This is a genomic window from Tessaracoccus luoxuelianae (assembly GCF_055326245.1).
Window position 1 is genome coordinate 409,188 of sequence record NZ_JBUZNO010000001.1, and the last position, 57,671, is coordinate 466,858.

Sequence of the window (57,671 nt, forward strand, 5' to 3'; positions counted from 1 at the left end):
CCGGTAAGGAGGTACTCCTCCTTGATCGGCTGTGGCGCGTTCGCGGGGTAGATGCATGAGGAGCCGAGGAACAGAACCCGCTCCACTCCCGCCTTGAGGGCTGCGTCAAGAACGTTGACCTGGATCTGCAAGTTCTCCGAGAGGAAGTCCACCGGGTATGTGTTGTTGGCGTAGATTCCGCCCACCTTCGCTGCGGCGAGCACGAGGTAGCGCGGCTTCGCCTCGTCCATGAACGAGAAGACGGCAGGCCGATCTTTCAAATCCAGCTCGCTCGAGGTTCGGCCGATGAGGTTGGTGAACCCGTTAGCCTCCAGGTGACGCCACACGGCGGAGCCGACGAGCCCGCGGTGCCCTGCAACGTAAAAGGGCGCGCTTCGGTCCAGCGGACCAGGTGTGAAGTCAGTCACCGGGAGACTCCGTTCAGAGAGGTGAAGCGGGGGGTGTCGATCCAGTTGCGGCCCTCGCACTGCAAGGCCTCGATGTCGGCATCTACCATTAGACGAGCAAGCGCGTCACCCAGGATTGCTGGCTTCCAGCCAAGGCGCCGCTCCGCCTTGGTGGGATCACCAATCAGCGCGTCCACCTCGGTGGGTCGAAGGTATCGCGGATCGAACTTGACGAAGTCTTGCCAGTCCAAGCCTGCGTGGGAAAAGGCAGTCTCGAGGAACTCCCGGACTGTGTAGCCCACGCCTGTGGCGAGTACATAGTCCTCAGGTTCGTCCACCTGGAGCATGCGCCACATACCCTCGACGTACTCCGGCGCATAGCCCCAGTCGCGGACCGAGTCCAGGTTGCCCATGTATAGATCCTTCTGCACTCCAGCCTTGATCCTGGCCACAGCACGGGTGATCTTTCTCGTCACGAATGTCTCTCCACGCCTCGGGGACTCGTGATTGAACAGGATCCCGTTGACGGCGAACATCCCGTAAGCCTCACGGTAATTGCGGGTCACCCAGTAGGAGTAGACCTTGGCCGCGCCGTACGGGGAACGCGGGTAGAACGGGGTGTCCTCTCCCTGCGGAGGAGGCGTGGCACCGAACATCTCGGACGTGGACGCCTGGTAGTAGCGGCAGTGGATACCGCTGCTCCGCACCGCTTCAAGGAGCCGGACCGCACCCATCGCATCGGTGTCCGCAGTGTGAACCGGCTCGTCGAAGCTCACGCGGACGTGGGACTGCGCGGCGAGGTTGTAGACCTCATCCGGGCGGATCTCGTGAAGGAGCGAGACGAGGCGCGCTCCGTCATCGAGGTCACCGTAGTGGAGGAGAAGCTTGGCATCGGCTTCATGTGGGTCCACGTACAGATGATCGATGCGACTCGTGTTGAACGTAGAGGCCCGGCGGATCAAACCGTGTACCTCGTATCCCTTGTCGAGGAGGAGTTCAGCAAGGTAGGAACCGTCTTGCCCCGTGATTCCGGTAATGAACGCCTTGCGTGCCATCGTGTTGCTTCCCTTCGTCATGCTTGTGTGGTGTTGAGTGCAGCGGACCTCCGCTGCGCCAAGAGTTCTTCGAGGAGTGAACCGAAGCCGGCGAAGGCAGCATCGGGGGTAAGGTTCTGGGCCACGAAAGTAGGACCGGCTTGCGCCTGCTCCGCGCCCCAGCCCCCAGCCAAAGCTAGGACCGCGCTCACGAGGGCCCACGGTTCTGTGGGCGAGACGACAACCCCGGCACCGCTCGCCGCGATCTCCTCGCTCGTGCTGCTCAACGAGTCCGTGGCCGCTACGATCGGTTTACCTGTCGCGAAATAGGTGGTGAGTTTACTGGGCACGGCAGACTCGCTCAGGCTGGATCGCTCGTTGACCAGGAGAACGTCTGCAGCGCTGAGCGCCCGTTGGAACTCCTCACCGTGCAGGCTATCCAGGAACTGTATGCTCCCACAGCCTTGTGCTTGCCTCTCGAGACGGGACCGCTGGTTGCCGTCCCCAAGCAAGACGAACCTGATTGGCAACTCCCGGGCTTCGGCTAGACGGGCTGCTTCGACGACGTTCTCCAAACCTTGCTTGGCGCCCATGTTGCCCGCGTGTAGCACGATAATCTGATCTGCGTTCCAACCGTGCTCGGCGCGGAATCCAGGCTTGATGGCACCCTCGTCGAAGGAGACATGGGTCCAGTTCCGAATGACGGTGAGCCGATCGCTCGCCACCCCGAAATGCTCGAGCGCGTATCGCGCGAAGCGGGGGTGGATCACCACCATTGCGTCGCAGGATCTGGCCAGCGCACCCTCGATCCTGGCCATCACCTTGCCGAGGATGCTAGTGAGCAAGCCTGGTGTCTCGGTCAGTCCGGCGCTGTAGAGATCCTGCGTCCACAGAACTGTGCGCGGGCGCTTTCGCCCGAACCCGACTCGGGCCCTCACCATCGCGGAGGCGAACAGCGAAGGGCTGACAAGCAGCAGAGCGTCCGCGTCGGCTGGGATCAGGGCGCCGAACTTCAGGCCGAAGAGCACTTCGTAGACCATCCGCTTGAGAAACGAAGGGTGACGAGGGACATACGAGGTCACCCGTCGGATCGACAGGTTCGCTCCATGTTCCTCAGACGCCCATGCGCTACGGTCGCGCACTCTCCACTCCGGGTAGTGGGGCGCTCCGGCCACCACGCTGACCCGGAACCCGCGACTGGCCAATCCCTGAGCCAGCCCGGCTGCATAGGGTGCATTGCCCGTGGTCTCCGGTGCGAAGTGCGTAGAGACGATGACAATGTGCGGCGTGTTCGTTGGCGGGTCCGCCGCTCGTGTTTCGTCAGTACGCGCCACTGGGGAACAACACCACCTTGATAGTACGAAGGATGATCGCGATGTCACCGGTCAAGGACCAGTTCTCGACGTAGCGCAGATCCAGACGAATGCTGTCCTCGATGGACAGCTCGGAGCGCCCGCTCACCTGCCAGAGGCCAGTGATGCCCGGCTTGATCAGGAGGCGACGATGAGCGGTGGGCGTGTACTCCGCTACCTCGCGCTCGACCTGGGGACGCGGCCCCACAATGCTCATGCCGCCGGTCAGGACGGTCCAGAACTGCGGCAGCTCATCAAGCGAGAACTTGCGGAGCACCTTGCCCACGCGCGTGATCCGCGGATCGTCCTCCATCTTGAACAGGAGAGCGCTGCCGCCAGCCTGTTCGATCATGGCGGCGATCTTCGACTCGGCGTCCACACACATGGTGCGGAACTTGTGGATCACGAACGGCTGCCCTCCGCGCCCCACGCGCTGCTGCCGGAAGAGGACCGGTCCGCCGTCATCGAGCTTGATCGCGATCGCCACGGCCAGCAGCACTGGCGAGGTGAGGATCAACGCCATCGCAGCGAAGGCGATGTCGAACGAGCGCTTCATCCAGAAGTGCAAGCCCGAGTAGCGGGGCAGATCCACGTGGATCAGCTTGAGGCCCTCCACGGTGCTGTATCGCAGGCGGGGACCCGCGACGTCTGTCATCCGTGGGATGACCATGAGCCGGACGCGGGAGCTCTCGAGGTCCCAGGCCAGCCTGCGCGTGGCCGCCCTGCTGAGGCCCCCGGCCACTGCGACGGCCCCCAGGTGCATGCTCTCGAGCTCATCCGGGATCTGGTCGAAATGGATCTCGGGAAGATCGAAGCTGTTCTGAGTCCCTCCGGTGCGCGGATGATCCGTCACGCAGACCGCCGCCGGGTAGAAACCGGCCTCGGGGTTGCGACGGATGTCGCACACCGCTCCCCGGACGTCCTCCGCCGATCCCAGCACCAGCGTGGCCACCAGCGCCTCTCCGCTGCGTCGCTTCGCGTTCAGGCGGGAGCGGCACACCCAACGGACGGCGAGCAGCACGAGGATGCCCAGCGGCAGGAGCGCGATGAAGAACAAGCGAGAGAGCTGCGCCCCGGCCAGGTACGAGGCCACGGCGATGAACCCGAACGCGTAGAGCGACCCCTTGATGACCCGTCGGTACTCCTCTGGGCCAGCACCCAGGATCTCCCGGCTGCGAGACTCGTTGCCAGCGAGGGCCGCCCACCAGACCAGACCGATCAGCGCGCCCGCGACCGGATAGGTGATCGGAGCCCCAGCAACGCTCCCGTCCGGCGACTCTCCGAACCGCAGAAATCCGGTGACGAGAATGGCCGCAACAATGGCGATCAAGTCTAGGAGCGAAAGAACTCGCTGATAGTTAGTTACCCATCGGTCAGCATCCACGGCCGAGCTCTGGATCTCACCCATTACTTGAGCCGCGCCTGCCTGCTGGCCCGTCTGCCCAGGAACGCCGTCCCGCTCCTCACGAGCTTCAACAGCCTCAATCATGCGATCCCCCGATGCGCCTGTCACGTGTGATACATCCATCCGAATGCTCACGCAAATACTTACACGAGATCTGTTTCGCCAAGATGGGCGACACCGTTAGCGAGCCGCCGAATAGTAGCCGGCATAGGCCTCGCTGGCGCGCACCGGGACGTCATTGAGAACCACGCCCAAGAGGCTCACGTCCGCCGTCTCCATCATGTGGACGGCCTCAGCCACGTGTGCACGACGCACCTGGCCTGAGCGTGTCACCAACACCGCGCCCCCGGTCTGGGCGGACAGAACGATGGCGTCCGTGACTGGCAACAGGGGCGGCGAGTCGAACAGGACAACATCGTACTGACGCTCCACGGACGCCAGCAGCTGGGCCATGGCTTCAGACCCCAGCAGCTCCGACGGGTTGGGCGGGATGGTCCCTGCGGGGAGCACATCGAGCGTCCCGACGCCCACCCTCGCCGTCAGGTCGGCGAGCGCCGCCCGGCCGGTCAGGACGTCGGAGAGCCCCAGCTCGGAGTCCAGCTGCAGCCGTGCTGCCACCTGAGGGCGACGGAGGTCTGCGTCGATCAGAAGCACCGACTCGCCGGCCTGGGCCAGCACCCGCGCCAGGTTGATGACCGTCTCCGTTTTGCCCTCACCAGCGGTTGCGGACGTCACCACAAACGAGGATCTGCGCTCACCGCCTAGCCCGAGGAAGCCCACGTTGGTGCGGAGACGCCTGTAGGCCTCGGCGTTTGCCCAGTGCTGGCCGTCGTCGTCTGCGGATCGGCCGGCGCTGCTGACGATGTGGCCCACGGATGCCAGCACCGGAGCTTCGGTGAGCGCCTCGACGTCCTGCGTGCTGCGTACCCGAGTGTCCGCGAGGCTGCGCAGCACTGCCTGGCCCAAGGCCAGCATCGCCCCAAGTACTGCCCCAAGAGCCAGGTTGACGGCAGGGCGCGGGGCGGTGGGGCTCGTCGGCACCTGTGCCGTGTCGATGACGGTGGCGCTCACCAGCGCGGCCCCGTCGGGGCTCGGCGGCGCGAGCTGACCCACCGCTTCCTGAAGACTGTTGGCCACACTGTTGGCCAGGTCCGCCGCGAGAAGGGGGTCGCGATCCTCCGCCTGGATCTCGATCACCGAGGTGGCGGTGGGGGCGGTGACGGAGAGTTTTCCGGCCACCTCACCCGGAGAAAGATCTAGCCGAAGGTTAGTAATGACTGGCTCCAGAACCATGGCCGAAGTGGCCACAGTCACGAACGACTTGACCTGCCGCTCGGCGTAGGTTGCGCCCTGCGAGAGTTCCCCCGCGGTGCCGCCGCTCTCCACGGCGAGGAACACGGATGCCGTCGAGGAGTAGGTTGGCTTCTGCAGCAGAGTGACCACTGCGGCTATCGCAATGCACGCGAACAGCGTTGCCAGAGAGCTTCTCCAATACCGCCTCACGATTTGCAGGTATTGCTCCAGCTCCATGACCATCCTCAGGTGTTCGCCGCTGCCTGTGCCAGGCCGCCGTTTGTTTCAGGGCGCCGCGGAACGCGCGGCACGTCCCTGTGCGCCCTACAATAATGTGGCTTCGAGTCAATGCTAAATCGGCCGGGAAGAGACCCATGAAATCACTGCGTGACGTCAGCAAGCTCAGCGCCATTGGGTTGATCCTCCTGGGCCTGCTCGCCGTCGTCCTCAGTGCGCTGGCACTCACTCGGTTCCGGCCGATGGAGGCGGCGCCCGCGTCCACGAGCCGCCCGTCCGCCACGCTCACAGGCTCGGCCGGCGCTGAGGCCACGCCCTCTCCGTCCGTGGCCGCATCGCCCTCGGCGCCCGCGGGCAGTGCGCCGGCCTCGTCGGCGGCTCCGGTCAGCGGACCGTCTGTTGTGGTGGTGGGTGATTCCTTCTCCATCGGGGAGCCGTCAGACACCTGGGTGGGCACCGCCGCTGAGGAACTCGGCTGGGGCACGGTGACCAACCTCTCTTCTCCCGGCCGCGGGTACATCACGGCGCCGCGCTCCTGCGAGTTCGAGCCGTGCGCCACGTTTGTGGGCACCATCCCGGCCATCGCTGAAGCTGGGCCGGACATCGTGGTGACCTTCGGCGGCACGGCCGACGGCGACTACAGCTTGGCCGAGCCCGCCTCCGAATACTTCGCCGCGCTGCGCGAGGCACTCCCCCGGGCCGAGTTGGTGGCCGTCTCCCCCGTCACGACCGACAAGCCGGCCCCGTACTTCCTCACTTTGCACAACAGCACCATCCGCGACGGCGTGGAGGCCGTCGACGGGTCGTTCGTTGATGTGGGGCAGCCCGGCGCCGGGGACGGCGAGGCCTTGTCGGGCGAGGCGCAGGCGGAGATCGCGCAGCAGGTGGTGGACCAGCTCCGGTAATCCGGTCCAGCGGCGGACGTTCTAGGTTTCCCCCCGACGAACTGCTCCGCGGCGAGCCAGGGGGCGGCATCGGGTTCCTTGGCGGTGGCGAAGCCGTCGACCAGCGGAGGCGCGCGGCCTCGCGCGCCGGTGGGCTCGGCCCTTAGGGTACGGGCCGAGTTGCAGCCTGAGCCACAGGCGTATGATCCGATGCCAGTAGCAGGACAGGCAGCAACGAGGAGGACCTGTGTCGTTGAACGGCGCACGCCCTTCAGTCATCGTGATCGGCGATCTCTGCCTCGACCACAACGAGGTGGCCGGGCGCGTGCTTGAGCCGTCGTGGGGGTCGCCCGCGCTGTTCATCGCCAGACAACTCCAGCACGAGTACGGAATGCGCGCCCTCGTCAGCGGCCCCTACGGCAAGGACCTGCTGCCGTTCCTCGGCGGAATCGAGTGCGATCGTGGACCCTCGGGTCGGCGCTCCTTGTCGTACAAGAACGTCGCCGAGCCCGCACCGTCGGGCCAGGAGGCGGCAAGCGCCCCGTGCAGAATCCAGCACTGGCGCCCCGCGGACCGCCCACTGGGGCCGATCAGCCCCCATACCAACTGGACCGCCTTCGACCTGGTGTACTTCTGCCCACTCGTCCCGGACCAGGATCGGGCAGCAGACATCGAGGAGTTCCGCGCCGCGCGACCAGACGGAGACGCCGTCCACGTCCTCGTGGCGCAAGGCCTCATGCGGGTCAGCGGCGAGCCGAGCGGCGACCACTACAGGCGGGTTGAGCGCCGCGACATCACCGACGCCGAAGCAGCCACCTGGTCATGCTTCGACATCGTCGTCTTCTCCGACGAGGACCAGAGCGACGCGCTCGCCAAGGCGACCCGCTGGTCGGCCAACGGCGGGGCGACCGGCACCGGCTTCGTCGTCACCCAAGGACAGCGGGGCGCCAGCCTGTGCTTCCAGGGCAGGGCCATCCCCATCCCCACGCGGCCCGTCACCGACGAGTCGACCTCGGTGGGCGCCGGGGACGCCTTCGCCGCCACGATGGGGCTCGAGTTCTACCAGGCCCACGTCGTCGAGGCCATGGGGAGACCCGAAGCGCTGCATCGGGCGACGGTGAGGGCCACGGCGGCGGCCTCCGCGCGCGTGCTGGCAGGCGTGTCGGTATCGGCCGAAACCCGGTAGCGGGGGTCCTGGCGGACGCGGGGGTAGAGTGAAAGATCCCCCGGGCCACCGTGGCTCTGGACTTCACCCGAGGGTGGTGATCAGATGGCTGAGCAGGTGACGGATCACTCTGGCCTTGACGGATCAGAGTTCGACGGGTTCCTCACCTTCGCCGAGGTGGCGGCGCAGTTCGACCAGTTGTCGGACCGCCTCCGGGCGACGGAGAAGCCGCTGGCCAACGCGTTGGTGGAGGCCGCCATCGAGATGGCGGGCGCCCAATGGGGCACCATCACCCTCCAGGACGGAGACGAATTCCGTTCCCTGGTGGTCAGCGACGACTTCTCCCTCCAACTGGACCTCCTGCAGTACGCCTTCGGCTCCGGGCCGTGCCTCGACGCCATCAAGCACGACACCCCCTTCATGGTGCCCGACCTCCGTCACGAGAACCGCTGGCCGGAATACACCGCAAGCGCCCGCAAATTGGGCGTGCGCAGCATCTTCGCCCACCCCCTCCACCTCATGGATCAGGACCGCACCATCGCGAGCCTGAACCTGTACTCCGACACCGAGGACGCCTTCCGAGACAGGGCCAACTCGGGCGAGGCTGCGGTGGTGTCGACGTTCGCCGCCATGGGTACCTCCATCGCGCTCAGCCAGTCCAAGGCCGAGCAGCTGGAGAGCGCGCTGCGCACCAACCGGGAGATCGCCATGGCGATGGGCGTGCTCATGGGCCGCCACTCCATCAGCCGCGACGCCGCCCTCAACCTCATGCGGCTGGCGAGCCAGAACTCCAACCTGAAGATGTCCGTCATCGCCGACGAGATCATCACCACCGGCGAACTGCCGATGGAGCGCGTCAGACGCGGTGGCGCTGCAACCACATCTCCAACACGGTCAACTGCCACAGGCCGTTGACGCCGGCCGGAAGCAGGCTCCCCCGCTGCGCCGCCAGTAGCGTCTCCATCACCTGAGGCTGCAGGAGATGGAACGCGGGCGCCCTAAACTGGGGCGCGCAAGTGCCGACGCAATCAGGGAGGCCCACCAGCGTGCTCGTTCTCCACGCCCTCTGGATTCCCGGAAAACGGAGCGCCGCAGTGTGGGCCGAAGACTCGGAGGCAATGATCACCAGCCCGAGCCAGGCCCTGCGGCAAGCCCGCCCGCACCCCTTCGCCGCCACCACGGGCGCCCTCGGGGCCCTGGTTCCCGGAACTCCCTCGACGGCGACGGTTCTCCTGCCATCACTGCGGAAGGCGCCCTTGGATTCGCCTGTCCTGTTCCGCATCACGCCACGACGGCAGGCCGGCACCCGGCCCTCGGCGCTTGAGTGGAGGGTCCCGGTGCTCATGCTGGACCCGGCTAAGGTCGAAACCAGCCTCGCCCCCCTCGTCGACCCCGCCGCAGCTGACACCTCACCCGGACAGTGGCAGGACGTCGACGTGCGCCCCGCCGCGTCGCTGCGACACCTGTTCGACGTGGCCCGCTACGCCGCCGAGCTCGTCGAACGTGGGCGGGTGCTGCCCACTTTCGCGAACACCCAGGCAGGTCCCGAGGCGCGCTGGAGAGCCGTACTGACGGGGCAGGACGCCGCGGCAGCGGTAGCGCTCATCGCCGCCGCTCCCCCGTCTGTCCGCGCCGCGAGCCCAGCCTCCAGTGCCGCCGCGCTCGTCTCAGAGGCGCTGGACACCATCGCCGACGCGCTCGCCCGCACACAGCTGGTGGGATCGATCCTTCCGCCACGACGAGGCCGGCGCCCCGCTCGCCTGCCCGCCGCGGAGGCATGGCTGGAGGCCCTCACCGGACCGGATGCGCGGTTCGACGCCGACCCCGACGAGCTGCGAGAGCTCGCCGAGCGGCTGCAACCATGGGCCGACGCCCGCGTGGAAACCCCCGGCCCGGCGCAGCTCGTCCTGCGGCTGCGAGACCCGAACGTGCACGCTTCGCCGGAGGACGCATTTCTCGACGCTCAACCGGCGACCGCCCCGCCCGCGGCCGACGCAGGCCTGGACGCGGCAGCGGCACCCACCTGGGAACTGGAGTTCCTGCTGCGCTCGCGCACTGATCCGAGCCTGCTGGTCGACGCCCCGCGCATCTGGGGCGGCGACGGCTCCCTGGCCCGCTGGCTGGAACGACCACGCGAGGTACTGCTGACAGAGCTCGCCCGTGCCCAGCGCGCGTTCCCCCGCTTGGAGGCCGGGCTCCGACAGGCCCAGCCATCCGGCCTCAGCCTCGACGCCGAGGCCACCTACGACTTCCTCACCCAGGGCGCCACCGCACTCGACGACGCCGGCTTCGAGGTTCTGCTCCCCGCCTGGTGGCGTCGGCCCGCCCGCGTGGGGCTGCGCCTCAGCGCCACACCGTCGGACCACGGTGAGACCGGCGTCGGGTTCGGGCGCGAACAGTTGTGCGAGTTCCGCTGGGACCTTGCCGTCGGGGACCACGGGCTGAGTGACGATGAGATCGCGGTGCTTTCGGCCGCGAAGTCCCCGCTCGTGCAACTCCGCGGCCAATGGGTGGCCATCGATCCCGCCCAGCTGGCGCGTGGCCTGGAGTTCCTGCGCAGCGAAGGCACCGGCCGCACGTCCGCCGCCGAACTGCTCACCCTCGCGCTCAGCCATCCCGACGACCTCGAGCTGCCCCTTCCTCTGACGGACGTGGCGGCCGAAGGTTGGCTGGGCGACGTGCTCGTCGGCACCGTGCCCGACACAGTGACCGGCATCGAGCCGCCAGGGAGCTTCACCGCCACGCTGAGGCCGTACCAGCACCGCGGCCTGGACTGGCTCTCCTTCCTCAGCCGTCTAGGGCTGGGCGCTTGCCTCGCCGACGACATGGGACTTGGCAAGACCATTCAGCTCCTCGCCCTCGAAGCGACGGCCCGCCACCGTGCCGCAGACAGCGCGGACAGCCCGTCGGCCCCCACCCTGCTCCTGTGCCCGATGTCGCTCATCGGCAACTGGGAGGCCGAGGCGGCCAGGTTCGCGCCCGCGCTGAGGGTGCACGCGCACCACGGCCCGGAGAGGCTGCGGGACGAGGACCTCACCGCCGCTCTGGCCGGCACCGACATCGTCGTGACCACCTACGCCACCGCCCTGAACGACATTGACCAGCTCGCGGAGGTCGAGTGGGAGCGGGTGGTGCTCGACGAGGCTCAGGCCATCAAGAACCGGCTGTCGCGTACCGCCAAGGCCGTGCGCCGCCTGCAGGCCGGCCAGCGCATCGCCCTCACCGGGACACCGGTGGAGAACCGGCTCACCGAGCTGTGGTCCATCATGGACTTCCTCAACCCCGGCATCCTCGGCTCGCCCGAGCTGTTCCGCGCCCGCTTCTCGACCCCGATCGAGCGCCACCGCGACGACGACGCCGCCAAGCTGCTGCGACGCGTGACCCGCCCCTACATCCTGCGCAGGGTCAAAACCGATCCGGCCGTCATCGACGACCTGCCCGAGAAGATCGAGATCAAACAGCACTACCGGCTCACGGTCGAGCAGGCCTCCCTGTACCAGGCGGTGGTCGACGAGATGATGCAGCGGATCGAGGGATCCGAGGGCATCAAGCGGCGCGGCAACGTGCTCGCGGCGATGACCAAGCTCAAGCAGGTCTGCAATCACCCGGCGCAGCTGCTGCATGACCGCTCGCCGATCGGCCGACGCTCCGGCAAGCTCATCCGCTTGGAGGACATCCTCGACGAGATCCTCGCCGAGGGCGACCGCGTCCTGTGTTTCACGCAGTACACCGAATTCGCCGAACTCCTCGTGCCGCACCTCGCTGCGCGATTCGACACAAACCCCGCCTACCTGTCGGGCAGCACCTCGCGCGAGCGGCGCAGTGAACTCGTCGAGCGGTTCCAATCAGGCGAGGGATCACCCCTGTTCGTGTTGTCGCTGAAGGCCGGCGGAACCGGGCTGAACCTGACGGCCGCGAACCACGTCATCCACCTCGACCGGTGGTGGAACCCCGCCGTGGAGGACCAGGCCACGGACCGGGCGTTCCGGATCGGTCAGAAACGCAACGTCCAGGTGCGCAAGTTCATCGGCACCGGCACAGTGGAGGAGCGCATCGATCAGATGATCGACGAGAAGAAGGAACTGGCGAACATGGTCGTCGGCGACGGCGAAGCATGGCTGACAGAGCTTTCCTCCGCCCAGTTGCGCGACCTGTTCGCCCTGTCGAAGGACGCGGTCGGTGAGTAGCGGCTTCGATCCGCGGTTCTTCCCGCCGTCGACGCCTCGCGCCGTCGAGGGTGGCTTGCGGGCGAGGAGTGCTCGGGGGAAGATCGCCAGCACCTGGTGGTCCACCCGCTTCATCCAGGTGCTTGAGGACACCGGGATAGGGGGTCGGCTTTCCAGGGGCCGCAACTACGCCCGTCGGGGCCAGGTGATCTCACTCGAGCTGAGCCCCGGGCAGGTGAGCGCCGCCGTCCAGGGTTCACGCGCCCGCCCGTACCGGGTGCGCATCGGGGTCACGGCCTACGGGAAGGACCAGTGGGCAAGGGTTGAGGAGTCCCTGGCCGCCGACGCCTGGTTCGTCGCCCAGCTCCTGGCAGGTGAGATGCCGCCCGACATCGAGGGGGTCTTCGAGAGTCTCGGCCTGGCGCTGTTCCCGCAGAGCGCCGACGACCTGTCGTTGGATTGCTCATGCCCTGACTGGAGCGTGCCCTGCAAGCATCTGGCCGCGGTGTTCTACCTGCTCGCCGAACGATTCGATGCCGATCCCTTCGAGATCCTCGCCTGGCGTGGCCGCGACAGGGAGGATCTGCTCTCCCGCCTCGACGCCGTCGTCTCCGACGACTCGGAGGGCTCGGAGGGCTCGGATGCGGCAACGCCACTGACGGAGCTGCTCGAGGTGTTCTACGTTGCCGCGGCGCCGTCGCTCCGGTCGCCGACCGTGACCGGGCCGAACCTGCTGGATCAGCTCCCCCGCGTGCCGGTCACGGTGCGCGGCCGCCCGCTGGCCGAGGTGCTACGCCCCGCCTACGACGAATTCGCAGGCCTCCACGACGGCGGTGCCACCCGACGCCGGGGAGTCCCTCGTAGCGACGCCTGAGGCGCCCCGGGAGGCCAAGGCCACTCGAATCTACTCTAAGCGGTTTAGAGTAGATTCGAGTAGCCCGAGAGTGGGTGTGCATCCTTCCTGAAGATGTCCGTCATCGCCGACGAGATCATCACCACCGGCGAACTGCCGATGGCCCGCGTCAGACGCGGTGGCGCTGCAGCCACATCTCCAACACGGTCAACTGCCACAAACCGTTGACGCCGGCCGGAAGCAGGCTCCCCCGCTGCGCAGCCAGCAGCGTCTCCATCACCTGAGGCTGCAGGATCTCCCGGCCCCGGGCCGCCTGCGAGGAGAGCGTGTCGCGCACGAGGCCCAGCACCGGGCCGTCCAGGTTCATCAACGCCGGCAGCAGCAGGTGCCCCTTCGGGCGGTGCACCACGCCGTCGGGCAGCAGGTGCCGGCCCAGAGCCGCCAACACGTCCGATCCGCCCCGCTCCCGCTCCGGGTGGTGGGCCGCCAACTCCACCAGGTGCCGGTCGAGGAACGGCGCCGTCGCCTCCACCCCCCACACCCTGGTCATCCGCACAGCGTCCCCCAGCGGCTCGAGCTCCGCCCCGAAACCATTGCGGGGGTCCACGGAGCCGCCGAGGACCTCGTCGGCGCCCTGCCCGGACATCACCGTGTCGGTGTGCTCCGAGGCGTGACGGGCCAGCAGATGGAACGCGGGGGCCTCGTGGGCGGCCATCGGCTCGGCCATGTCCTCCACCGCGGCGGCCACCGCGGGCACCAGCTCCGCTGTGGGGACGTGCAGGCAGTGATGGGTGGTGCCGAAGCGCCTGGCCACCACGCTGGAGTACTCGAACTCGTCGCCCGGAACGTCCTCCGAGCTGTCGAAGCCGATGCTGAACGTGTTGACCCCGCCCCGATGGCAGTCGGCGAGCAGGGCCACCAGCAGGCTCGAGTCCAGCCCTCCCGACAGCAGCACCGACACCGGCCCAGACCCCGGCAGCCGGCTCCGGACCGCCGAGAGCAGGGCTTCATGGGCGGCCTCATGCCACTCGTGTTGCGACCAGCGCTCGAGGTCGCCGTCGTCCTGGGAGTCCGGCCGCCAGTAGACGCGGTCGCGGGTGCCGTCGACGTCGATGACCCGCAGCGTCGCGGGAGGGAGCTTGCGGACCCCCTTCACGATGGTCCGCGGCGCGGGCACCACCGAACTCCGGCTCAGGTAGTGATGCAGCGCCTCCGGATCGATCGAGGTGTCCACTCCCCCAGCCGCCAGCACCGCCGGGAGGGTGGAGGCGAACAGCAGGCCGGCGGGGGTGTCGGCCAGATACAGCGGCTTCACGCCCAGGGCGTCCCTGGCCAGCAGCACCTTCCGTTTGGCCCGGTCCACGAGCACCACCGCGAACTCGCCGTCCAGGTGCTCGACGAAGTCCTCACCCCAGCGGGCGTAGGCGGCCAGGATCAGGTGGGCGTCGCCGTCGCGGGTGGCGCCCAGCTGCCGGCGGAGCTTCGTGCGGTTGCCGAGATGCGCGTCCACCACGATCGCCATCCCGGAGTCGACGTCGACGACGGGCTGCAGGTCGCTGCAGTCCGGGGTTCCGGCGTAGCGGTACGCAAGGACCGCGTGCCCGTCGCCCCACATCCGACGCGGCCCCCACCGTCGACCCTCCAGGGCCTCCAGCATCCGGCTGACAGTGTCGACGTCCGGACGCACGCCGCGCCCGAGGGTCACGGCGCCCGCGAGGCCGCTCATGGCGCCGGGTGTGGCGCGGGTTGTCGTCGGTCTGAACCAAGAATGCGCACAGGTCTCACCTTCCAGCAGGAGGGGAGACACTCGTCGGCTCCCCTGACATGTCGCGGGGAGGAAGGATCGCAGAAGCGGCCACCCCAACCGCGGGGCAGTGAGCCGGCTTCTTGACTCATCGAGCACCCTAACCCAGGCGGGGTGGGAGAGGGAATAGACGTTCGCCGTCAGAGGAGGGCGCGAGCGGGGATGCCCGCGTGGCGAGGGCTGGCTGCCGGTCGATCAGGGCCCCAGCGCGCCGATCGGGATGGCGACCACCCCGTCGGGCCTGGTGTAGCCGTAGCCGCCAGCGGTGATCACCCCTAGCACGGCCGGCTCCCCCACCTTCACCGTGTCGACCTTCGCAGCGAAGCTCAACAGCGATGCAGCCGCCCGGTCCACCTGCCCCGCACCCAGCTTCACCTCGAACGCGCCCCAGGTCCCATTCCTGGACTCGACGATGATGTCGACCTCAAGCCCGTCAGAGTCTCTGTAGTGGTACACGGAAGCGTCCGCCGCCTCGGCGTATACGCGGACATCGCGGACCGCAAGTGACTCGAACAGCAAGCCCAGAGTGTTGAGATCGCGGAGGAGCTTCGCGGGGCTGGCGTCGAGTGCGGCGGCAGCCAGAGACGGGTCGACGAGATGCGTGCGTGCCCTTTCACGCAGCCTCGCCCGCGATCGCAGGTGCGTGGACCAGGCCGGTTGGACCTCCAGGAGCATGAGCCTGGCCAGTGCATCCTGGTACTCGTGCGCCGAGGGACGCGAGAGCGAGATGTCTGGGCCATCAGCCTCCGCCGACAACTTGGTCACCACGTGTTCCATCGCAGTGTTCCGGGCGAGCGCCTGGATGAACCGCAGTACTCGAGCCGGGTCTCGCCGAGGTCCCGCGATCCGTCGAAGGTCCACTTCGGCGACGGTGCGCAGATAGTCGCGGTTGGCCGCAGCCGCATCCTGGACCGACAAGCCGAGGTTGATGGGCCACCCACCCCGGACGATGAGCTCTGCGGCGTGCTGAGGGGTGACAGTGTCGGCAGGCGACGTGCGTCGCTCGCCGGCCAGCAGCGCGCGGAGGGACATGGCGCCCGTGGAATCGGACGACTCGAAGAGGGTGAGCGGACGCATCACGAGACGCGCGAAACGCCCCGCGCCGGAGTGGCGGCGCACGTCGTCATTCGGCACAGCCGACCCGGTGAGGATGAACTGCCCGGGCTTCCCTCGCCGGTCCACCTCAGCCCGTACGTGATTCCACAAGCGGGTGCCGTCCAGCTGCCATTCGTCGACCAATCGCGGCGAAGGTCCGCCCAGTACGAGTCCCGGGTCAACGTCCAGCGCACGGATAGCTGCTTCATCGCGGTCCAGGTAGACGGCACTGGCGGTTGCCCGCTCGGCGCTGCGCGTCTTGCCGCAGGCCTTCGGCCCCTCGATGAGGACCGCGCCGGCGGAGTGGAGCCGCTTCTTCAGAAGGTCGTCGAGGATTCGGGGGAGGTAATCCACAATGCCTCCGATCTGGGTTGCATGACGAAAGTTTACACTTTGCAGAACTCAACGTTGACACTTTGCAGTACTTATCGTTGACAGTCTGCAGAGTGCAGGACGCAGGAGTTACACCGTGGGCAGGGGTGCGGGAAGGAGAGGTCCTTGTCACTCCGATTGTCTCGGGTGAGTCCAGACCAACAGCAGCCCACTTGTGCGATTATCACGATCGGGTAACAGTCGTGCCGTGCGGCTTGGACGGGCACGTTTGTTCGATTAAAATGGGGCCATGCACCAACGGCGGCTCACCACGGAACAGGCGCTCACCGCGCTTGAATCCACGCTGTCGCTGGTTGATCACGCCGAGCGGGCGGCGCTTGATGCGCCAGCCAGGCTCCAGCTGATGCAGCGGGCACGGAGGCTGTCGGAGCGGCTTGAGTCGCTGGCCCACGTGCTGACAGACGAGGCCAACCGGGCGCAGGCATCCATGAGGGCGGCAGGCACCCCCTTGACGTCCTTCCTCGCGGTGAGTGAGCAGCGCGATACCAGAGAAGCGGCCGCGCAGGTGTTCCGGGCGAGCGATGTGGCGGCCCACCCCCAGGTCAAGCAGGCAGCGCTCGACGGTGACGTCTCCCCCGCCCACGCCATGGCCATCACGAAGGGCATGGCGCAGCTGCCGGCCACCTTGAGCCCAGAGCAGCTGCAGCGGGCGGAGGAGGTGTTCCTCGGCAGGGCCGGGAGCACCACGCCGCGGGAGTTGTCGAAGCTGGCACCCGTGGTGCTGGCGGAGGTCGCGCCGGAGCAGCTGCCCACAGCGGAGCAGCGCGTGGCAGACGTGGAGGCGCAGGCGCGGCGAGCGAAGGCGAAGCGGTCGTTCAGCTACGGCGACGACGGCGACGGCTCTGTCTGGTTCCGCGGGTCGCTGCCGGCCGTGGACGCGGCGCCGCTGATCGCCACCGTCGAGGCCTACGTGCAGGCCGATCGACGGGCGGCGCGGGATCGGCTCACTGGTGTCCGTTCGCTGCGCCCCGGCCCGCAGGTGCTGCGCAATCACGCGGCGGCCGATCAGGGCCGCACCCCCGAACAGCGCCGGGCGGACGCGTTCACGGTGATGGTCTCCCAGCATCGCGGGGCGCCGACGGTGGCCGGAGACCGGCCCCGGATCGTCGTCACCATCCAGGAGTCAGACCTACGCGAGCGCGCCGAGGCCGTCGGCGTGTTGGCCTCCGGCGCGGTGGTCGCGCCCGGGGACCTGCGCAGGCTGTGCTGCGACGCAGACCTCACCCCCGTGGTGCTCGGCGGCAGGTCCGAGGTGCTGGACCTCGGGCTCACCGAGCGGCTCGTCACCCCCGGCCTCCGCAAGGCGTTGACCATTCGCGACGGCGGCTGCATCTTCCCCAACTGCACCACCCCGGCCATCGCCTGCGAAGCCCATCACGTGGTCCCCTGGTATCTCGGCGGGCCCACGTCGCTGGGGAACATGGTCCTCCTCTGCGCACACCACCACGCGGTGGTCGAACCGCAGCGCTTCAACGACACCGCGGACCAATGGACCATCACCTTCGACCCTGTCACCAGGAAACCAGTCATCGCACCGACGAAACGGATGCAGCTCTACTTGAACGGCAACGGCCGACGACCTGATCGGGATTCGCGACGCCCGTAGGTTGTGGCGCGCCTCGGCGCGGACAGCAGGCCGGGCCCGGGCCTCGAACCTCGGACGGGTGACCGTGTCCGTCTGGTTTCCGAGGCTTCGAGGCCGCTGCGCGGCGCCTCAGCCAACTGTAAGTCTTGCCAGGGCGGGGGCTAGGGTGCCGGGGCCCGTGACCGCGACGTCCGACAGCCCCTGCCACTGGGCGGCCTCGGACAGGAGGGGCGCGACCCGGCTGGCCACCTCGTCGATCCTCCCCTGCTGGGCGGGCTCGATGTGGGCGTGCTGGACGCGCAGGACGCCCGCCTTGCGGTCGCTCTTGAGGTCCACGCGGGCCACGATCTGGTCGTCGAGCAGCACCGGTAGGACGTAGTAGCCGTGCTCGCGCTGCTCCTTGGGCGTGTAGATGGAGATGCGGTAGTGGAAGTCGAACAGCCGCTCCGCGCGGGGGCGGAACCAGACCAGCGGGTCGAACGGGCTGAGCAGCGCCGCCGCCTCGACCCGTCTCGGGACGCGCTGACCGGCGGGCATCCAGGCGGGCTTCGCCCAGCCGTCGACGGTGACGGGCTCGAGGACGCCGTCGGCGGTGAGGTCGTCGACGGCCTGGCGGGCGGTTGCGGTCTTGAGGCGCGGGTAGTCGGCCAGATCCTCCAGGGTGGCCACCCCGTGCGCGACGGCGGCGCGGCGGATGAGCTCGCGGACGGCGTCTGGCTTCGGGATTGGGGCGAGGGCCTGGGGTGGGAGTGTGGTGGCCGCCGGGGCGAGGAAGCGCTCGAAGCGTTGGCGGCCGACGGTGACCAGCTCGCCGGTGTGGAACAGGTACTGCGCGGCCCAGTGGACGTCGTTCTTGTTCCACCAGCCGCCGCCGAGCGACACGTTCTCCGGATGGTCCAGATCGCGGATGCGCAGCGGGCCGCGGTCGGCGAACTCGGCCAGGACGTCGGCGATCAGGGGCTGGTGTTCGCTGGCCCAGTTCTCGAAGCCGGGGCGCTTCGGGGCGGTGCGGTGCCAGTGCCACAGCGGCCAGTCCCCGACGGGGATGATGGTGGCCTCGTGGGCCAGGTACTCGGTGTAGCGGCCGAGGCGGGGCTTGGGGGTGTCGTGGTGGAGGAGGGCGTCGAGCGTGGCCTTGGGGTACGGGCCGAGGCGTGCCAGGAGGGGGAGGTAGTGGGAGCGCTCGAAGACGTTGACGGTGTCGAGCTGGAGGACGCCCATTGTGGCGATCGCTCTGGTGAGTGTCGCGGGGGTGGGGGTCGCTGGGCGCGGGGCCGCGAGGCCCTGGGCGGTGATGGCGACGCGTCTGGCTTCGGGGAGACTCAGCTGTCGCGGCATTGGGACAGGATAGGCGGCTAGGGTCAGGGGATGGAGATCCCGGGGCTGACCTTCGTGCCGCTGACCGTGCAACGCGACGAGGACGGCTGGTTCGCGGAAGCCTGGAACGAGGCCAGGATGAGCGTGCTCGGGCTGCGACACTTCCGGCCCGTGCAGCACAACGTTCGCCACTTCCACCGCAGCGGCGTCACGCGCGGGCTCTACGCCGAGCCGTGGGACCGCCTGATCACCGTGCTGCGGGGGCGGGCTTTCGGCGCGTGGGTGGACCTGCGCCCCGGGGAGACGTACGGCGCGGTGGTCACGGCCGAGCTCGGCGCCGACACCGCCGTCTTCGTCCCCAGGGGCGTGGCGAACTCGGTGCAGATCCTCGAGGACGACACCACCATCACCACCCTCCTCGACCAGCACTGGACCCCCGAGGCCCGAGCCCGGTACTCCACCGTCAACCTGTTCGACCCCGCGCTGGACATCCCCTGGCCCATCCCCGAGCGGCGCGCCACCGTCTCCCCCGACGACGCCGCCAACCCGATGCTGGCCGACGCCGTCCCCTTCCGCGTGGCAGGCCGGAGGGAGCAGCCGGCCGTCGACGCGCAGCGGGGCGCTCGGGGGACGGATCCTGGGCCTGTGGGCGAGGGTGGGGGCGCGGTCGGGTCGTTCGGGTCTGGCGCGTCGGGCGATGCGCAGCGCGGCTTCGGGCGGTGGGCCGACGCTGCCCCCCGTCGGGAGGAGGCGGACTCCCCCGCTGCGCCCTCCTCGCCCCGCCGTCGGGCATACAAGGTGCTGTTCGTGTGCACGGCCAACATCTGCCGCTCGGCGTACGCGGATGTCGCGGCCAACGCGGTGGCCCCGGCCGGGGTCCAGTTCTCGTCGGCGGGCACGAGGGCCCTCGTCGGGGAGGGCATCGACCCGCCCATGGCGCAGGAACTGAAGGTCGACGGGGACCCTGGGGCGCACCGGGCGCGTCAGGTCACCCGAGACCTCGTGGAGGACGCCGACCTCATCCTCACCATGGCCGGCGAGCACCGTCGCTACCTGCTCGACGAGTGGCCGGCGGTGGGGCGGAAGACGTACGTGATCGGGCATGCGGCGCGGGTGCTGGCTGAGCTTCCTGAGGGTGTCACCCTGGAGGGTTTGGCCGGGCACCTGTGGAGGAACCGGACGGCGCAGGAGGGCGACGAGGTGCGCGACCCGTACCGTCGGGGGCAGGAGGCGGCGAGTGTCGCGGCTCGGGAGATCGACGGGCACTTGTCGGTGGTTGTGGGGGTGTTGGGGACTTTAGTGTCGCGGCGGTAGGCAGGGCGGTGCCTCGGCCGGTGGGACGCTTGCGTTTCATAGCTTCGAGGCCGCTGCGCGGCGCCTCAGCCAGCGGGATGGGCCGGTTCCGCGGCTCAAACGTCACCTTTCCGCGTCCACAAACGATACCTCTCCGACACGGACGGCCCTGGCCACCTGAGAATCGGCACTTCCTCAGTAGCAACTGACCACACTCTAACCGGACATTGCTGTCCGGTAGGCTGGGTGCGCGGCCCAGCGCCGACGAGCCAGAGTCCGGGTCGATGGCGATCCGGCAGAAGCGATGGAGGATCCGGCATGCAGATCAACGGCAAGGTGTTCGTCGTCACGGGAGGCGGACAGGGAATCGGGCGCCAGGTGGTACTCGGACTCCTGCGCAAGGGGGCCGAGGTGGCCGCCGTCGACCTCAACGCCGCCAAACTGGAGGAGACACGCGAGCTCGCTGGGCGCGAGGCGCACCGCCTGTCGCTGCACGCGGTCAACGTCACCGACCGGGGCGCCGTCGCGGCGCTACCCGAGGCCGTCATCCAGGCGCACGGGCAGGTGGACGGGTTGCTCAACGTTGCAGGGATCATCCAGCGGTTCGTGAAAGTGGTGGACCTCTCGTTCGAGGACATCGACCGTGTCCTCGACGTGAACTTCTGGGGTGTCGTCGCCATGACCAAGGCGTTCCTGCCCGAGCTACTCAAGCGCCCGAAGGCCGCCGTCGTCAACGTCTCCAGCATGGGCGGATTCATCCCCATCCCCGGACAGACCCTGTACGGGGCGAGCAAAGCGGCTGTGAAGATGTTCACCGAGGGGTTGCATGCGGAGTTGCGGGAGACGAATGTCGCGGTGACTGTGGTGTTCCCGGGCGCGGTGCGGACGGGAATCACGGCCAACAGCGGGGTGACGACGCCCGGCGGAGGCTCGAGTGGAACGGAGGGCCAGGGCCGGATGAAGCTCACCTCGCCTGAGGAGGCGGCTCGGCTCATCATCCGTGGCATGGAGCGCGGGAGCTACCGTGTCGCGCTGGGACGGGACGCGCAGATGCTGGACCTGTTCACCCGGTTGGCGCCGGAGCGGGCGATGGCGCTGATCTCTGACCGGATGGGGTCGCTGCTGGACCGGTGAATCGGGATGCCTTGCGCCCTCGAAGTAGGGCCCGCGGACTGCTGAAACCTCGACTTCGATACTGCTGAAACTTCGACTTCGATGCTGCTGAAACTTCGAGTGGTGGCTCGGAGCAGGGATTGTTCGGAGGCCGCCATTGATTCCCGGTGAGATTCCGGGGAGATGGACCGCATACAGCGCCATCTCCCCGGAATCGCACTGGGATGGTGACGTTGGGTCACCGACCCTGGGACAGCCGGGGCGGCTGCTTGGACTGACCAGGGGGCGGACTGGGCAGGGGCTAGGGTCGGGGCATGGTGTGGGTGGCTGCCGGGGTGGTCGCGGTGGTGGCCGCCGTCGTGATGGCGTTCGCGGTGCCGCGGGTGCGCGTCCTGGACGACGACGAGGCGCCGGACTTCGCCCTCCTGGTCACGCCGTCGAGCGTGGTGGGGGTGACGGTGGCTGCGTTCGTGGCGGCGACGGTGCTGTGGGTGCTGCCGACGGACCTGTGGTGGCTGTGGGTGCCGTACCTCGGGATCGGCGCCCCCCTGGCCTACATCGACCTCCGGACCACGTTCCTGCCACGACAACTGCACTACGTGGGTGTCGCGGCGATGGTGCTCGGGCTGGTCGCGCTCGCGGTGCTCGACATCTGGGCAGCGGTGGGCGCCGTCGTCGGGGCGCTGGCGGCGTTCGGGTTGCTGTATCTGGCGTGGCACCTCTCCCCCGGGCTGGGGTTCGGGGATGTGCGGTTGGCGCTGTTGATCGGGGCGGTAGCCGGGCAGGGCGGGGTGTCGATGTGGACGGCGTCGCTGTTCTTCGGCACCGCCCTGGGCGCGGTGCACGCCGTCGGGCATGCGGTGTGGGCGCGGCGGGACCCGGGGCGGCCCGGGTACTTCCCCTACGGGCCGGCGTTGTGGCTGGGCCCGATTGTCGCGGCGGTGTGGATGGAGCTGGTGTGAGTCGTCGCGGGCTGACCGGGGTTTGAGAGCTGGCCCCGCTCGCCCTATCGTCTATCAGTCCTTTGTGTGGTGGCGCCACTATTACGATGACTCAGGGGCCTCCCTCAGATTCACAACCCATTGACAGGTGTGGCCATAGCCCTATCTTTGGCTCAACCTGCGCCCAGGGTGACAGCCGGAGGAACACCATGAATCAGGACGTTCTGATCGCAATTCTGGTCACTGCATTGGCTGGAGCCATCGGCGGCTTTCTGGCCCGAGTGGTACCCAATGGCGTGGGCAAGAAGCCACTCAAGGACGCACCCGCTGAGGCTGGGGCAGTTGTCTCAACTCTTGCGGGTGCCGCCGTTGCCGTCGCGGCTTTTCTCGCCACCGAGCCCATCTCCGCTGTCGCTGTATTCGCCACTGCCCCTCCCGTCGAGCCCGCCACCGTCTGGATGTTCACCTGGGGCGATGTGGTGAATGCCTTCGTGGCCGGCTTGGCAGGCATCAAACTGCTGCTCACGTACCAGGACTCGAAGACACTCCGAACTGCGTTGGGAGTGGCCGCAGCCCGTCCTCCGAGCCCCGATTTGGCCGCCGCGGTCACCGCGACGCCGCGTGAAGTTCTGGCGACCGCTCGCGCCGCTAGCTAACCGACAGTCGGATGGGGGGAGAAGACATGCCTGAGACGGTGCGAATCGCGCTGGTCATGAACGGGGGCGTGAGCCTTGCCGTCTGGATGGGTGGCGTGACCCATGAGATCGACCTGTTGCGCCGAGTCAACGCGGACAGCGACGACGCTTGGGGGCATGTGCTGAAGAAGGCGGGGCGGGAAGTACAAGTCGACCTGATCGCAGGCAGCAGCGCTGGAGGCCTGAACGGTACGCTGCTCGCCACCGCGATTGCGCGAGGTGCATCGCTCCCGCATCTTCGAGATATGTGGCGCAAATACGCGAGACTCAAGGCCGGACATCTCCGCTTCCCCATGCCTCTTGAATCCCCTAATTCCATCCTTGATGGGGATAACTTCCAGGCATCTCTCGGCAAGGTCCTCAGCGGAATCCACACCGGTGACTCCGGGGGTGAGGACGTCACCCTGCTTGTCACTTCGTCCGCCCTCGAAGGATCCAGCCGTGCGGTGACCGATGCCTCTGGTGGGAAATTCAGCGCGGCTGACCACCGACGAGTCTACCGATTCCGCAAGCGCAAGGGCAGCAAGAGGTGGAACACGGAGTTCGGTGTCATCGAACGAGCCGAACTCGACAACTTCGAGCACACCAGGGAAGGAGTCGATCCCTTGGTGCTGGCCGCCCGCGCGTCGGCGGGATTCCCTGTCGCCTTCGAATCCGTTCAAGAGACGCCCGCTCTGCACAAGCTGAACGATGTGAAGTCTGACGGGGACCCTTCCTGGTTGATGGATGGGGGTGTGCTCGACAATGCGCCGTTCGAGCCACTTCTGAGAGAACTGATCGCACGACCGAGATCCGATTCCGGCCCGCGCTGGGTGGTATACGTGGTCCCACACAATGACGTCGACGTGCCGCCCACTCCTGCCGACCCCAATCCCAAGCCACCCAGCTGGACCAGCGTACTGGCCGCTGTTGCATCGCTGAGCCGCGAGTCCGACCTCCGCTCCGACGTCGAGTCCGTCGCTGAGCGTCACCGCGAGGCGCACCAGACGGTGGCCAGGCCCGACGAACTGCTGCTCCTGAATGAAGGGATACCCGGCCTGTCATGGGACGCGGCCTTCGAGGTGGCTGAGACCCTGCTCCCCCTGTACCGACGCACTACCGCCAAGGAGACAGCCACCAACGTCGTCCTGGCGGGATCGAACAGCATGTCGGCTCAACCGGTACCCTCCGCCTCCGTGGACGCAGTGCTCGCACTTGACCCGTTCTGGATCGCGACTGACATGGGCGCAACCCGAATGATGGGCAACGAGCCGCTGTGGCAGTGGGGCGTTGGGCGCGCCCAGCCGATGGCAGCGTGGATCTCGCGAGTCGTTCGAACCCTCGACGGAGAGCAGACGGACACCACGGTTGCGATCGAAGTGATCGCCGGGCTCCAGGAGGACCTCCTGGCCATCGACCTTGGTATGACCGCTGTGCATGACGAAGCCTTCAAAGAATGTGATCAGATCGTCGGCAACCTCGCCGCCTTCAACACGGCCGTACTCGAGACCAATCTCCTCCTTTCGCTGACGGCAACAATGAAAGGCATGGTCGAGCAATGGGCAGCCGTCGCAGCTCTCCCTGCCGACGAGTGTGTGCGGAGGCTCATCACCGTGGAAGTGCTTAGCCATTTTCTGTCTTGGGGGACGCCATCGACCCCCCCGTTCGATCTGTTCATCCTCGGCCCCAGGACCCCTGAGGGCCCTTGGTTGAAGCCGATCGAAACCAAGCCGAGCCTGTCCAAGCTCGAGCACTGGCCGAACCAGAAGCTGTACGGGGACCGGTTCATGAACTTCGGTGCTTTTGGCAGCAACAGCTTCAAGGATTGGGACTGGATGTGGGGCCGCCTCGACGGCGCCATCACACTGGCGAACGCGCTCCTCCCGGCCGACTTGAGCGACGAGGAGAGGGCAATGCTGATCAACCCCCTCATCGATGGCATCCTTGTCGACTGCGGGACGGATCGGCCCGCCGTCTATGCGCGCTGCGTCGAGGTTCTGTCCACGACGCCCTCTGCATTGATCGCGGCTGCCCGGGACTCGACAGAGACGGAGCTCGACGGGCTGATCGACGATACAGCCGGGATGCTGACCAAGCATCCCTTGGTGGCCAGGCTCACGAGGCGTCGACGGCTGGCCATGCGTGGAGCGGCCTGGTGGCTGTCCCGAAAAGCGAAGCGGGAGGCGCGCAAGCTCTGATCACCCCGGAGATAAGACCTTGTCAATAGCTTATCCCGCCCCTGGCTCAACCTCATTGCCGTACGACTGTTCGATTATCACGATTGGGTAACACTGCCTCCCCATGCTTGGGTTGGTGCTTGCGTTCGATTAAAATGGGGGCATGCATCAACGGCGGCTCACCACGGATCAGGCGCTCGATGCGCTGGAGTCCACGCTGTCGCAGGTGGATCACGCCGAGCGAGCGGGGCTGGATGCCCCGGCGAGGCTGCGGTTGATGCAGCGTGCGCGGCGGCTGTCGGAGCGAGTGGGGACGCTGGCCCTCGTGCTGACCGACGAAGCCAACCGGGCGCAGGCGTCCATGCGGGCGGCCGGCACGCCGTTGACGTCGTTTCTGGCGGTGTCGGAGCAGCGTGACACGAAAGAAGCCGCAGCGCAGGTCTTCCAGGCGCGGGATGTCGCGGCCCACTCCCATGTGAAGCAGGCGGCGCTCGACGGCGAGGTGTCTCCGGCGCATGCCGTGGCCATCTCGAAGGGCATGGCAGAGCTTCCGGCCTCGCTGACCGCGGAGCAGCTGGAGCTAGCGCAGGAGGCGTTCCTCGGACGGGCAGGCACCACCACACCGCGGGAGTTGTCGAAGCTGGCGCCGCTGGTCCTGGCCGAGGTTGCGCCGGAACAGGTGCCCACCCGGGAACAGCTGGTCGCGGATATGGAGGCCCAGGCCCGGCGGGCGAAGGCGAAGCGCTCATTCTCCTACGGGGACGACGGCGACGGCTCGGTGTGGTTCAGGGGGTCGCTGCCCGCGGTGGACGCGGCACCGTTGATCGCCACCGTCGAGGCCTACGTCCAGGCGGATCGACGAGCGGCGCGAGATCGGCTCACCGGTGTCCGTTCGCTGCGCCCCGGGCCGCAGCTACTGCGCGATCACGCGGCCGCAGACCAGGGCCGCACGCCGGAGCAGCGCCGCGCCGATGCTTTCACCACCCTGGTGGGCGAGCACCGCGGGGCCCCGACTGTCGCGGGAGACCGGCCCCGGATCGTGGTCACCATCCAGGAATCCGACCTCCGCGGTCGCGCCGAAGCCGTCGGCGTGCTGGCCTCGGGCACGAAGGTCTCCGCCGGGGAGCTGCGTCGCCTGTGCTGCGACGCGGACCTCACGCCCGTGGTGCTCGGCGGCGGGTCTGAGGTTCTGGACCTCGGCCTCACCGAGCGCCTCGTCAGCCGCGCTCTCCGCAAAGCGCTGACCATCCGCGACGGTGGCTGCATCTTCCCCAACTGCACGGCACCAGACACAGCCTGCGAAGCCCATCACGTGATCCCCTGGTACCTCGGCGGGCCAACCTCGATGGGAAACCTGGTCTTGTTATGCGCCCACCACCACGCCGTCGTGGAGCCGCAACGCTTCAACGACGCGGCGGACCAATGGACCATCACGTTCGATCCGGTCACCCGCAACCCGATGATCTCGCCGACGAAACGAATGCGGCTGTATCTGCACGGTCGTGATCGACGGCCGGGCGAGGTCCACCGTCGGCCTTAGGACCCGGCCGCCCGGGTCTGAACGCGCGCGACACGACCCTTCGAGACAGCCGGCGGTCGCTCCGCGACGCCGGCCTCCTCAGGGAGCGGCGCAGGGCCGACCTTCGCGACGCCGGCCTCCTCAGAGGGCAGGCAGGAACCCGATGGCACTTCGCCTGCGAGGCTGCGTTACGACCCTTCGAGACAGCCGGCGGTCGCTCCGCGACGCCGGCCTCCTCAGGGAGCGGCGCAGGGCCGACCTTCGCGACGCCGGCCTCCTCAGAGTGCAGACAGGAACCCGATGGCACTTCGCCTGCGAGGGTGCGTTACGACCCTTCGAGACAGGGCCACGCCGCTCCGCGGGTGGGCCCCTCCTCAGGGAGCGGGAATGAGCCCCCGCGGTGCCTCAGCCAGGGGGTCTTGAAGGTCGCGTTTCAGAGGCTTCGAGGCCGCTGCGCGGCGCCTCAGCCAGCGGTAGGGGTGCCTCAGCCAGGGGGAAGGCGGTCTGAAAGGTCACGTTTCATAGGCTTCGAGGCCGCTGCGCGGCACCTCAGCCAGCGGAAAAGGGCAGCTCGGCCAGCGGAAAAGGGCCCTGCGCCGTACCTCAGCCAGCGGAATCGGGCAGCTCGGCCGGCGGGAAAGGGCAGCTCCGCCGGCGGGAAAGGGCTCGTCAGCGGTTGGCGGCTTCCACCCAGCGGTCGAGGGTCGAGGCGGCGGCGCCGGAGTCGACGGCGTCCTGGGCCGCCTTGAGAGGTTCGCGCATCTGGTCCACCAGCGGCAGCACCGTCGAGATCCCCCGATACGCCAACAAGGCCGCGGCCGCGTTCAACACCACGATGTCGCGCACCGGGCCCGGCTTGCCGGCCAGCATGTCCCTGGCCACCTGCGCGTTGTGCGGCGCGTCACCGCCGTGAAGGTCGTGGGGGGCCGCCGGCTCCAGGCCGAGGTCCTCCGGGTTCAGCACCGTGCGGTGCACGCGACCCTCAGAGATCATCCACACGTCAGACTCCGACGTCGTGGTCAACTCGTCCAATCCGTCGAACCCTCGGAACACCATGCCCCGCGTGCCGCGTTCGGCGAGCACCCGCGCGATCACCGGGGCCACGTCGTCGTTGGCCACACCCAACGCCATCGCGCGCGGCCGGGCCGGGTTGGCCAGCGGGCCGAGGAAGTTGAAGGTGGTCTGGATCCCCAGCGCCTTGCGCACCCCCGCCACGTTCCTCATCGCCGGGTGGTACAGCTGCGCGAAGAGGAACACGATGCCCACCTCGTCGAGGATCAACGCCTGCCGCGCGGGCTCGACGTCGATCCGCACCCCCAGCGCCTCCAGCGTGTCCGCGGTGCCCGCCATCGACGACGCCGCCCGCGACCCGTGCTTGACCACCTTTGCCCCCGCACCAGCAGCGACGATGGCGGCCATCGTCGAGATGTTGACGGTGTTGGCGCGGTCGCCGCCCGTGCCCACGACGTCCACCGCGTCAGGATCCAGCGCGATGGGCAGCGCGTTGGCGAGCATCGCGTCCGCCAGCCCCGCGATCTCGTCCTCGGACTCGCCCTTCGCACGCAGCGCCGTCAGCAGAGCAGCGATCTGCACCTCGGAGGCGCGCCCCGCAAGGATCTCGTTGAGCGCCCACGTCGCGGCGGTGGACTCAAGGCCCTCGCTGCGCACCAGGCCGGTCAGGATGTCGGGCCAGGTGTAGCCCGACATCAGCCGACCTGCGCCAACCGGGCGCGGATCAGGTTGGCCGCCTGGACAGGCATGGTGACCGGGTCGATCGGGAAGGGGGCCACGGCCTCGGCGCGCGCCCACGACGCCAGCCACGCGTCCGCCTCACGCGAGACGAGCAGCATCACCGGAGGACAGTCGGCGTACTCCTCCTTCACCTGGTGCGCCAGGCCGAACCCGCCCGAGGGCTGGGCGTTGCCGTCGAAGATCATCACCGCGTAGTCCGTGCCGGCGTCCAGCGTGCGCAGCAGCGCGCCCTGGGTGGCGACCTCGAAGATCTCGATCGGCGGCAGATCGCGGGCGACGCTGCTGCCCAGGGTCAGCCGGACCTGTTCGCGCACCGTTCGGTCGTCGGAGAACACCAGCACCTTCGCGGTGGCTTCGCTCATCTTGGGTCTTCCTTCGCGTTGTCGCCGACAACCGTCGGCCGAGGATCCTTCTGGGGGTCATCGTAGCCAAGACCCGGCTGCCTGGTGCGCTGGGCCTCCTCCCGGTCCAGGGCCCTGTCCACCCGTTTGGCCTCCCGGTTGGAGTCCTTGATCCATTGGATGAAGATCGTGATCATGGCCGCGAACATCGTGATGTCCCCCGTGGCCCACATCAGTCCCCCCGCCCAGGACTGATCCTCCATCGGCGACAGACCCCACGACCGCTCAAAGGCCAGGTACCACTCCTCGGCGATCAGCCGCGTCGAGCCCATGATCGTCACGCCCAGGAAGGCGTGGAACGGCATCGTGAGCAGGAACAGCAGGATCCGGATGGGATACGGCATCTTGATCGGCACCGGATCCACCCCCAGCAGCGGGAAGAAGAACAGGCAGCCCAGAGTGATCAGGTAGAAGTGCAGGAAATCGTGCCAGAAGTCGTTCTGCAGCGTGATCTCGTACCAGCCCGACATGTACAGCGCGAACGGGCTGGCCACCATCAGCCCCGTGGTGAGCGGCGGGAACAGCAGCACCTTCGCCACCGTCGAATGCAGCACCGCCAACAGCCAGCCCCGCTGCCGCTTCGGGAGGGTGCGCAGCGCCAGGGTGGCCGGCGCACCGAACACCAGGAACACCGGCGCGATCATGTTCAGCAGCATGTGCTGGAGCATGTGCACCCAGAACAGCACAGTGTCGTAGACGCCCAGGAAGCTGAAGATGGCCACCGCGATGGTGCCCAACCCGAGTCCGACGAAGGACACGGTGCGCATGACCGGCCACCGGTCACCGCGACGGTGCAGCGTCCACACGCCCCACAGGTACAGGCCACCCACGACGAGCAGGCCCAGCACCGCGTAGAGCGGGAATTCCCAGGCGGTGAAGTAGCGCGCACCCACCAGCGGAATGATGTCGTCGTCGGGCTTGGCGTGCAGCGGAAGTGCGGCCAAAGCCTGGACAAACATGCGCGGATTATCGCATGCCCCTCCGCCGCGAAACCAGGGGGGTACCCCTAATCCGGCCGCTGGCGTGACCTCAACGGGTTTTACCGCAATAATGACCTCGTGGCGACCAATCATGACACCCTCATCGCACCGACGGAGCTGCCCACGGGCGCACTCCACGCTGTCCCCTCCGCACGACTGAACAAGCCGATGGGCAGGCCGGACACGGTCGCCGTCGGCACCATCGTGTGGCTCGCGAGCGAGCTGATGTTCTTCGCAGCCCTGTTCGCCGCCTACTTCTGGATCCGCAGCATCACCAACGACGCCGCGGCCGCCGCCGGGGTGACGTCGCTGTGGGACGCCAACACGGTGCACCTGGACACCACCTTCGCCGCCGTCAACACCGCCATCCTGGTGCTGTCGTCGGTGACCTGCCAGCTCGCCGCCAACGCGGCCGAGGCCGGCCGGGTGTCGGGCTCCTGGCTCAACCCCATCAAGTGGGGCATGCGGCAGGGCTTCATCGTCACCGCCACCCTGGGCTCCATCTTCGTCGCCGGCCAGGTGTGGGAGTACTTCACCCTCTTCGGCGAGGGCTTCACCATCTCCACCAACCAGTACTGGTCCGTGTTCTTCCTCGCCACCGGCTTCCACGGCCTCCACGTCATCGGCGGCATCGTCGCCTTCTGGTTCATCCTGGCGCGCTCCTACATGACGCGCACCCACACCCACGAGCAGACCGTCGGCGCCCACGTCGTGTCCTACTACTGGCACTTCGTCGACGTGATCTGGATCCTGCTCTTCGGCGTCCTCTACTTCCTCCGCTGACCGCACTAGACCTGGAGACACCGTGAAGTTCCTGACCAACCTCCGGCGGCATGCGGCGGCGCGTCCCTTGCTGCTGATCTTGGCCCTCCTCGTCGTCGGCCTGGGCTACAGCGTCGTCAGCCCCCAGCGGTCCTCCGCCGAGACCGAGATGACCCAGCAGATCGAGGAGGGCAAGGCCCTCTTCGACTTCACCTGCTCCTCCTGCCACGGCCTCGGCGGCGAAGGCACTTCGCAGGGCCCGTCCCTGGTGGGCGTGGGCGCCGCGTCCGTGGACTTCCAGATGGGCACCGGCCGCATGCCGGCGGCCCGCGAGCAGGCCCAGCTGCCCGCCCGCCAGGTCAACTACTCGCAGGAGCAGATCGAAGCGGTGGCGGCCTACGTCGCCACCCTCGGCGCCGGCCCCGCCATCCCGACTGAAGACCAGTACTCACCCGAGGGCCTCACCGAGGAGGAGATCGCCCGCGGCGGCGCCCTCTTCCGCGCCAACTGCTCCGCCTGCCACGGCATCGTCGGCGGCGGCGGCGCGATGCCCAACGGCAAGTACGCCCCCTCCCTGGTGGAGACCGCACCGGTCCACATCTACGAGGCCATGCGCACCGGCCCCCAGCAGATGCCCACGTTCTCCAAGGACGTCATGCCGGACCAGAGCGTCCGCGAGATCATCGGCTACCTCGACGAGGCCAACTCGCAACCCAACTACGGCGGCCTCACCATGGGCGACGCCGGGCCCGTCTCCGAAGGCTTCTGGGCCTTCGTGATCGGCATCGGTGGTCTCGCCATCGTCGCCACCTGGATCGCTAAGAAGGGGGCCCGGGCCCGATGAGCCACGACAACCTGCCGGTGCGTGACCCCGAACTGGGTCACAGCGTCGCCAACCCCGGCCTCGAGGAACACGTCGAGCGTTACGCCGACGCGGACAAGGGCGCGGGCAACCGCGCCTACACCGCCATCCTCCTCATGCTCGGCGCCGTCCCCCTCCTGTCCATCGCCTTCATCGTGATCTACTTCGCCGTCCCGCGCGACATGGTCATCGACTTCGGCATCCTCCGGGCGAACGCGCAGAACGTGGGCTTCGGCCTGACCGGCGGCCTGTCGGCCGTGCTGATCGGTGTCGCGGTGATCCAGTGGGCGAAGCTGATCATGGACGACCGGGAAATGGTCGAGACCCGCCACTCCGCCTCCTCCACCCCGGAGGAGATGCGCACCATGATGCAGGGCTGGGAGGACGGCGTCGAACAGTCCGGAGTCCGCCGTCGCAAGCTGATCCTCGGCGCCCTCGGTGGCGCCGTCGGCATGTCGGTGGTTCCCCTCGTGGTGTTGCTGGCGGACATGGGACCGCACCCCACCAAGGCCGTCCGCGCCGAGACCATCGAGCAGACCATCTGGGCCGAGGACGTCCTCATCCTCAACGACGAGAACTGGCTGCCCATCCGCCCCGAAATGCTGGAGGTGGGTCAGCTGGTCAACGCCCAGCCCGCGACCCTACGGGACCTGCACGGCGTGGAGGCGCACCAGGCCAAGGCCAAGTCGTCGCTCATCCTCGTGCGGATGGACCCCAACTCGATCCAGATCCCGGAATCGCGCCGCGACTGGCACGTCTCGGGCATCCTCGCCTACTCCAAGATCTGCACCCACGTGGGCTGCCCCATCTCGCTGTGGGAGCGCCAGACCCACCACCTGCTGTGCCCATGCCACCAGTCGACGTTCGACCTCGGCAACAGTGGCGTCGTGGTGTTCGGGCCCGCGGCCCGTTCGCTGCCGCAGCTGGCCATCAAGGTCAACGCGCACGGTTACCTGGTGGCCCAGGGAGACTTCACCCTCCCCGTCGGCCCGAGCTTCTTCGAGCGCGACTCGAGCAACGACTTCAAGGATGGTGACCAGTAATGGCCGATCCCACCACAGTCGCCCCGTCGTCGCCGACGCTGGAGGCGAAGGTCGCGCCGGTGACCAACCCGGAGGCGCCGGGCCTCGTCAAGTGGGCCGACGAGCGGGTCGGGCTCACGAAGCTCACCAAGCCCCTCCTGCGCAAGGTCTTCCCCGACCACTGGTCCTTCATGCTCGGCGAGATCGCGCTGTTCTCGTTCATCGTCCTGCTGCTCACCGGCGTGTTCCTCACCATCTGGTTCGTGCCGTCCATGGCGGAGATCGAATACGACGGCTCGTACCAGCTCCTCAAGGGCATGCCTGTCTCCGAGGCGTTCGCCTCCACCCTCAACATCTCCTTCGACGTGCGCGGCGGCCTGCTGGTGCGCCAGATCCACCACTGGGCGGCGCTGCTGTTCGTGGCGGCGGCCACGGTGCACATGCTGCGCGTGTTCTTCACCGGCGCGTTCCGCAAGCCGCGCGAGGTCAACTGGCTGATCGGCGTGGGGCTGCTGTCGCTGTCGCTGATCGCCGGATTCGCCGGCTACTCCCTGCCTGATGATCTGCTGTCCGGCACCGGCCTCCGGTTCGTCAACGGGCTCGTGCGCTCCATCCCGATCATCGGCACCTGGGCCGAGTTCTTCGTCTTCGGCGGCGAGTTCCCCGGCGACATCCTCATCCCCCGGCTCTACATGGTGCACATCCTGCTGGTGCCCGGCATCCTGCTCGGCCTGATCTCCGCGCACATGGCGCTCATGGTCTACCACAAGCACGGACAGTTCCCTGGCCCCGGCCGCACCGAGAACAACGTCGTCGGCTACCCGATGTTCCCCGTCTACATCTCCCACATGGGCGGCTTCTTCTTCATCGTGTTCGGCGTCCTGGTCCTCATGGGCGGCCTGTTCCAGATCAACCCGGTGTGGCTGTACGGGCCCTACGACCCGTCAAAGGTCACCGCGGGCTCCCAGCCCGACTGGTACATGGGCTGGGTGGAAGGCGCCATCCGCATCATGCCCGCCCTCGAATCAAGCTTCTGGGGCACCACCTGGACATGGAGCGTGTTCCTGCCCGGCGTCGGCCTGATGGGCGTGCTGTTCACCGCGCTCGGCGCGTGGCCGTTCATCGAGGCCTGGATCACCGGGGACAAGCGCGAACACCACCTGCTGGACCGTCCGCGGAACGCGCCGGTGCGCACGGCGCTCGGTGTCGCGGGGATGACGTCCTACGGCATGTTCTGGATCGCCGGCGGCAACGACATCATCGCCACCCGGTTCGCCCTGGACCTCAACGCCATCACGTTGTTCACGAGGGTCGCGGTGTTCGTCGGTCCCATCATCGCGTTCATGGTCACGAAGCGCATCTGCCTCAGCCTGCAGCGGGCGGACCGCGAACGCGCCCTGCACGGCTCGGAGGACGGCGTGATCGTGAGGTCGCCGTCGGGCGGGTACTCGGAGTCCCACGTGCCGGTGTCACACGGGGAGCAGTTCGTGCTCACCCAGCACCTGCAGCACAAGGTGCTCGTCGCGGGGGCCGACACGGACGCCGCGGGTGTCCGCCGCAAGGGTGGAGTGTCGCGGCTGCGGGCTCGACTGTCGCGGTGGTACCTCGGCCACGACATCGCCAAGCCGACCGCCCAGGAGCTTGAGGCGGCTGCGCATCATGGGTCGCATGGGGGCCATGGGTCGCTCAATGGGGTCGGTCCGGATGGCCACGCCGTCGACGGTGTCGCGGTGGAGGGTCGCGAGCTGGACGGTCCTCGCCACGGGGCCGGAGCCGACAAGGCGGGTCTGCACCACTAGATGGGTTGAAGAGTTGGCCGGAGGGCGTCGTCTGAGGACGGCGCCCTCCGTCGCGTTTGGGGTCGCGGCCTTGGGTCACGTCGGGGCCGCGCGGCTGATGTTCCTCCAGACCGGTCCTCGACCCCCCAGGGGGCCCGAGGACCGGTCTGGAGGAACGTCAGCCGCGCCGGCCTCTCGCAACCGCGCGGGGAGGACCGGCAGAGGTCAGCCGCGACGGCGGCGGAAGCGCGGCTTGAGCCTCGTCGTCGGAAGCGGTGGGGCGTCGAGGCGCTGCGTGGCGCCCTTGTAGCCGCGGACTCCGCCGAACCTGTCGTCGCCCGCCTGCCACGCCTCCCGCAGCTCAACGATCTCCTCGTGGCTGCGGCCGATGAAGTTCCACCACATCACGATGCCCTCCTCGAACGGCTCACCGCCGAGCAGCATGAGGCGGGCGTCGCGGTCTGTGGGGTTCCGGAGGCGGAGATGGTTCAGGCCGGCGTCGCGGACACCCATGGCGTCCTTGTCGATCAGCACCCCGTCCACCTCGACGGCGCCGACGTCCACCAGCACGCCGTGCTCGAAGCCCGGCCTCACCTCGAACTCCCATTCGGCCCCGGGGCGGAGGATCAGCTCGACGCCGAGGAGGCCGGTCTCCGTGGTGATCGGCGACGATGCCCCCGCGAGCTCCCCCACCATCACGCGGGCATGACCGCCCGGGATGTCGACGACGTCGGGGCGGTGGTGCTGGAAGCCGCGCTGCATGTCCTTGGCGTGCTCGGGCAGCACCACCCACAGCTGCACGCCGTGGAGGTACTCGGTCTGGGCGGTGGTCACCTCGGAGTGCGAGATGCCGAAACCGGATGTCATGAGATTGACCTCGCCGGGGCGGACGAGGTCGTGGACGCCGCCGGAGTCGCGGTGCTCGATCTCGCCGTCGAACAGCCAGCTGACCGTCTGCAGCGACGTGTGCGGGTGCGGCGCGACGTCCATTCCGCCAGTGGCCTCGACGAGGTTCGGGCCGTAGTGGTCTGCGAAGCACCAGGCGCCGACGAAGGACCGCTCGAGCTGCGGGAGGGTGCGTCGCACGGTCATCGCGTCGGGCCCTTCGCCGAGGCTCACGAGCTTGGGCGCGAGCCGCTGGACTTCCGTGGGCGGGTGGTTGTGGTGCTCGCAGTCGACGAACTGGGGCGAGGACTCGGTGTTGCTCATGGCACTCCTTGCGCGGGTGCCTCCACGCTACCCGTCGGATGCTTCCTGCACCGGGTGCCGGGGGGTTCGACGCGGTCGGCGGCGCTCCGCGCCCGACTAGCCACCCAGCGGCGAGTGAAGTCCGCGGAACTCAGCGCCCGGCTCACCTAGCGGGACTCAGGTAGACTCACCCGACGTGCGATTCCTTCACGGTGACCCCAGCTACGACCTGACCTACAGCGACGTCTTCATGGTCCCCAGCCGATCGAGCATCAGCTCCCGGCTCGACGTGGATCTGACCTCCACCGACGGCCTCGCCACCCCCACCCCCCTCGTCGCGGCGAACATGACGGCTGTCTCCGGCCGCCGCATGGCCGAGACCATGGCCCGCCGCGGCGGCCTGGCGATCTTCCCGCAGGACATCCCCAGCGACGTCGTGGCCAGGTCCATCGACAAGGTCAAGGCCGCGCACCCCGTCTTCGACACCGCCGTCACCGTCTCCCCCACCACCACCGTCGGGGAAACCCTCAGCCTGATCGGCAAGCGTGCCCACGGAGTCGCCGTCGTGGTGGACAAGGATCGCCGCATCGTCGGGCTCGTCACGCCGCAGGACGCGTCGGACTCCGACCGCTTCGCGCAGGCCAAGGACGTGATGACCAGCGACGTCACCCGCGTGGCCGCGGACACCAGCCCCGCCGGCGTCTTCGCGACGCTCAGCGAGCAGCACCAGAAGGTGGCGCTGGCCGTCGACGCCGACGACCGCCTCGTCGGCCTGATGACCCCCAAGGGCGCCCTGCGCTCCGCGATCTACTCCCCCGCCGTCGACCACAAGGGCCGCCTGCGCGCGGGTGTCGCGGTGGGCATCAACGGCGACATCTCGGCGAAGGTCCGCGCCGCGTTGGAGGGTCGCGCTGATGTGATCGTGATGGACACCGCCCACGGGCACCAGGAGAAGATGATCTCCGCGCTGAGCCTCGCCAGGGACGCGCGGGACGCGTTCGAGGCCGAGACCGGCCGGCGGGTCCTCATCGTCGCGGGCAACGTGGTGACCACCGACGGCTGCGACGACCTCATTGACGCCGGCGCCGACATCCTCAAGGTGGGCGTCGGGCCAGGCGCGATGTGCACCACGCGGATGCAGACGGGCGTCGGCCGGCCACAGTTCTCCGCCGTGCTGGAGTGCGCCGAGGCGGCGAAGGAGCGCGGGAAGTCCGTCTGGGCCGACGGCGGGGTCCGCCACCCCCGTGACGTCGCCCTCGCTCTCGCCGCCGGCGCCGGGTCCGTGATGATCGGCTCCTGGTTCGCGGGAACGCACGAGTCGACCGGGGACCAGCTGATGGACAACCAAGGGCGGGTGTACAAGGAGTCGTTCGGGATGGCGTCGTCGCGGGCGGTGCGGCAGCGCACGCGCGAGCAGTCGGCCTTCGACCGGGCCCGTGCCGCGATGTTCGAGGAAGGCATCTCGTCGTCGAGGATGTATCTCGACCCGAGGCGCCCGGGGGTGGAGGACCTGATCGACTGGATCACCTCCGGCGTACGGTCGTCGTGCACCTACGCCGGGGCGAGGAGCCTAGACGAGTTCGCCGAGCGGGCCGTCGTCGGGGTCCAGTCCGGGTCCGGATACGAGGAGGGTCGCCCGCTCGATCAGAGCTGGTGAACCGTTCCGGTCCGCTTCCGGGCGGGCCCGCTTGCACGTGCGGTCACGACCCTTCGAGATGCGCCCCCGCCGCTTCGCGGAGGGCTCTCCTCAGGGAGCGGGAGGGGACGTTCACCATCGGCCAAACCTCGCCGTCGACACGCCTGTGGCAAGCGATGGACCTGTATTCTCTCAAGCCGCTCTCAGGTGTTAAAGTGTGCTAGACCATACGCCTCGGCGCAGACGTGCCGATCATGAGGGGAATACCACCATGGCTTTTGACTCAGCCGCACCCATCAATCGTCGCACCGTGGCCAAGGGCATCGCCTGGTCGGTGCCCGCCGTCGCCGTCGCCGGCGCAGCCCCAGCCTTCGCCCTCTCGGGTCCGATACCGGATGTGACCTTCCTGAGCGCCTGCAAGTGGCCCGGCAACAACTGCCAGCTCGACCTCGACAAGTCCTACGGCATCACTTTCGCGGTGAAGAACAACGATCCTGTCAAGACCATCTACATGTGCCCAGTCAGCATGGTGGTCACTTCCGGAGACACCTACAATCAGAATCCTCCTGTCATTTGGACCGCGAAGGGCCCCACGACTGGGTGCTACACGATCGCGCCCGGGGCCACTGAGAACGTTGTCTTCCGCTTCGAGAACAGCTCCACCAGCGCAGACCTCACGTTCAAAGCAGACGTGACGATTGCGTGGAGCCACACTTGCTCGGGCAATAACGACTGCTCCGGCGACTCCCCCGCACACCAGAACATCCCCAGGTCGATCGTTGTCGGTGGCACCCCGCCCGGCGGCGAGTGCACCTGCGCTGCACTCGCAGGCTGAGTCCGGTCGTCCTCGAAGGGGCGCATCCCTCTTGGGATGCGCCCCTTATGGCCTACTCCCAACACAGGCGGTTGCACACCACTGACAGGGCCTCGTCCGATCGGACGAGGCCCTGTTAAGTTCGGTCCGGAGGCGTCCTCAGTGCTTGTAGTCGCCCCGGTAGAACTCGAGGATCCAACCGCTGGCCGACCAGATGCCGATCCCGAAGCCCACAAGGCTGATCCACGGCTGCGACAGGGCCGGGCCCAGGAAGATGACCATGACGGTCAACGCGGCGAAGAACGGCCAGATGCTCTTCGGCGCGAAGAACCCGATGGTGCCCGCCCCCTCGATCACCTCAGCGTCCTCACGGTCCTCCGGCCGCGGGTCGAAACTCCGTGCCGTCAGCGTCAGGTAGCCGGCGATCATCAGGCCCACCAGCCCGCTGAAGCCCAACACGAACGTGCCGGCGATCTCGCGTGCCATGAACCAGTAGATGGGCGTCACCACCGCGAAGAAGACGAAGATGAACCAGAAGACGTACCTCTCGGGCTTCACTGCTTGGCACCTTCCGGCTCGATGATGGGGTTGACCCGGTCCAGCAACTCGCCAGGATCCTCCGCGTGCAGGTTCGCAGCCTCAACCAGCTCAGGCCGGTGCATGTCCAGCGCGGGGCTGAGGGAGCGGATGCGCGGCAGCGAATCGAAGTTGTGACGCGGCGGCGGGCAGGACGTGGCCCACTCCAGCGAGCGTCCCCATCCCCACGGGTCGTTGACGCCCACCATGGGCGACTTCCGCGTGATCCACACGTTCCACAGGAACGGCAGCATGGACACACCCAGCAGGAACGCACCGAACGTCGACACCTGGTTCAGGAACGTGAAGCCCTCCCAGGCGCCGTAATCCGCAATGCGTCGCTGCATGCCCTCGACGCCCAGCCAGTGCTGCACGAGGAAGGTGGTGTGGAAGCCGACGAACAGGAGCCAGAAATGCACCTGGCCCCACGTCTCGTTGAGCATCTTGCCGGTGAACTTCGGCCACCAGTAGTAGAAGCCAGCGAACATCGCGAACACCACAGTGCCGAACAGCACGTAGTGGAAGTGCGCGACCACGAAGTAGGTGTCGGAGACCTGGAAGTCCAGCGCCGGCGCCGCCAGGATGATGCCCGTCAGGCCGCCGAACAGGAACGTGGTGAGGAACCCGATGGCGAACGTCATCGACGTGTTGAGCGTCAACGACCCCCGCCAGATGGTGCCGATCCAGTTGAAGAACTTCACGCCGGTGGGCACCGCGATCATGAACGTCATGAACGAGAAGAACGGAAGGTTGACCGAGCCGGTGACGAACATATGGTGCGCCCACACCGAGACCGACAGGGCGCCGATGGACAGCGTCGCGAACACCAGGCCGTAGTAGCCAAACACCGGCTTGCGGCTGAACGCGCTCAGCACCTCGGTGATGATGCCGAAGAACGGCAGCGCGATGATGTAGACCTCGGGGTGACCGAAGAACCAGAACAAGTGCTGCCAGAGGATGGGGCCGCCCGACGCGGGGTCGAACACGTGCGAACCCAGGACGCGATCCGCCTCGAGCACCAGCAGGCCGGCCGCCAGCACGGGGAAGGCGATGAGGACCATCAGCGAGGTGACCAGGATGTTCCACGCAAAGATCGGCATCCGGAACATCGTGAGCCCGGGGGCGCGCATGGTGATGATCGTGGTGATGAAGTTCACCGAGCCGAGGATGGTCGACAGGCCCAGCAGGTAGAGGCCCATCAGCCACAGGTCGTGCCCGATGCCGGGCGAGTGGATGGCGTTGGAGAGCGGCGCGTAGGCGAACCAGCCGAAGCTGGCGGCGCCGTCGGGGCTGAGGAAGCCGGCGCACGCCATCAGCGAGCCGAACAGGTAGAGCCAGAACGAGAATCCGTTCATGCGCGGGAACGCCACATCCGGGGCGCCGAGCTGAAGCGGCAGGATGGCGTTGGCGAACCCCGCGAACATCGGCGTGGCGAACATCAGCAACATGATGGTGCCGTGCATGGTGAAGAACTGGTTGAACGTCTCGTAGTTGACGAACTGCATTCCCGGGGCGGCCAGCTCAGCGCGGATGTACAGCGCAAGGATGCCGCCGAACATGAAGAAGCCGAACGCGGTGACGAAGTACATGTTGCCGATGACCTTGTGGTCCGTCGTCGTGAGGTACTTCATCACGGTCTCGCCGAGACGGTGCGGCTCCGTGCGGGTCTCCCGCTGGATCGCCGTGCGCTCTGTGATGGTTGCGCTGCTCACTGGTGCTCCTCCGGTGCTTCCGTCGGCAGAACGGCCTGAAGGGCCTCCTGCAACTCCCTCTCGCCTGCGTTGCCGTTGGCGGCGAGCTCCCGAACATGCGCGGCGTACTCCTCCTGAGTCACCACATGCAGCTTGAACAGCATCAACGCGTGATACTCGCCGCACAACTCCGCGCACTTACCGTCGTAGATACCCAGACGGTTGGGCGTCACCTCAAAGGAGTTGGTGGTCCCGGGAATGACGTCCATCTTGAAGTAGAACGACGGCACCCAGAAAGAATGGATCACATCGGCGGACTGCAGATTGAACCGCACAGTTTGATCGACGGGCAGGTACAGATCCGGAATGGTCTCCAGCGTTCCGACGGTGAACGCATCAGTACCGATGTCCGGGTTGTCCGCCTCCAGGTAGTTGAACGTCCAAGACCACTTCTGACCGATCACGTTGATGGTGACGTCCGGATCCTCGGAGGTCTGCAGCACGGCGTCTGAGGCCTTGACGGTGTAGAAGAACAGCACGCCGATGATGAGGAACGGCACCAGGGTGTAGAGCAGTTCGAGCGGCAGGTGGTAGGTGGTCTGCCGGGGAGCCGGAGCGTCGCCGTCGCGGCGGCGGTAGCGGATGACCGCCCATCCGATCAGGCCCCAGACCAGCAGGCCGATCACCAGGGACGCGATCCAGGCACCCACCCAGACGTCGCCCATCACGGGCGCCTGTTCGGTGGCCGCGACCGGGAGGCCGAACCGCGCCGCCTGCTCGGAGCACGCCGTCAAGCCCATCAGGGAGAACGGGACTCCGACAAGCAAGGCTGCACGAACCATCCGCCGACGCGATGGAGCAGGATTGCCACTCACAAGTTGCCCTTCCGTAGACCGAACAGCCCTGCGAAAAACCATGCTGGATTCACAGGACACCACTGCTGGGGCCCACCTTAACGCAAAAAGCCACCCCCGCGGAGATGTCTCCACAGGGGTGGCCTAGCATAGGAAGTTTCAGGCGAAACTCAGTGGAAGGAGTCTCCACAGGCGCATGACCCTCCCGCGTTGGGGTTGTCGATGGTGAAGCCCTGCTTCTCGATGGTGTCCACGAAATCGATGCTGGCGCCGCCCAGGTAAGGGGAGCTCATCTTGTCCGTGACGACGACCACGCCGTCGTAGTTGGTCGCGACGTCACCGTCGAGCTGACGGTCGTCGAAGTAGAGCTGGTAGCGCAGGCCGGAGCAGCCTCCGGGCTGCACCGCGATGCGCAGCGACAGGTCGTCGCGGCCCTCGGCGTCCAGCAGGGCGCGCACCTTCTGCACGGCCACGTCGGTGAGGACGACGCCGGTCTGGATCTGGGTATCGGTCACGCTTGACTCCAAATGTTGTAAGTACGTGTGGTGTCACGATTCTACGCCGCTTCTGAAGGAAACCCCATCCCCGTATCGCGGAGGGCGTAGGTTTCTGAGGCTTCGAGGCCGCTGCGCGGCACCTCAGCCAGCGGGAGGGGTATCGCCGAGAGCATAGGTTCCTGAGGCTTCGAGGCCGCTGCGCGGCACCTCAGCCAGCGGGAGCGGAACCGCGGAGGGCGTAGGAGATCTTCACCACGACCAGGTGGCGGCCACCTTCGCGGCCACCTCGGCCAACTGCTCAGGCGTCGACGGTTCGTCGCCCGCGCCCGGAAGCAGGGGGTAGGCGGACTCCAGCCCCGCCAGGCGCAGCTCTCTGGCGGACACGAAGTTGCGGCCCACCACCGCGATCACCGGCCGCAACGCCTCACCCGCCATCGACACCACCCGCTTCACCACGGGCCCGCCGACGGCGTGGAAGTCCAGGGACTCGGCCCCCGTCACCACCACATCGGCCTGCCCCAGGGTGCCAGCGAGCCCGTAGCTCTCCTCGAGGAACGTCAGCGGGTCCGTCACCACCCCGCCCATGGCCTGGATCAACAGCCCCGCTCCCCCGGCGGCCCCGGCCCCCGGCCCGGGGACCAGCCCCAGATGAGCGGCCCAGCGCCCGGACACGGAATCCGCCGCGAGCACCGCCGCGAGGTCAGCGCCGCGCTCACGCCCCTCCGTCGCCGCCATCCCCGTCAGGCCGGTCAGCGGCCGCTCGGGCTGGCCCTCGGGGACGAGCGCCACGAGCCGACGACCCTCCCACGCCTCCCCCGCGACCTTCAACGCCGCGACAGGCTGCGCATCGAACGCGTCCAGCGCCTCCCGGGCCAGGTCGTCGACCCGGCAGCCGGTGAGATCCACCACGAGGTCGCCGTCGGCCTCGGCAAGGAACCGACCCAGCTCGACGGCGTCCACCGGCGACGCCAGGGTGGCCGCTGGCGCCGCCACCGCGACCGCCGCGGCCAATGCCTCGCCCTCCACGCCCAGTGGGACGACGACCACCTGAGCGCCACGCTCCATGAACGCCCCGGCGATGAGTTCGGACGCCCCGGCCGCGCTGAGCCCGGCCAGGGCGTCCGAGGCAACAACGACTCTCAAAGCTCCGTCGACTCCGGGTCCGACTCGCTCAGCTCATCGTCGGCGTCCGGGATCAGCCCGTAGTACTCGCTGATCTCCTCCAGCAGCTCGCGCATCTCCTCAAGGGTGACATCCACGTCCGGCAGCACCAGATCCGACTCCGCCAGGACGTCCTCGGGAACCTCGATGCCCCGGGCGCGCACACCCTCGACGAGGCCCTTCAAGGCCTCGAGCATGCCGGGCTCGTCGCCCGCCGCCACCCGATCCTCCAGCGCGCGGTCCAACTCGTTGAGCTCCATCAGATGCTCAGGCTCCAGGACCCACTGACCCTGGCCCATGATCCGCACGATCATGCCTGCGACTCCTGGCCGGGTGCCGGCTGCGCGGCGGGCTGCTGCGCTTCCACAGGGGTCGCGGGCGAGGCCGTCGTACCGTTGGCCGGCGCCGAGATCTCCGCGCGCGGCGCCGGGGCGCCGGTCAGCTGAGCCTTCAAGGCGGCGAGCTCGTCCTCGACGACGGAGTCAGAGGCCAGCGCGTCCAGCTCGCGGGTGATGTCGTCCTTGTACATGCCGCTGGGGTCCTCGAGCGCGCCGGAGGCGAGCAGCTCGTCGACGGCGGAGGCCCGCGCCTGCAGCTGCAGGGTCTTGTCCTCGGCCCGCTGAATCGCGAGGCCGACGTCACTCATCTCCTCGGAGATGCCGGTGAACGCCTCGTTGATGCGGGTCTGCGCCTCCGCGGCCGAGTAGGTGGCCTTGATGGTCTCCTTGCGGGTGCGGAACGCGTCCACCTTCGCCTGCAGGCGGGAGCTGGCGCGCACCAGCTTCTCCTCCTCGCCCTGAAGCTGGGCGTGCTGGGTCTGCAGGTCATCGAGCTGCGTCTGCAGGCCGGCCTTGCGGGTCAGCGCCTCGCGGGCGAGGTCCTCACGGTTGGCCTCCAGGGCGCGCGCCGCCGCCGCCTGCAGCCGCGCCACCTCCTGGCTCATCTTCGTGGCCTGCAGCTCCACGCGCTTGCGACTGGTGGCCACATCCGCGACGCCGCGGCGCACGTTCTGCAGCAGCTCCAACTGCTTCTGGTACGAGTAATCGAGGGTTTCACGGGGATCTTCGTACTTGTCCAGGGTCTTGTTGGCCTTGGACTTGAAGACCAGAGCGATGCGCTCAAAAATGCTGGCCACGGGGTGTCCTTCCACGGAAGTGCAATGTGCGCCTCCACGGTAGCGCGGCGCCGGTCCGCCTGGAGTGGATCGCTCCCCTGAATCAACCCTGAGGCGCCTCGGGTAGAATGGGCAGCCGTACCCGCCCCTCGCGCAAGGACACCAGCACCGTGGCACTGTTCCGCCCCTACGAGCGCTCGCAGAAGACCAGCTCAGCAGATCACATCTCGACGCTGACCCCCAAGGGGGAGAAGGCGGCCGCGAAGAATTCCTCCGGCGCCGCCCCCGCGCCCGCCGTCGAGCAGGGCACCCCGGCAGCCGCGCCGAAGCAGGCGGTGCGCAAGAAGGAAGGCGCCACGCCCACGCGTCGCGCCGCCGAGGCCGCCCGGATGGAGCGCCTGCACCCCACCCTCACCCCGAAGCAGCAGCGCAAGGCCGACGCCAACTCGAAGGCCCGCGCCCGCAACGAGGCCTGGGAGCGTGTGGAGAAGTCCCCCGAGCGCCAACTGGTGCGCGACTACGTCGACACCCGCTGGACTGTCGCGGAGTTCATGCTGCCCGCCATGATCCTCGTCATGGCCGCCGTGATGGTCACCATGAACAACGTCGTGCTGTCCAGCTGGATCTCGATGAGCCTGTGGGTGCTGCTCGGCCTCGTCATCATCAACGTCGGAATCATGTGGCGCGGCTTCAAGAAGCTGCTCGCCGAGCGCCACCCCGACGCCCCCACCAGGGGCCTGCTCGTCTACATGTTCAACCGCTCGCTGATGATCCGGCGCTTCCGCCAGCCGTCGCCCCGCATCAACCGTGGCGACCCCATCTGATGAGCTACCACTGGAAGCCGGAGACCGGCGCCTTCTCCCTCGCGGATTTGGAGGCTGTCGGGCTGCTGCACCGCTTCGAGGATCAGGCCGCAGCCGAGGAGTGGCTCGGCGTCTTCTACGGCGACCTGCTGGAGCAGGGTGTCGCGGAGGTCAGCCTCTACGAGGAGGACCGCCTCATCTACGGTCCGATGTCGCTGCATCCGTGACCCGCTGCTGACGCGCCACCACCACCCCGAAGGCCACCATGCCCAGGCCCGCCGCCACCGCGAACGGGGCCTGCTGCCTGGCCACCGCAATCCGGTCCTCGTAGCGCTGCACCTTGCCGCCCCGCTCGTTGGTGAGGCTGGAGTACTCGCAGACGTCGCCGGGCCCCATCTCGATGCCGCGGCAGGACGTCGACGGCGCCGCCCACGACACCACACCCCACGCGGCCACGGCCAGGCCCGCCACGACGAACGCCCACAGGCCCACCCGCTTGATCATGGGCGCAAAGGTACCCGCGGGATGCGGACCGCCCCAACTCCCATGTCGGTAGGCTTGCGCGGGTGAGCCGGAACCCAAACCTGACCCTGACCAAGTCCCTCCCGAAGGGCGTCGACGTCGTCGTGCTCGGCCTGGTGACCATCAACCAGGCCGGCCAGGCCCTCGTCGGCCTCGTCGGAGACCTCGACAAGGCGTGCTCGAAGATCTACGGTCGCGGCGTGGCCGATCTGGCCGCGGCGCTCGGCGCCTCCGCCAAGCGTGAAGAGGTGACCTTCCTCCCCGTCGTCGACGGCGCCCGCCTCGCGGTGGTCGGCCTCGGCGACGCGGACGTCACCCCCGCCGGGGTGCGGCTGGCGGTGGGCACCGCCCTGCGGAAGATCGCCGAGCTCCCCGAGGCTCAGGGGCTGGACGTGGCGGTGTCGCTGGAGCTGACCGACCCCGAGCTGCTGCGCGCCGCCGGCGAAGGCGCGCTGCTGGGGGCCTACGCGTTCCAGCCGATCACGGCCACGTCAAAGGTCGCGGCGGTGGGCTCGGTGTCGCTGGTGTCGTCGCTGCTCGGCGCCGAACAGAAGGACGCCGTCACGCGCGCCAAGACCACCGCCGACGCCGTCTGCCAGGCCCGCGACTGGGGCAACACGCCCCCCAACCTGCTCTACCCCGAGACGTTCGCCGAGGCTGCGCGGGTCCACGTGCGCGACGAGCGGATCACCGTCGACATCCTCGACGACAAGGCCCTGGAGCGCGGCGGCTACGGCGGCATCATGGCGGTCGGCGGCGGCTCCGCGCGCGGGCCCAGGCTGGTGCGGTTGAGCTACGCGCCGCGGGGCGCCGAGACCCACCTGGCACTGGTGGGCAAGGGCATCACGTTCGACTCGGGCGGCCTGGACATCAAGCCCGCCGGACAGATGGCCGGCATGAAGTTCGACATGTCCGGGGCGGGCGCGGTTGTCGCGGCGACTCGCGCCATCGCCGCCCTGGGCCTCAAGATCAAGGTGACCGCCTACGCCGCGCTGGCGGAGAACATGCCCTCCGGCAGCGCGTACCGATCGAGCGACGTGCTCACCATGTTCGACGGCCAGACGGTGGAGAATTTCAACACCGACGCCGAGGGCCGCCTCGTGATGGCCGACGCCATCGCCCGCGCCGGCCTGGACAAGCCCGACCTCATCGTCGACGTCGCCACCCTCACGGGCGCCTGCATGGTCGCGCTCGGGATGCGCACCGGTGGGCTGCTCACCAATGGGGAGGCCACCTCGGACCTGCTGCTGGACGCGGCGGAGGCCGCCGGCGAAGATTTCTGGGAGCTGCCCATCACGGAGCACACGCGGGAGCAGCTGAAGTCCACGGTCGCGGACATGAAGTCCGGCGCCGGGCACCGCTGGGGCGGCGCGCTGGTGGCGGCGGCGTTCCTGGAGCGCTTCGTGCCCGACGGCGTGGCGTGGGCGCACCTGGACATCGCGGGCCCGGCGGAGAACCCGGACGCGGCGTACGGCTACGTGCCCAAGGGCGGAACGGGTGCGGGTGTGCGGACGTTGGTGTCGCTGGCGGGGTTGCTGTCGGCCTGACCGGTTGAGGGGTGCCCCGGTCCCCGTTGCCCGGTCCCCTTTGCCCGGTCCCCGTTGTCGGTGCCGAGAGGCGTGACTCAAGGCCCGGGCGGCCGTTATCCACTCCTTACACCGTCGACGGTGCAGGGAGGTGGGAGTCGAGGCCCGGGCGGCCGTTATCCACGGTCTGGCTGCTGCTGCGGTCTGGTCATTACCCGGGTGATCGAGGCCGCCCGGGCCTCGACTCCCACCTCCCTGCACTTTGTTTCCCGGTGGCATGGTCGGGTCAGGGCGTGTGCCCGCAGGGCGGCCCTGGCATAGGTGTGCCCAAGCGGGACGCCAGTTGAGTGATCCTCGGGCTGGGCAGCCCGACGCGCAGCCGCCCTGCCGTCCCCCACCCTCGCGCACATCTCACGATCCGCCCTGCCACCCCCGCGCACACCTCGCGCACATCTCGCGGCGGCTCGTCTGAGGGCGGCCGGCCCTGTGGCGCCTGCGGTAAGTCTGGCCGCCCGCGCTACAGCGCCGGCGGCCGAACTCAGGACAGGCGGCCGCGGAGCGCCTGCGATCTAGAGCAGGCGTCGAGACGCAAGCCAGGCGACGAGACATAAGCCAGGCGACGAGACAGGACAGCGGGGCGGCGGGTGGTGGGGGCTGGGCGCCTGCGGTAAGTCTGGCCGCCCGCTCTACAGCGCCGGCGGCCGAACTCAGGACAGGCGGCCGCGGGGCGGCGGGTGGTGGGGGCCGGGGCAGGTTGGGTGGGCGTTGATGACGGTCGCGGCAGCGCGAAGCGCCGCCGCCGGCATCATGGGCGGCCCGGCCCCCACCACACGCCGCCAACCCGACCACAGCAACTCAGACCACCGCCGGCATCATGGGCGGCCCGACCCCCACCACACGTCGCCAACCCGACCACAGGTCCTGTAGGCAAGATGGGCCAAGTCCCTTGCCAGCTCACTTTCCTTAGGCTCCGAGGCCGCTCCGCGGCACCTCAGCCCGCGGGGGGAGGCCAACGGCTCGGGACGAGGTTACTGGCGGGCGCGCTTCGCGCGGAGGCCGTACTCGCGCATCCGCTTCGGGTACGGGACCACGCCGGCGTCGTAGCACGGGATGTTGCAGCGGGCCGCGAACTCGTAGCCGTAGGCCGCGCTCGGCAAGCCGCGACGGGTGGACTCGCCGTCGGCCGCCACGAGCAGCAGCGACGGCTTGTTGAACGACGTGGGCTGCTCCACCCATGCCTCCACGCCTCGGCGGGTGGCGACGAAGTGGGTCAGGTGATCGCGCAGAGCATCCGGCACCTGGCGATCCTCCCGTGCCACCTGTGCCTCGCGCCGTCGCCGTCGAAACCAACCCACGGGCCAATTATGCCGAGTCGACGAAACCGCCGGTCCCCGCGGTCCGCCGCGGCGCCTCTCCGACGCCCGGACGGCCACCGCGAGCGCCGTCGAAGTCCACCACCAGCGCTGAGGCGCCATGGAAGACTGGGCCGCATGAGCGACCCCTTTGACGTGGCCATCCTCGGCGCCGGCTCAGCCGGCTACGCCTGCGCCCTGCGCGCCGCCCAGCTCGGGCTACGGGTGGCCCTCGTCGACGACACCGCCCTCGGCGGCACCTGCCTCCACCGCGGCTGCATCCCCACCAAGGCATGGCTGCAGGCGGCCAAGGTGAGGCGGACGGTGGCCAAGGCGCCGTCGTTCGGGATCGGCGCCACGCTCGGCGAGACGGACGCGGGAGGGATCCGGCGCTACGCCGACGGCGTCGTCGGGGGCCTCCACCGCGGCCTGGAGTCGCTGATCTCCCAGCGCGGCATCACCGTCATCCGCGAGCGCGGCACGCTGACGGTCGACGACCGCGGCCCGGGCATCGAGACCGGCGCCATCGTGCACCGTGCCCGCGCCGTCGTCGTGGCGACGGGGGCCGCGCCCGTGACGCTCGGCCTCGCGGTCGACGGGGTGCGCATTCTCACCAGCGACCACGCGCTCCGCCTGGAGTCCCTCCCCGAGCGGGCCGTCGTGCTCGGCGGTGGCGTGATAGGGGTGGAGTTCGCGTCGCTGTGGGCAGACCTGGGGGTCGCGGTGACCCTCGTCGAGGCCATGGACCGGCTGCTGCCCGCCGAGGAGCCGGGGCATGCGCGGATCCTGGCCCGTGCGCTCAAGGGTCGCGGGGTGGACGTGCGGCTGGGCGTCGCCGTCGACTCGGCCGAGGCCACCGACGACGGGGTGGCGGTGCGGATCGGCGGCGAGACCCTCCACACGGAGCTGCTCCTCGTGGCCGTGGGGCGGCGCCCCGCCACCGACGGCATGGGGCTGGCCGAGTCGGGCGTGGAGATCGGCCCGGGCGGGCACCTCGTCGTCGACGAGCACCTCCAGACCCGCGTCAAGGGCGTGTTCGCGGCGGGCGACGTGGTAGCGGGGCCCCAACTGGCGCACCGCGGCTACGCGCACGGGATCTTCCTGGCGGAGCGGATCGCGCATCTGCAGGGCAGGCACCACGAGCGGCCGGTGCTGCCCCGCGACACCGACATCCCCCGCGTCACCTACTCCAGCCCCCAGCTGGCCTCGGTGGGCCTCACCGCGGCGGAGGCCGGGCCCGAGGCCGACGTCGTCGACTACCACCTCACCGGCAACGGCCGCGCCCAGATCCTGCGTGCACCCGGGGAGCGCGAGACCGGGGTGGTGCGGTTGGTGCGACGATCGGGCGGCGCCATTGTCGGCATGCACGCGGTGGGCGAGGACGTGGCCGAGCTGATCGCCGAAGGAAGCCTCCTGGTGGGCTGGAACGCCACTCCCGAGGACCTCGCCGGCATCGTGCACCCGCACCCGACCCTCAGCGAGGCGATCGCCGAAGCGAACTGGGCGTTGGCCGGCCGGGCACTGCACATGCACGCCTGAATCGCATATAGGCTGGGGGCAAATCGCGGTATGCAAAGGAGCCATCTCACATGTCAACCGAAGTAACTCTCCCGGCGCTGGGCGAATCCGTCACGGAAGGCACCATTTCCCGCTGGTTGAAGGCAGTCGGAGACACCGTCGAAGTCGACGAACCACTGCTCGAGGTCTCCACCGACAAGGTCGACACTGAGATCCCCAGCCCCATCGCAGGCACCCTGCTCGAGATCCGCTTCCAGGAGGACGACGTCGCGGAGGTCGGTGCAGTCCTCTGCGTCGTCGGTGACGCCGACGACGCGGGCGAGGCCACCGCCGCTCCCGCCGAGGAAGCCGCCGAACCCGAGCCTGAGCCTGAGCCAGCCGAGGAGAGCGCCGAGGAGGAGCCCGTCGAGGCGCAGGAAGCTGAGGAAGCACCTGCCGCTCCTGCCAGCGAGCCGTCGGCCGCAGCTTCGTCCGCCGGCGTCGAGGTGACCCTTCCCGCACTGGGCGAGTCGGTCACCGAAGGCACGGTGTCGCGGTGGTTGAAGGAAGTGGGCGAGACCGTCGAGGCCGACGAGCCGCTCCTCGAGGTCAGCACGGACAAGGTGGACACTGAGATTCCCAGCCCCGTCGCCGGGACCCTGCTGGAGATCCGCTTCAAGGAAGACGATGTGGCCGAGGTGGGTGCCGTCCTGGCGATCGTCGGCGAAGCCACCGCCGCCCCGGAGCCGAAGCCCGAGCCGAAGCCCGCGCCCGCAGCGAAGCCCGAACCCAAGCCCGCCCCCGCGCCCCAGGCCGAACCAGCGGCCAAGGCTGAGCTCGCTCCGGCGCCGAAGGCTGAGCCCGCTCCGGCCGCTCCGAAGCAAGAGCACTCACCCGCCGTCGAGGCCGCCGTGGCACGGCGCGCCGAAGAGGCATCAGCCGACGGCACCTACGTCACGCCGCTGGTGCGCAAGCTCGCGAAGGAACACGGCGTGGAGCTGTCCAGCGTCAAGGGCACCGGCGTCGGTGGCCGCATCCGCAAGCAGGACGTGATCGAGGCGGCTGAGGCAGCCAAGGCCGCGGCCGAGGCGGCGAAGGCCGCCCCCGCTCCGGCCCCCGAGGCCCCGAAGGCCGCTGCTCCGGCAGCCGCCGCCCCGAAGGCCTCGGCGCCCACCGCTCAGGTGCGCGGCACCACGGAGAAGCTGTCGCGGCTGCGCAAGACGATCGCGGCGCGGATGGTGGAGTCGCTCCAGGTCTCGGCCCAGCTCACCGCCACCGTCGAGGTGGACGTCACGGCCGTCAGCCACATCCGGACCCAGGTCAAGGACGATTTCAAGAAGCGCGAGGGCGCATCGCTGTCCTACCTTCCGTTCATCACGATGGCCGCCGTCGAGGCCCTCAAGCAGTACCCGATCGTCAACGCCACCATCGACACGGAGGCCGGCACCGTCACCTACGCCGACGGCGAGCACATCGGGCTCGCGGTGGACACCGAGAAGGGCCTCCTGGTGCCCGTCATCAAGGATGCGGGAGACCTCAACCTCACCGGCCTGGCGAAGAAGATCGCGGACCTCGCGGCCCGCACGCGCGCCAGCAAGGTCACCCCGGACGAGCTGTCGGGTGGCACGTTCACCATCACCAACTACGGCTCGGCGGGCACCCTGTTCGACACGCCCATCATCAACCAGCCGCAGGCGGCCATCCTCGGCACCGGCGCGCTCGTCAAGCGCCCGGTCGTGGTCGAGGACCGCTTCGGCAACGAGTCCATCTCGGTGCGGCACATGATGTACCTGTCGCTCAGCTACGACCACCGTCTCATCGACGGCGCGGTCGCGGCCAGGTTCCTCTCCACTGTCAAGTCGCGCCTCGAAGAGGGCGACTTCGGGGGCGAGTTCGGCCTCTGAGCCACCACCGATCAACGACGAAGGGGCGCCATCCTTCGGGGTGGCGCCCCTTCGTCGTCCGGGGGACGCTAGATGCGTCCGGCCGCGAGGCTGATGTGGAGGATCGATGCCGCCTCGGCCACCGCGTCGGGCAGCTGGTGCACCCCGGAGACGGAGGTCCGGTGGGACCCGCCCACCCACACCGACAGAGGCGGCGACACCGCGGCCAGCTGATTCACCACCGCCTGCGCGGGCTCGACGGAGCGCTCCGAGGTCACCCCGATCACCGCGGCCCGCGCGCGGCGACCGTCGGCCGCCCGGACCCACTCCTCCACCGGGATGTCGGAGCCCAGGTAGACCACGTTGACGCCGCGACGACGCAGGCAGGTGGCGAACGTGAGCAGCGCCAACTGGTGCCGGTCCCCAGCGGGAAGCCCGACGAGCACCGTCGGGCCGCCAGTGACGGCCGGCGCGGCGTCGAACTCGGCCGAGATCGCCCGCATCAGGCCGGCGCTGGCGAAGTGCTCCTGCGCCACGGACAGCTCGCCGCTCTCCCAGGCGTCACCGATCCGGGCCAGCTGCGGCAGGATCCAGCCGTCGGCCACCTCCTCGAATGGTCCGCTGGCGAACGCGCGCCGCAGCACGTCGTCGAGTTGAGCCGGCTCCAGCGACGCCGCGGCCGCGACGAACGCCTCGGGTCCCGGACGGCCCGAAACCGGGGAGTCCCCGGCGCCCGGCAGCCCTCGCACCGCCTCGGCCGCCCGCGATGCCGGCACGCCCGCCTCGACGAGCGAGGCCATCTCCCGGAGCGCCCCCACCTGTGAGTCGTCGTAGAGCCGGTACCCGCCGGGCGTGCGCGATGGGCGCACCACGTCGTAGCGGCGTTCCCACACCCTCAAGGTGGCCTCAGCCACTCCAGTGAGCGCGGCCACCTGCTTGACTGTGTACATTCGCACGTCCCTCCAGGCCAGTCTGATGCACACCGTACCAAAGGTTGAACAAACCTTCTGCAATGCGTTGCATCCGGGTGCCGTTTTCGCTATCGTCGTGCGAAAGATTGAACAAACATTGGACACTCATGATCGCTGACACGAGCTCATCCAGACCGCGAGGCCGCACGGCCCAGCGCGACGACGTGGTCCTGCTCGACGAGGACGGCATGCCCATCGGCCGCGCCGACCGCATGCAGGTGCACTCCACCACCACGCCGCTCCACCTGGCCTTCTCCACCTACGTGTTCAACGCCCATGGCGAGGTGCTCGTCACCCGCCGCGCCCTGGCCAAGAAGACCTGGCCGGGCGTGTGGACGAACTCGTGCTGCGGGCACCCCAAGCCCGGCGAGTCCCTCGAGGACGCGGCCCGGCGCCGGATCCGCGAGGAGCTGGGCCTCAACGTCGGCCCCCTCGTCAGCCTCCTTCCGGACTTCCGCTACCGCGCCGTCGACGCCTCGGGGATCGTGGAGAACGAGATCTGCCCCGTCTTCGCGGCCTTCGTGCCCGACGAGCAGCCCATCGCCAACCCCGACGAGGTCTCCGAGTGGGCCTGGGTGCCCTGGGAGAACCTGTCCGCGGCCATCACCGCGACACCTCACGTCTACAGCCCCTGGGCCGCCCTGCAGGTACCCCAGATCGCCTCGGCGCACCCCGATGCCGTGTGGCGGCCCGCGCCGCCCACCATCGACGTCGGCGCGGCCATCGCGGACGTCGACGCCCTCCTCGCGGCGGAGGTCAACACCCTCACCGTCGAGTGGCAGAGCTACGCCGGAGACCTCGGCCTCGACGTGCTCGAGGCGGACCTGCCACGCTGGCTCGGCGGCCTGCTGGTGGGCCACGGCAAGCGGCTGCGCGTGGCCCTGGCCTACTGGGGGTTCATCGCCACCGGCGGGACCCACGGCTCCTCCGGGTACCGCAACCTCATCCGCTCCGCCTCCGCCCTTGAGACCCTGCATCTCTTCGCGCTCATCCACGACGACGTGATGGACGAATCGGACTCCCGACGCGGGCGCCCGTCGGCCCACGTGGCCTCGGCGGGCTGGCACCGCGCGGCCGGTGCCTCCGGCGACGCGGAGGTCTTCGGCCGCAACATGGCGATCCTCCTGGGCGACCTGGCCCACACCATCTCCGACAGACTCGTCGACGGCCTCCCGCAGCCCCTGCGCGAGGTCTGGTACGCGCTGTCGGTCGAGCTCATCGCCGGGCAGCGCGCGGACCTCACCGGCGCCGCAGCGGCCCGCCGCGACCGTGCCCACGCCGAGCACATCGCCCGCGCCAAGACCGGCCGCTACACCGTGGCCAGGCCCCTCCAGATCGGGGCCACCGCCGCCGGCGCCAATCCCGCCGTCGTCGCCACCCTCATGGAGTGCGGCGACCATCTCGGCCGCGCGTTCGCGCTCCGCGACGAATACCTCGGTGTCTGGGGAGACCCAGACATCACCGGCAAACCCGCCGGGGACGACCTCCTGGAAGCGAAGGCAACCGTGCTCCTCTCCCTCGCCGAGGACCGCCTCAGCGGCCCCGACGCCCACCTCCTCAGCCGCCTCGGCACCCCCGACCTGGCCCGAGAGGACGTCGACCATCTCGCCGACGCCATCCGCGCCGCGGGCGTGGCCGACGAGCTCGAAGCAATGATCGCCGCGGCCGTCGACGACGGGCTGGCCTGCCTGGAGATGCCCCCACTCGTGGCGGCCGGCGTGGCCGGTCTGCGCGAAGCCGCCGGCTCGCTCGCCTGGAGGCAGTCATGAGCCGCGGACGACGGATCCCGGGGAAGTCCGGCGCGCAGCGCCACGTGGCCGTGGTGGGGGCGGGGCTCTCCGGCCTTGCCGCCGCGATGCACCTGGCCGGCGACGGCTACCGCGTCACCGTGCTGGAGCGCGAGGCCATTCCCGGCGGCCGCAACGGCCTGCTGGAGAAGGACGGCTTCACGTTCGACACCGGTCCCAAGGTCTTCACCATGGTCTCCCTGCTCCAGGAGGCGTTCAGCGCCGTCGGGAAGCGGGTGCCGGACTACGTCACCCTCAAGCAACTCGATCCCGCCTACCACGCGCACTTCGCAGACGGCTCCACCCTGCTCGTGCGCGCCGGCCACGAGGCCATGCGCGCCGAGATCGCCGCGCACAGCGGCGCGAAGGACGCGGCCGCGTTCGACAAGTTCGTGGTGTGGCTCAAGCGGCTCAATGATGTGGAACTCCCGCATTTCATCGACGCCAACTTCAACTCCCCCCTGAGCCTGTTCCGGTCTCCGATGGCCGCGCTTGAGCTGATCCGGCTGGGCGGGTTCGGCCGGCTGGGCCCGGCCGTCGCTCGACGGTTCGACGACGAGCGCCTCCATCGGATGTTCAGCTTCCAGGCCATGTACGCGGGCCTGGCACCCGCCCAGGCGCTGGCGCTCTACGCCGTGATCACCTACATGGACTCCATCGAGGGCGTCTTCTTCCCGGAGGGCGGCATGCACGCCGTCCCGCGCGCCATGGCTGCGGCGGCCGCAGACGCTGGCGTCGAGTTCCGCTACTCCACCCCCGTGGAGCGGGTGGAGCGGCGCGCCGACGGCTCAGCGGCAGGTGTGCGCCTTCCGGGCGGCGAGGTCCTGGCGGCCGACGCCGTCGTGGTGACGGTGGATCTCCCCGTCGCCTACGAGCGCCTACTACCCGACGTGCGTGCGCCGCGGGTGGCACGCAACGGCCGGTACTCCCCCAGCGCGCTGGTGTGGCACGTGGGCGTCCGCGGCACTCTGCCCGACGGCGTGGGGCACCACAACATCTACTTCGGCAAGGCGTGGGACGAGTCCTTCCGGGAGTTGCTCGACGGCGGGACGGCAATGACGGACCCGTCGCGGTTCCTGTCCGTGCCGTCGATCGACGACCCGGCTGCAGCTCCCGAGGGGTGCCACGTCCTCTACTACCTGGAGCCCGTGCCCAACCTCAAGGTGGGGCGCCTGGACTGGGACGTCGAGGGACCCCGCCTGCGGGAGCGGATGCTCGGCTCGCTCGAGACGATGGGCTACCCCACCGACATCGTCACCGAGGAGCTCGTCACCCCGGTGGACTGGGAGCGCCAGGGCATGGCGGCGGGCACCCCGTTCGCGCTGGCCCACACCTTCCCCCAGACCGGCCCGTTCCGCCCGAAGAACGTGGATCGTCGCGTCCCGGGCCTGGTGTTCGCCGGGTCCGGCACCACCCCGGGCGTCGGCATCCCGATGGTGCTGGTGTCAGGGAAGCTGGCGGCGAAGAGGGTCGCGGAGATGGGGCGGTGAACGCATCCCTGGACGCCGGCTACCGGCGGTGCGCCGAGCTCACCCGGGAGTACGGCACCACCTACTACTGGGGTGCGCTGCTGCTGCCGAAGTCCCAGCGCAAGGACGTGTACAGCGTCTACGCGCTGTGCCGGCTGGCCGATGACATCGTCGACGAGCCGGACAAGGTGCAGGCCGACGACGCCGCGGTGCCGCGCGACGGGACCCCCCAGGAGCGGCTCGCAGCGTTCCGCGCCACGTTCTTCGACTCCCTGGCCCGCGGAACTGCCGAGCAGCCGGTGATGGCGGCCATCGTCGAGAGCATCAACCGGCGGGGAACCGATCCGGAGTGCTTCGAACGGTTCTTCGACGCAATGGCCTCGGACTTCACCCAGGACACGTGGGAAACGTGGGAGGACCTGCGCGACGGGTACATGGAGGGCTCGGCCGCGGTGATCGGCGAGATGATGCTGCCGGTGCTCGAGCCCCTCACCCCGGAGGCGATGGGGCCGGCGCGGGCGCTGGGGCAGGCGTTCCAGCTCACCAACTTTCTGCGCGACATCAACGAGGACCTGGACCGCGGGCGTGTCTACCTGCCTCAGGAGGATCTGGCCAGGCACGGCGCGGATCCGTGGCTCCGCCGCGTCACGCCGCAGTGGCGGGCGATGATGGCCGAGCAGGTGGCCCGAAACCGGGAGCTGTACGCCGAAGGGGTCCGGGGGCTCGACATGTTGCCGCCGGCCTCCAAGCGCTGCGTCGGGACCGCGCTCGTCCTGTACAGCCGGATCCTGGACCGGATCGAGGCCGCTGACTACGACGTGTTCTCAGGCCGGATCCGGGTGCCGAACCGGGAGAAGTTGAGTGTCGCGGTGAGGGCGGTCGTGGGGGCGATGCCCTCGGTGAGCTTCGCCCCCGCGCACTGACCCTTCGGACCCTTCCCCGCTGGTTGAGCCGGGCCAAGTCGCGAAGCGGCGCAGCCCGCGTCGAAACCGACCCGAACCTGGCGCACGGACTCGCAAGTTATCCACAGGTGGGTGCATTTGCCCTTGCCTGACGCTGTGTCGCGGCCACGATGGGTGCATGCCATTCACCTACATGCTCCAATGCTCCGACGGGAGTTTCTACGTCGGGTCGACCTGGGACCTCGGGGAGCGGGTCACGCAACATATGTCGGGTCGCGGCGCCACGTATACCAGCCGCCGCCGACCCGTGCGCCTCGTCTGGGCCCAGGAGTTCGAGCGAATCGATGAGGCGTTCAACGTCGAGAAGAAGATTCAGGGTTGGGGGAGGGAAAAGCGGATCGCGCTGGTCGAAGGTCGGTACGCCGACTTGCCCGGCTTGGCTCGCAAGGGTCGCCAGACTCAGCCGTGTGAGATCTCGGATGAGGCGCGCGCACGTCTCGATTCCGACTGACGGTGCCGAGAGGCTGCCGGACCGCTGCCGGGTCACCGTTGACCCGGTGCTGGGGTCTTGCTGGAGGGTTGCGTCGGGTTTCGACGCGGGCTGCGCCGCTAAGCGGCTTTGCCCGGCTCAACCCAAGTCGACGCGGGCTGCGCCGCTACGCGGCTTTGCCCGGCTCAACCAGCGGGAAGGGTGCAGCTCGGTCCGCTCAACCAAACGGGCGAGCGCGTTCGGCCTGCTCAACCAGCGTCGGGAGGGGTCGCCACTATCCCGCTGGTTGACCCAGCCGCGGCGCGAAGCGCCCGCTGCTGCGTCGAACCCACCGCACCCGGTGCAGGGACTTGCTGGAGAGTTGCGTCGGTTTCGACGCGGGCTGCGCCGCTCCGCGGCTTTGCCCGGCTCAACCAGCGGGAAGGTGCAGCTTGGCCCGGCTCAACCAGCGGAGGGGGCGGCTTGGCCCGGCTCAACCAGCGGGAAGGTGCGGCTCGGCCCGGCTCAACCAGCGGGAAGGTGCGGCTCGGCCCGGCTCAACCAGCGGGATGGTGCGGCTCGTCCAAGGGTGGGTCAGCGGCGGGGCCAGCGGCCCAGTAGCCCCTCCATCGGCACCGTCCACAGGTCGTGGCCGGCCGCGCCCCACCCCTCGAGGAGGGCGTTGGCCGCCAGGAAGCCTGTCGTGGCCGCCCGCT

Annotated in this window: 49 protein-coding genes and 2 pseudogenes (2 of these 51 cut by a window edge); 28 read left to right on the forward strand and 23 right to left on the reverse strand. The window is 68.7% G+C overall.

The window, feature by feature from the left end:
• The 5 genes from ACZK39_RS01840 to ACZK39_RS01860 form a co-directional block, all read right to left on the reverse strand.
• Positions 1–407: the start of a GDP-L-fucose synthase family protein gene (locus tag ACZK39_RS01840; protein WP_463612347.1), read on the reverse strand. Its footprint begins 562 nt before the window's first position; the window shows 407 of its 969 coding nt (coding positions 1–407); it begins with the start codon at positions 405–407; its stop codon lies off the left edge, out of view.
• A complete protein-coding gene (gmd, locus tag ACZK39_RS01845; RefSeq protein WP_463612348.1) occupies positions 404–1,462 on the reverse strand; it encodes a GDP-mannose 4,6-dehydratase in 1,059 nt (352 codons plus the stop codon). Before gmd ends, ACZK39_RS01840 begins: the two co-directional genes overlap by 4 nt.
• Positions 1,459–2,802, reverse strand: coding sequence for a glycosyltransferase family 4 protein (locus ACZK39_RS01850; RefSeq protein ID WP_463612349.1), 1,344 nt, complete (start codon positions 2,800–2,802; stop codon positions 1,459–1,461). Before ACZK39_RS01850 ends, gmd begins: the two co-directional genes overlap by 4 nt.
• On the reverse strand, positions 2,741–4,102 hold the full coding sequence (locus tag ACZK39_RS01855; RefSeq protein WP_463612350.1) for a sugar transferase: 1,362 nt from the start codon (positions 4,100–4,102) through the stop codon (positions 2,741–2,743). Before ACZK39_RS01855 ends, ACZK39_RS01850 begins: the two co-directional genes overlap by 62 nt.
• Before the next feature lie 255 nt (positions 4,103–4,357).
• Complete coding sequence (locus ACZK39_RS01860; RefSeq protein ID WP_463612351.1) at positions 4,358–5,713, reverse strand: tyrosine-protein kinase domain-containing protein; 1,356 nt, start codon at positions 5,711–5,713, stop codon at positions 4,358–4,360.
• A gap of 131 nt (positions 5,714–5,844) precedes the next feature.
• Here ACZK39_RS01860 and ACZK39_RS01865 point away from each other — a divergent pair, with 131 nt between their 5' ends.
• The 5 genes from ACZK39_RS01865 (at position 5,845) to ACZK39_RS01885 (ending at position 12,796) form a co-directional block, all read left to right on the forward strand.
• Positions 5,845–6,612: an SGNH/GDSL hydrolase family protein gene (locus tag ACZK39_RS01865; RefSeq protein WP_463612352.1), complete on the forward strand. Its 768-nt coding sequence runs from the start codon at positions 5,845–5,847 to the stop codon at positions 6,610–6,612.
• A 226-nt stretch (positions 6,613–6,838) separates the two neighbouring features.
• The gene (locus tag ACZK39_RS01870) at positions 6,839–7,777 is read left to right on the forward strand and encodes a hypothetical protein (protein WP_463612353.1); all 939 of its coding nucleotides are present in this window, start codon (positions 6,839–6,841) and stop codon (positions 7,775–7,777) included.
• An 84-nt stretch (positions 7,778–7,861) separates the two neighbouring features.
• Positions 7,862–8,671 (forward strand): GAF and ANTAR domain-containing protein, encoded by an 810-nt coding sequence (locus ACZK39_RS01875; RefSeq protein ID WP_463612354.1) that lies wholly within the window; start codon positions 7,862–7,864, stop codon positions 8,669–8,671.
• Positions 8,672–8,874: 203 nt separating this feature from the next.
• The gene (locus ACZK39_RS01880) at positions 8,875–11,943 is read left to right on the forward strand and encodes a DEAD/DEAH box helicase (RefSeq protein WP_463612355.1); all 3,069 of its coding nucleotides are present in this window, start codon (positions 8,875–8,877) and stop codon (positions 11,941–11,943) included.
• Complete coding sequence (locus tag ACZK39_RS01885; RefSeq protein WP_463612356.1) at positions 11,936–12,796, forward strand: SWIM zinc finger family protein; 861 nt, start codon at positions 11,936–11,938, stop codon at positions 12,794–12,796. Before ACZK39_RS01880 ends, ACZK39_RS01885 begins: the two co-directional genes overlap by 8 nt.
• Positions 12,797–12,944: 148 nt before the next feature.
• Here ACZK39_RS01885 and ACZK39_RS01890 read toward each other — a convergent pair whose 3' ends face one another.
• Together ACZK39_RS01890 and ACZK39_RS01895 are read right to left on the reverse strand one after the other, a co-directional pair.
• A complete protein-coding gene (locus tag ACZK39_RS01890; RefSeq protein WP_463612357.1) occupies positions 12,945–14,501 on the reverse strand; it encodes an asparagine synthase-related protein in 1,557 nt (518 codons plus the stop codon).
• Between the two features lie 273 nt (positions 14,502–14,774).
• Positions 14,775–16,028: an ATP-binding protein gene (locus tag ACZK39_RS01895; RefSeq protein ID WP_463612358.1), complete on the reverse strand. Its 1,254-nt coding sequence runs from the start codon at positions 16,026–16,028 to the stop codon at positions 14,775–14,777.
• Positions 16,029–16,296: 268 nt separating this feature from the next.
• Between ACZK39_RS01895 and ACZK39_RS01900 the strand changes: the two genes are divergently transcribed.
• Positions 16,297–17,673, forward strand: coding sequence for an HNH endonuclease signature motif containing protein (locus tag ACZK39_RS01900; RefSeq protein WP_463612359.1), 1,377 nt, complete (start codon positions 16,297–16,299; stop codon positions 17,671–17,673).
• A 108-nt stretch (positions 17,674–17,781) separates the two neighbouring features.
• Here the strand turns inward: ACZK39_RS01900 and ACZK39_RS01905 are convergent, their stop codons facing one another.
• Positions 17,782–18,990: a winged helix-turn-helix domain-containing protein gene (locus tag ACZK39_RS01905; protein WP_463612360.1), complete on the reverse strand. Its 1,209-nt coding sequence runs from the start codon at positions 18,988–18,990 to the stop codon at positions 17,782–17,784.
• A 30-nt stretch (positions 18,991–19,020) separates the two neighbouring features.
• On the opposite strand from ACZK39_RS01905, the gene ACZK39_RS01910 reads away from it, so the two are divergent.
• From ACZK39_RS01910 to ACZK39_RS01935, 6 genes are all read left to right on the forward strand, one after another.
• Positions 19,021–20,283, forward strand: coding sequence for a dTDP-4-dehydrorhamnose 3,5-epimerase family protein (locus ACZK39_RS01910; RefSeq protein ID WP_463612361.1), 1,263 nt, complete (start codon positions 19,021–19,023; stop codon positions 20,281–20,283).
• Positions 20,284–20,580: 297 nt separating this feature from the next.
• Positions 20,581–21,396, forward strand: a complete 816-nt coding sequence (locus ACZK39_RS01915; protein WP_463612362.1) for an SDR family NAD(P)-dependent oxidoreductase — start codon at positions 20,581–20,583, stop codon at positions 21,394–21,396.
• Positions 21,397–21,689: 293 nt separating this feature from the next.
• Complete coding sequence (locus ACZK39_RS01920) at positions 21,690–22,337, forward strand: prepilin peptidase (protein WP_463612363.1); 648 nt, start codon at positions 21,690–21,692, stop codon at positions 22,335–22,337.
• 188 nt (positions 22,338–22,525) lie between these two features.
• The gene (locus ACZK39_RS01925) at positions 22,526–22,972 is read left to right on the forward strand and encodes a hypothetical protein (protein ID WP_463612364.1); all 447 of its coding nucleotides are present in this window, start codon (positions 22,526–22,528) and stop codon (positions 22,970–22,972) included.
• Between the two features lie 26 nt (positions 22,973–22,998).
• On the forward strand, positions 22,999–25,188 hold the full coding sequence (locus ACZK39_RS01930) for a DUF3376 domain-containing protein (RefSeq protein WP_463612365.1): 2,190 nt from the start codon (positions 22,999–23,001) through the stop codon (positions 25,186–25,188).
• Between the two features lie 142 nt (positions 25,189–25,330).
• Positions 25,331–26,707 carry an HNH endonuclease signature motif containing protein gene (locus ACZK39_RS01935; RefSeq protein WP_463612366.1) on the forward strand — a complete coding sequence of 459 codons (1,377 nt, stop codon included), beginning with the start codon at positions 25,331–25,333 and terminating at the stop codon, positions 26,705–26,707.
• A gap of 648 nt (positions 26,708–27,355) precedes the next feature.
• Here ACZK39_RS01935 and trpD read toward each other — a convergent pair.
• The 3 genes from trpD to ACZK39_RS01950 are packed head-to-tail and all read right to left on the reverse strand — an operon-like array spanning position 27,356 to position 29,798.
• Positions 27,356–28,393 carry an anthranilate phosphoribosyltransferase gene (gene trpD, locus ACZK39_RS01940; protein WP_463612367.1) on the reverse strand — a complete coding sequence of 346 codons (1,038 nt, stop codon included), beginning with the start codon at positions 28,391–28,393 and terminating at the stop codon, positions 27,356–27,358.
• The gene (locus ACZK39_RS01945) at positions 28,393–28,800 is read right to left on the reverse strand and encodes a response regulator (RefSeq protein WP_182782534.1); all 408 of its coding nucleotides are present in this window, start codon (positions 28,798–28,800) and stop codon (positions 28,393–28,395) included. Before ACZK39_RS01945 ends, trpD begins: the two co-directional genes overlap by 1 nt.
• Entirely contained in the window at positions 28,797–29,798 is a 1,002-nt protein-coding gene (locus ACZK39_RS01950) for a cytochrome c oxidase assembly protein (protein ID WP_182782533.1), read from the reverse strand. The genes ACZK39_RS01945 and ACZK39_RS01950 overlap by 4 nt, the downstream gene beginning before the upstream one ends.
• Before the next feature lie 99 nt (positions 29,799–29,897).
• Here ACZK39_RS01950 and ctaE point away from each other — a divergent pair, with 99 nt between their 5' ends.
• Genes ctaE through qcrB form a run of 4 tightly spaced genes read left to right on the forward strand, consistent with a single transcriptional unit; the run spans position 29,898 to position 34,264 of the window.
• Positions 29,898–30,602, forward strand: a complete 705-nt coding sequence (gene ctaE / locus ACZK39_RS01955) for an aa3-type cytochrome oxidase subunit III (RefSeq protein WP_459056460.1) — start codon at positions 29,898–29,900, stop codon at positions 30,600–30,602.
• 22 nt (positions 30,603–30,624) lie between these two features.
• Positions 30,625–31,425, forward strand: coding sequence for a cytochrome bc1 complex diheme cytochrome c subunit (gene qcrC, locus ACZK39_RS01960; protein WP_182782532.1), 801 nt, complete (start codon positions 30,625–30,627; stop codon positions 31,423–31,425).
• Positions 31,422–32,486 (forward strand): cytochrome bc1 complex Rieske iron-sulfur subunit, encoded by a 1,065-nt coding sequence (gene qcrA, locus ACZK39_RS01965; RefSeq protein WP_463612368.1) that lies wholly within the window; start codon positions 31,422–31,424, stop codon positions 32,484–32,486. Before qcrC ends, qcrA begins: the two co-directional genes overlap by 4 nt.
• The gene (gene qcrB, locus ACZK39_RS01970) at positions 32,486–34,264 is read left to right on the forward strand and encodes a cytochrome bc1 complex cytochrome b subunit (RefSeq protein WP_463612369.1); all 1,779 of its coding nucleotides are present in this window, start codon (positions 32,486–32,488) and stop codon (positions 34,262–34,264) included. Before qcrA ends, qcrB begins: the two co-directional genes overlap by 1 nt.
• A gap of 204 nt (positions 34,265–34,468) precedes the next feature.
• Here qcrB and ACZK39_RS01975 read toward each other — a convergent pair whose 3' ends face one another.
• A complete protein-coding gene (locus ACZK39_RS01975; RefSeq protein ID WP_463612370.1) occupies positions 34,469–35,452 on the reverse strand; it encodes a pirin family protein in 984 nt (327 codons plus the stop codon).
• Between the two features lie 175 nt (positions 35,453–35,627).
• Here ACZK39_RS01975 and ACZK39_RS01980 point away from each other — a divergent pair, with 175 nt between their 5' ends.
• Both ACZK39_RS01980 and ACZK39_RS01985 read left to right on the forward strand, forming a co-directional pair.
• Positions 35,628–37,088 (forward strand): GuaB1 family IMP dehydrogenase-related protein, encoded by a 1,461-nt coding sequence (locus ACZK39_RS01980; RefSeq protein ID WP_463612371.1) that lies wholly within the window; start codon positions 35,628–35,630, stop codon positions 37,086–37,088.
• A 289-nt stretch (positions 37,089–37,377) separates the two neighbouring features.
• Positions 37,378–37,902 (forward strand): hypothetical protein, encoded by a 525-nt coding sequence (locus ACZK39_RS01985; RefSeq protein WP_463612372.1) that lies wholly within the window; start codon positions 37,378–37,380, stop codon positions 37,900–37,902.
• 138 nt (positions 37,903–38,040) lie between these two features.
• Here ACZK39_RS01985 and ctaF read toward each other — a convergent pair whose 3' ends face one another.
• The 7 genes from ctaF to ACZK39_RS02020 all read right to left on the reverse strand — a co-directional run bounded on the left by ctaF (position 38,041) and on the right by ACZK39_RS02020 (position 43,795).
• A complete protein-coding gene (ctaF, locus tag ACZK39_RS01990; RefSeq protein WP_463612373.1) occupies positions 38,041–38,439 on the reverse strand; it encodes a cytochrome c oxidase subunit 4 in 399 nt (132 codons plus the stop codon).
• Positions 38,436–40,169, reverse strand: coding sequence for an aa3-type cytochrome oxidase subunit I (ctaD, locus tag ACZK39_RS01995; protein WP_463612374.1), 1,734 nt, complete (start codon positions 40,167–40,169; stop codon positions 38,436–38,438). The genes ctaF and ctaD overlap by 4 nt, the downstream gene beginning before the upstream one ends.
• Complete coding sequence (gene ctaC / locus ACZK39_RS02000; RefSeq protein ID WP_463612375.1) at positions 40,166–40,990, reverse strand: aa3-type cytochrome oxidase subunit II; 825 nt, start codon at positions 40,988–40,990, stop codon at positions 40,166–40,168. The genes ctaD and ctaC overlap by 4 nt, the downstream gene beginning before the upstream one ends.
• Positions 40,991–41,172: 182 nt before the next feature.
• The gene (locus ACZK39_RS02005; protein WP_459056447.1) at positions 41,173–41,517 is read right to left on the reverse strand and encodes a HesB/IscA family protein; all 345 of its coding nucleotides are present in this window, start codon (positions 41,515–41,517) and stop codon (positions 41,173–41,175) included.
• A 231-nt stretch (positions 41,518–41,748) separates the two neighbouring features.
• Positions 41,749–42,642 (reverse strand): glycerate kinase, encoded by an 894-nt coding sequence (locus ACZK39_RS02010; RefSeq protein WP_463612376.1) that lies wholly within the window; start codon positions 42,640–42,642, stop codon positions 41,749–41,751.
• Positions 42,639–42,974: a PspA-associated protein PspAA gene (gene pspAA / locus ACZK39_RS02015; RefSeq protein ID WP_182782524.1), complete on the reverse strand. Its 336-nt coding sequence runs from the start codon at positions 42,972–42,974 to the stop codon at positions 42,639–42,641. The genes ACZK39_RS02010 and pspAA overlap by 4 nt, the downstream gene beginning before the upstream one ends.
• On the reverse strand, positions 42,971–43,795 hold the full coding sequence (locus ACZK39_RS02020) for a PspA/IM30 family protein (protein WP_182800086.1): 825 nt from the start codon (positions 43,793–43,795) through the stop codon (positions 42,971–42,973). The genes pspAA and ACZK39_RS02020 overlap by 4 nt, the downstream gene beginning before the upstream one ends.
• 149 nt (positions 43,796–43,944) lie before the next feature.
• On the opposite strand from ACZK39_RS02020, the gene ACZK39_RS02025 reads away from it, so the two are divergent.
• On the forward strand, positions 43,945–44,598 hold the full coding sequence (locus ACZK39_RS02025; protein ID WP_182782522.1) for a DUF3043 domain-containing protein: 654 nt from the start codon (positions 43,945–43,947) through the stop codon (positions 44,596–44,598).
• Positions 44,598–44,804 (forward strand): hypothetical protein, encoded by a 207-nt coding sequence (locus tag ACZK39_RS02030; protein ID WP_182782521.1) that lies wholly within the window; start codon positions 44,598–44,600, stop codon positions 44,802–44,804. Before ACZK39_RS02025 ends, ACZK39_RS02030 begins: the two co-directional genes overlap by 1 nt.
• On the opposite strand, the gene ACZK39_RS02035 is transcribed toward ACZK39_RS02030, so the two are convergent.
• Positions 44,773–45,081 carry a hypothetical protein gene (locus ACZK39_RS02035; RefSeq protein WP_182782520.1) on the reverse strand — a complete coding sequence of 103 codons (309 nt, stop codon included), beginning with the start codon at positions 45,079–45,081 and terminating at the stop codon, positions 44,773–44,775. The two genes, ACZK39_RS02030 and ACZK39_RS02035, sit on opposite strands and share 32 nt — an antisense overlap.
• 62 nt (positions 45,082–45,143) lie before the next feature.
• Here ACZK39_RS02035 and ACZK39_RS02040 point away from each other — a divergent pair, with 62 nt between their 5' ends.
• Positions 45,144–46,646, forward strand: a complete 1,503-nt coding sequence (locus tag ACZK39_RS02040) for a leucyl aminopeptidase (RefSeq protein WP_463612377.1) — start codon at positions 45,144–45,146, stop codon at positions 46,644–46,646.
• Positions 46,647–47,653: 1,007 nt separating this feature from the next.
• Here the strand turns inward: ACZK39_RS02040 and ACZK39_RS02045 are convergent.
• Positions 47,654–47,980 (reverse strand): hypothetical protein, encoded by a 327-nt coding sequence (locus ACZK39_RS02045; protein ID WP_182800088.1) that lies wholly within the window; start codon positions 47,978–47,980, stop codon positions 47,654–47,656.
• Between the two features lie 135 nt (positions 47,981–48,115).
• Here ACZK39_RS02045 and ACZK39_RS02050 point away from each other — a divergent pair, with 135 nt between their 5' ends.
• Positions 48,116–49,516 (forward strand): FAD-dependent oxidoreductase, encoded by a 1,401-nt coding sequence (locus ACZK39_RS02050; RefSeq protein WP_463612378.1) that lies wholly within the window; start codon positions 48,116–48,118, stop codon positions 49,514–49,516.
• 50 nt (positions 49,517–49,566) lie between these two features.
• Positions 49,567–51,378 carry a 2-oxoglutarate dehydrogenase, E2 component, dihydrolipoamide succinyltransferase gene (gene sucB, locus ACZK39_RS02055; protein ID WP_463612379.1) on the forward strand — a complete coding sequence of 604 codons (1,812 nt, stop codon included), beginning with the start codon at positions 49,567–49,569 and terminating at the stop codon, positions 51,376–51,378.
• 68 nt (positions 51,379–51,446) lie between these two features.
• Here sucB and ACZK39_RS02060 read toward each other — a convergent pair whose 3' ends face one another.
• Positions 51,447–52,307, reverse strand: coding sequence for a MerR family transcriptional regulator (locus ACZK39_RS02060; RefSeq protein WP_459056437.1), 861 nt, complete (start codon positions 52,305–52,307; stop codon positions 51,447–51,449).
• 128 nt (positions 52,308–52,435) lie between these two features.
• Here ACZK39_RS02060 and idi point away from each other — a divergent pair.
• From idi to ACZK39_RS02085, 5 genes and pseudogenes are all read left to right on the forward strand, one after another.
• A pseudogene (gene idi / locus ACZK39_RS02065) lies at positions 52,436–52,978 on the forward strand (isopentenyl-diphosphate Delta-isomerase); the annotation flags it as partial.
• Between the two features lie 216 nt (positions 52,979–53,194).
• Positions 53,195–54,097: pseudogene (locus ACZK39_RS02070) on the forward strand (polyprenyl synthetase family protein); the annotation flags it as partial.
• Complete coding sequence (crtI, locus tag ACZK39_RS02075) at positions 54,094–55,605, forward strand: phytoene desaturase family protein (RefSeq protein WP_463612380.1); 1,512 nt, start codon at positions 54,094–54,096, stop codon at positions 55,603–55,605. The pseudogene ACZK39_RS02070 and the gene crtI, both read left to right, overlap by 4 nt.
• Complete coding sequence (locus ACZK39_RS02080; RefSeq protein WP_463612381.1) at positions 55,602–56,507, forward strand: phytoene/squalene synthase family protein; 906 nt, start codon at positions 55,602–55,604, stop codon at positions 56,505–56,507. Before crtI ends, ACZK39_RS02080 begins: the two co-directional genes overlap by 4 nt.
• A gap of 157 nt (positions 56,508–56,664) precedes the next feature.
• The gene (locus tag ACZK39_RS02085) at positions 56,665–56,997 is read left to right on the forward strand and encodes a GIY-YIG nuclease family protein (RefSeq protein WP_463612382.1); all 333 of its coding nucleotides are present in this window, start codon (positions 56,665–56,667) and stop codon (positions 56,995–56,997) included.
• 552 nt (positions 56,998–57,549) lie between these two features.
• On the opposite strand, the gene ACZK39_RS02090 is transcribed toward ACZK39_RS02085, so the two are convergent.
• A protein-coding gene (locus ACZK39_RS02090) for an FAD-dependent oxidoreductase (RefSeq protein ID WP_463612383.1) crosses the window boundary here: on the reverse strand, positions 57,550–57,671 show its final stretch. Its footprint extends 1,399 nt past the window's final position; only the last 122 of its 1,521 coding nucleotides appear in the window; its start codon lies off the right edge, out of view; the stop codon is at positions 57,550–57,552.

What these genes read in the sequence shown, in the direction of transcription:
- gmd (WP_463612348.1), bottom strand. Translation starts at nt 1,462, where the DNA reads ATGACGAAGGGAAGCAACACGATGGCACGCAAGGCGTTCATTACCGGA.
- ACZK39_RS01860 (WP_463612351.1), bottom strand. Translation starts at nt 5,713, where the DNA reads ATGGTCATGGAGCTGGAGCAATACCTGCAAATCGTGAGGCGGTATTGG.
- ACZK39_RS01865 (WP_463612352.1), top strand. Translation starts at nt 5,845, where the DNA reads ATGAAATCACTGCGTGACGTCAGCAAGCTCAGCGCCATTGGGTTGATC.
- ACZK39_RS01875 (WP_463612354.1), top strand. Translation starts at nt 7,862, where the DNA reads ATGGCTGAGCAGGTGACGGATCACTCTGGCCTTGACGGATCAGAGTTC.
- ACZK39_RS01880 (WP_463612355.1), top strand. Translation starts at nt 8,875, where the DNA reads ATGATCACCAGCCCGAGCCAGGCCCTGCGGCAAGCCCGCCCGCACCCC.
- ACZK39_RS01890 (WP_463612357.1), bottom strand. Translation starts at nt 14,501, where the DNA reads ATGAGCGGCCTCGCGGGCGCCGTGACCCTCGGGCGCGGCGTGCGTCCG.
- ACZK39_RS01900 (WP_463612359.1), top strand. Translation starts at nt 16,297, where the DNA reads ATGCACCAACGGCGGCTCACCACGGAACAGGCGCTCACCGCGCTTGAA.
- ACZK39_RS01905 (WP_463612360.1), bottom strand. Translation starts at nt 18,990, where the DNA reads ATGCCGCGACAGCTGAGTCTCCCCGAAGCCAGACGCGTCGCCATCACC.
- ACZK39_RS01910 (WP_463612361.1), top strand. Translation starts at nt 19,021, where the DNA reads ATGGAGATCCCGGGGCTGACCTTCGTGCCGCTGACCGTGCAACGCGAC.
- ACZK39_RS01915 (WP_463612362.1), top strand. Translation starts at nt 20,581, where the DNA reads ATGCAGATCAACGGCAAGGTGTTCGTCGTCACGGGAGGCGGACAGGGA.
- ACZK39_RS01920 (WP_463612363.1), top strand. Translation starts at nt 21,690, where the DNA reads ATGGTGTGGGTGGCTGCCGGGGTGGTCGCGGTGGTGGCCGCCGTCGTG.
- ACZK39_RS01925 (WP_463612364.1), top strand. Translation starts at nt 22,526, where the DNA reads ATGAATCAGGACGTTCTGATCGCAATTCTGGTCACTGCATTGGCTGGA.
- ACZK39_RS01930 (WP_463612365.1), top strand. Translation starts at nt 22,999, where the DNA reads ATGCCTGAGACGGTGCGAATCGCGCTGGTCATGAACGGGGGCGTGAGC.
- ACZK39_RS01935 (WP_463612366.1), top strand. Translation starts at nt 25,331, where the DNA reads ATGCATCAACGGCGGCTCACCACGGATCAGGCGCTCGATGCGCTGGAG.
- trpD (WP_463612367.1), bottom strand. Translation starts at nt 28,393, where the DNA reads ATGTCGGGCTACACCTGGCCCGACATCCTGACCGGCCTGGTGCGCAGC.
- ACZK39_RS01945 (WP_182782534.1), bottom strand. Translation starts at nt 28,800, where the DNA reads ATGAGCGAAGCCACCGCGAAGGTGCTGGTGTTCTCCGACGACCGAACG.
- ACZK39_RS01950 (WP_182782533.1), bottom strand. Translation starts at nt 29,798, where the DNA reads ATGTTTGTCCAGGCTTTGGCCGCACTTCCGCTGCACGCCAAGCCCGAC.
- qcrA (WP_463612368.1), top strand. Translation starts at nt 31,422, where the DNA reads ATGAGCCACGACAACCTGCCGGTGCGTGACCCCGAACTGGGTCACAGC.
- qcrB (WP_463612369.1), top strand. Translation starts at nt 32,486, where the DNA reads ATGGCCGATCCCACCACAGTCGCCCCGTCGTCGCCGACGCTGGAGGCG.
- ACZK39_RS01975 (WP_463612370.1), bottom strand. Translation starts at nt 35,452, where the DNA reads ATGAGCAACACCGAGTCCTCGCCCCAGTTCGTCGACTGCGAGCACCAC.
- ctaC (WP_463612375.1), bottom strand. Translation starts at nt 40,990, where the DNA reads ATGGTTCGTGCAGCCTTGCTTGTCGGAGTCCCGTTCTCCCTGATGGGC.
- pspAA (WP_182782524.1), bottom strand. Translation starts at nt 42,974, where the DNA reads ATGATCGTGCGGATCATGGGCCAGGGTCAGTGGGTCCTGGAGCCTGAG.
- ACZK39_RS02030 (WP_182782521.1), top strand. Translation starts at nt 44,598, where the DNA reads ATGAGCTACCACTGGAAGCCGGAGACCGGCGCCTTCTCCCTCGCGGAT.
- ACZK39_RS02035 (WP_182782520.1), bottom strand. Translation starts at nt 45,081, where the DNA reads ATGATCAAGCGGGTGGGCCTGTGGGCGTTCGTCGTGGCGGGCCTGGCC.
- ACZK39_RS02050 (WP_463612378.1), top strand. Translation starts at nt 48,116, where the DNA reads ATGAGCGACCCCTTTGACGTGGCCATCCTCGGCGCCGGCTCAGCCGGC.
- sucB (WP_463612379.1), top strand. Translation starts at nt 49,567, where the DNA reads ATGTCAACCGAAGTAACTCTCCCGGCGCTGGGCGAATCCGTCACGGAA.
- ACZK39_RS02060 (WP_459056437.1), bottom strand. Translation starts at nt 52,307, where the DNA reads ATGTACACAGTCAAGCAGGTGGCCGCGCTCACTGGAGTGGCTGAGGCC.
- crtI (WP_463612380.1), top strand. Translation starts at nt 54,094, where the DNA reads ATGAGCCGCGGACGACGGATCCCGGGGAAGTCCGGCGCGCAGCGCCAC.
- ACZK39_RS02085 (WP_463612382.1), top strand. Translation starts at nt 56,665, where the DNA reads ATGCCATTCACCTACATGCTCCAATGCTCCGACGGGAGTTTCTACGTC.